Source organism: Pantoea sp. BL1 (genome assembly GCF_000963985.1).
GTDB classification, from domain to species: domain Bacteria; phylum Pseudomonadota; class Gammaproteobacteria; order Enterobacterales; family Enterobacteriaceae; genus Pantoea; species Pantoea rwandensis_B.
Genome location: NZ_JZRH01000026.1, coordinates 1 through 47,599 on the forward strand (window position 1 = coordinate 1; position 47,599 = coordinate 47,599).

General features: G+C 51.4%; 44 protein-coding genes. 21 read left to right on the forward strand and 23 right to left on the reverse strand.

Annotation, left to right across the window (positions count from 1 at the left end):
• Positions 1-63: 63 nt before the first annotated feature.
• Positions 64-810, reverse strand: coding sequence for an SDR family oxidoreductase (locus VH86_RS13420; RefSeq protein WP_045833152.1), 747 nt, complete (start codon positions 808-810; stop codon positions 64-66).
• A 99-nt stretch (positions 811-909) separates the two neighbouring features.
• On the opposite strand from VH86_RS13420, the gene VH86_RS13425 reads away from it, so the two are divergent.
• Positions 910-1,812, forward strand: coding sequence for an AraC family transcriptional regulator (locus VH86_RS13425; protein WP_045833153.1), 903 nt, complete (start codon positions 910-912; stop codon positions 1,810-1,812).
• Here the strand turns inward: VH86_RS13425 and VH86_RS13430 are convergent.
• Complete coding sequence (locus VH86_RS13430; RefSeq protein ID WP_045815390.1) at positions 1,809-2,231, reverse strand: DUF2000 domain-containing protein; 423 nt, start codon at positions 2,229-2,231, stop codon at positions 1,809-1,811. The genes VH86_RS13425 and VH86_RS13430 overlap by 4 nt on opposite strands.
• A gap of 159 nt (positions 2,232-2,390) precedes the next feature.
• On the opposite strand from VH86_RS13430, the gene VH86_RS13435 reads away from it, so the two are divergent.
• On the forward strand, positions 2,391-2,855 hold the full coding sequence (locus tag VH86_RS13435; RefSeq protein ID WP_045833154.1) for an Lrp/AsnC family transcriptional regulator: 465 nt from the start codon (positions 2,391-2,393) through the stop codon (positions 2,853-2,855).
• A gap of 74 nt (positions 2,856-2,929) precedes the next feature.
• Here VH86_RS13435 and VH86_RS25110 read toward each other — a convergent pair whose 3' ends face one another.
• The gene (locus VH86_RS25110; protein ID WP_082082860.1) at positions 2,930-3,709 is read right to left on the reverse strand and encodes an AIPR family protein; all 780 of its coding nucleotides are present in this window, start codon (positions 3,707-3,709) and stop codon (positions 2,930-2,932) included.
• Between the two features lie 2 nt (positions 3,710-3,711).
• Positions 3,712-4,704, reverse strand: a complete 993-nt coding sequence (locus tag VH86_RS26285; RefSeq protein ID WP_045833157.1) for an AIPR family protein — start codon at positions 4,702-4,704, stop codon at positions 3,712-3,714.
• Between the two features lie 1,217 nt (positions 4,705-5,921).
• Between VH86_RS26285 and VH86_RS13455 the strand changes: the two genes are divergently transcribed.
• Both VH86_RS13455 and VH86_RS25115 read left to right on the forward strand, forming a co-directional pair.
• Positions 5,922-6,146: a hypothetical protein gene (locus VH86_RS13455; protein WP_045833158.1), complete on the forward strand. Its 225-nt coding sequence runs from the start codon at positions 5,922-5,924 to the stop codon at positions 6,144-6,146.
• Between the two features lie 45 nt (positions 6,147-6,191).
• Positions 6,192-6,497 carry a hypothetical protein gene (locus VH86_RS25115; protein WP_072050610.1) on the forward strand — a complete coding sequence of 102 codons (306 nt, stop codon included), beginning with the start codon at positions 6,192-6,194 and terminating at the stop codon, positions 6,495-6,497.
• Positions 6,498-6,595: 98 nt separating this feature from the next.
• Here VH86_RS25115 and VH86_RS13460 read toward each other — a convergent pair whose 3' ends face one another.
• The 4 genes from VH86_RS13460 to VH86_RS13475 form a co-directional block, all read right to left on the reverse strand.
• Positions 6,596-8,005 (reverse strand): NAD(P)/FAD-dependent oxidoreductase, encoded by a 1,410-nt coding sequence (locus VH86_RS13460; protein WP_369800332.1) that lies wholly within the window; start codon positions 8,003-8,005, stop codon positions 6,596-6,598.
• A 448-nt stretch (positions 8,006-8,453) separates the two neighbouring features.
• Complete coding sequence (locus VH86_RS13465; RefSeq protein WP_045815471.1) at positions 8,454-8,810, reverse strand: cupin domain-containing protein; 357 nt, start codon at positions 8,808-8,810, stop codon at positions 8,454-8,456.
• Between the two features lie 291 nt (positions 8,811-9,101).
• On the reverse strand, positions 9,102-9,869 hold the full coding sequence (locus VH86_RS13470) for an amino acid ABC transporter ATP-binding protein (protein ID WP_045833159.1): 768 nt from the start codon (positions 9,867-9,869) through the stop codon (positions 9,102-9,104).
• Between the two features lies 1 nt (position 9,870).
• Positions 9,871-10,521, reverse strand: a complete 651-nt coding sequence (locus VH86_RS13475; RefSeq protein ID WP_045815369.1) for an amino acid ABC transporter permease — start codon at positions 10,519-10,521, stop codon at positions 9,871-9,873.
• A gap of 288 nt (positions 10,522-10,809) precedes the next feature.
• On the opposite strand from VH86_RS13475, the gene VH86_RS13480 reads away from it, so the two are divergent.
• The 3 genes from VH86_RS13480 to VH86_RS13490 are packed head-to-tail and all read left to right on the forward strand — an operon-like array spanning position 10,810 to position 13,563.
• Positions 10,810-11,559 carry a transporter substrate-binding domain-containing protein gene (locus VH86_RS13480; protein ID WP_045833160.1) on the forward strand — a complete coding sequence of 250 codons (750 nt, stop codon included), beginning with the start codon at positions 10,810-10,812 and terminating at the stop codon, positions 11,557-11,559.
• Between the two features lie 51 nt (positions 11,560-11,610).
• Positions 11,611-12,216 carry a helix-turn-helix domain-containing protein gene (locus tag VH86_RS13485; protein WP_045833161.1) on the forward strand — a complete coding sequence of 202 codons (606 nt, stop codon included), beginning with the start codon at positions 11,611-11,613 and terminating at the stop codon, positions 12,214-12,216.
• An 18-nt stretch (positions 12,217-12,234) separates the two neighbouring features.
• A complete protein-coding gene (locus tag VH86_RS13490) occupies positions 12,235-13,563 on the forward strand; it encodes an FAD-binding oxidoreductase (protein WP_045833162.1) in 1,329 nt (442 codons plus the stop codon).
• A 103-nt stretch (positions 13,564-13,666) separates the two neighbouring features.
• On the opposite strand, the gene VH86_RS13495 is transcribed toward VH86_RS13490, so the two are convergent.
• The 3 genes from VH86_RS13495 to VH86_RS13505 all read right to left on the reverse strand — a co-directional run bounded on the left by VH86_RS13495 (position 13,667) and on the right by VH86_RS13505 (position 18,074).
• Positions 13,667-14,953: a PAS domain-containing methyl-accepting chemotaxis protein gene (locus VH86_RS13495; protein ID WP_045833163.1), complete on the reverse strand. Its 1,287-nt coding sequence runs from the start codon at positions 14,951-14,953 to the stop codon at positions 13,667-13,669.
• 244 nt (positions 14,954-15,197) lie between these two features.
• Positions 15,198-16,511, reverse strand: a complete 1,314-nt coding sequence (locus VH86_RS13500; RefSeq protein ID WP_045833187.1) for an MFS transporter — start codon at positions 16,509-16,511, stop codon at positions 15,198-15,200.
• Between the two features lie 264 nt (positions 16,512-16,775).
• The gene (locus tag VH86_RS13505) at positions 16,776-18,074 is read right to left on the reverse strand and encodes a serine hydrolase (protein ID WP_045833164.1); all 1,299 of its coding nucleotides are present in this window, start codon (positions 18,072-18,074) and stop codon (positions 16,776-16,778) included.
• 113 nt (positions 18,075-18,187) lie between these two features.
• On the opposite strand from VH86_RS13505, the gene VH86_RS13510 reads away from it, so the two are divergent.
• From VH86_RS13510 to VH86_RS13520, 3 genes are all read left to right on the forward strand, one after another.
• Positions 18,188-19,084 (forward strand): LysR family transcriptional regulator, encoded by an 897-nt coding sequence (locus VH86_RS13510; protein ID WP_045833165.1) that lies wholly within the window; start codon positions 18,188-18,190, stop codon positions 19,082-19,084.
• Between the two features lie 358 nt (positions 19,085-19,442).
• The gene (locus VH86_RS13515) at positions 19,443-21,413 is read left to right on the forward strand and encodes an autotransporter domain-containing esterase (protein WP_052696613.1); all 1,971 of its coding nucleotides are present in this window, start codon (positions 19,443-19,445) and stop codon (positions 21,411-21,413) included.
• Between the two features lie 342 nt (positions 21,414-21,755).
• Positions 21,756-23,612, forward strand: coding sequence for a hypothetical protein (locus VH86_RS13520; protein ID WP_045833167.1), 1,857 nt, complete (start codon positions 21,756-21,758; stop codon positions 23,610-23,612).
• A gap of 93 nt (positions 23,613-23,705) precedes the next feature.
• On the opposite strand, the gene VH86_RS13525 is transcribed toward VH86_RS13520, so the two are convergent.
• Positions 23,706-25,043, reverse strand: coding sequence for a glycoside hydrolase family 10 protein (locus tag VH86_RS13525; RefSeq protein ID WP_045833168.1), 1,338 nt, complete (start codon positions 25,041-25,043; stop codon positions 23,706-23,708).
• A gap of 137 nt (positions 25,044-25,180) precedes the next feature.
• On the opposite strand from VH86_RS13525, the gene VH86_RS13530 reads away from it, so the two are divergent.
• Positions 25,181-25,507 carry a hypothetical protein gene (locus VH86_RS13530; protein WP_045833169.1) on the forward strand — a complete coding sequence of 109 codons (327 nt, stop codon included), beginning with the start codon at positions 25,181-25,183 and terminating at the stop codon, positions 25,505-25,507.
• A gap of 35 nt (positions 25,508-25,542) precedes the next feature.
• Here VH86_RS13530 and gabP read toward each other — a convergent pair whose 3' ends face one another.
• Positions 25,543-26,937, reverse strand: coding sequence for a GABA permease (gabP, locus tag VH86_RS13535; RefSeq protein WP_045833170.1), 1,395 nt, complete (start codon positions 26,935-26,937; stop codon positions 25,543-25,545).
• A 96-nt stretch (positions 26,938-27,033) separates the two neighbouring features.
• On the reverse strand, positions 27,034-28,296 hold the full coding sequence (gabT, locus tag VH86_RS13540) for a 4-aminobutyrate--2-oxoglutarate transaminase (RefSeq protein ID WP_045833171.1): 1,263 nt from the start codon (positions 28,294-28,296) through the stop codon (positions 27,034-27,036).
• 109 nt (positions 28,297-28,405) lie between these two features.
• Here gabT and VH86_RS13545 point away from each other — a divergent pair, with 109 nt between their 5' ends.
• Positions 28,406-29,899: a PLP-dependent aminotransferase family protein gene (locus VH86_RS13545; RefSeq protein WP_045833172.1), complete on the forward strand. Its 1,494-nt coding sequence runs from the start codon at positions 28,406-28,408 to the stop codon at positions 29,897-29,899.
• A 56-nt stretch (positions 29,900-29,955) separates the two neighbouring features.
• Here the strand turns inward: VH86_RS13545 and VH86_RS13550 are convergent, their stop codons facing one another.
• Entirely contained in the window at positions 29,956-30,813 is an 858-nt protein-coding gene (locus tag VH86_RS13550) for an aldo/keto reductase family oxidoreductase (protein ID WP_045833173.1), read from the reverse strand.
• Between the two features lie 98 nt (positions 30,814-30,911).
• On the opposite strand from VH86_RS13550, the gene VH86_RS13555 reads away from it, so the two are divergent.
• Positions 30,912-31,829: a LysR family transcriptional regulator gene (locus tag VH86_RS13555; protein WP_045833174.1), complete on the forward strand. Its 918-nt coding sequence runs from the start codon at positions 30,912-30,914 to the stop codon at positions 31,827-31,829.
• Here the strand turns inward: VH86_RS13555 and VH86_RS13560 are convergent.
• Entirely contained in the window at positions 31,804-32,412 is a 609-nt protein-coding gene (locus tag VH86_RS13560; RefSeq protein WP_045833175.1) for a TetR/AcrR family transcriptional regulator, read from the reverse strand. The two genes, VH86_RS13555 and VH86_RS13560, sit on opposite strands and share 26 nt — an antisense overlap.
• Positions 32,413-32,541: 129 nt before the next feature.
• Between VH86_RS13560 and VH86_RS13565 the strand changes: the two genes are divergently transcribed.
• Positions 32,542-32,934 carry a RidA family protein gene (locus VH86_RS13565; RefSeq protein WP_045815354.1) on the forward strand — a complete coding sequence of 131 codons (393 nt, stop codon included), beginning with the start codon at positions 32,542-32,544 and terminating at the stop codon, positions 32,932-32,934.
• A gap of 35 nt (positions 32,935-32,969) precedes the next feature.
• On the opposite strand, the gene VH86_RS13570 is transcribed toward VH86_RS13565, so the two are convergent.
• The 6 genes from VH86_RS13570 to VH86_RS13595 form a co-directional block, all read right to left on the reverse strand.
• Positions 32,970-33,170 carry a hypothetical protein gene (locus VH86_RS13570; RefSeq protein WP_045833176.1) on the reverse strand — a complete coding sequence of 67 codons (201 nt, stop codon included), beginning with the start codon at positions 33,168-33,170 and terminating at the stop codon, positions 32,970-32,972.
• Positions 33,167-33,685 (reverse strand): DUF2778 domain-containing protein, encoded by a 519-nt coding sequence (locus tag VH86_RS13575; protein ID WP_231647214.1) that lies wholly within the window; start codon positions 33,683-33,685, stop codon positions 33,167-33,169. Before VH86_RS13575 ends, VH86_RS13570 begins: the two co-directional genes overlap by 4 nt.
• 266 nt (positions 33,686-33,951) lie before the next feature.
• Positions 33,952-35,418: an aspartate aminotransferase family protein gene (locus VH86_RS13580; protein WP_045815350.1), complete on the reverse strand. Its 1,467-nt coding sequence runs from the start codon at positions 35,416-35,418 to the stop codon at positions 33,952-33,954.
• Positions 35,419-35,430: 12 nt separating this feature from the next.
• Positions 35,431-36,813 carry a diaminobutyrate--2-oxoglutarate transaminase gene (locus VH86_RS13585; RefSeq protein WP_034829839.1) on the reverse strand — a complete coding sequence of 461 codons (1,383 nt, stop codon included), beginning with the start codon at positions 36,811-36,813 and terminating at the stop codon, positions 35,431-35,433.
• Positions 36,814-37,028: 215 nt separating this feature from the next.
• The gene (locus VH86_RS13590) at positions 37,029-37,793 is read right to left on the reverse strand and encodes an A24 family peptidase (RefSeq protein ID WP_045833178.1); all 765 of its coding nucleotides are present in this window, start codon (positions 37,791-37,793) and stop codon (positions 37,029-37,031) included.
• 306 nt (positions 37,794-38,099) lie between these two features.
• Positions 38,100-38,309: a hypothetical protein gene (locus tag VH86_RS13595; RefSeq protein ID WP_034829841.1), complete on the reverse strand. Its 210-nt coding sequence runs from the start codon at positions 38,307-38,309 to the stop codon at positions 38,100-38,102.
• Between the two features lie 528 nt (positions 38,310-38,837).
• On the opposite strand from VH86_RS13595, the gene arnB reads away from it, so the two are divergent.
• Genes arnB through arnF form a run of 7 tightly spaced genes read left to right on the forward strand, consistent with a single transcriptional unit; the run spans position 38,838 to position 46,216 of the window.
• Positions 38,838-39,974 (forward strand): UDP-4-amino-4-deoxy-L-arabinose aminotransferase, encoded by a 1,137-nt coding sequence (arnB, locus tag VH86_RS13600; protein ID WP_045833179.1) that lies wholly within the window; start codon positions 38,838-38,840, stop codon positions 39,972-39,974.
• Positions 39,975-39,979: 5 nt separating this feature from the next.
• The gene (gene arnC, locus VH86_RS13605) at positions 39,980-40,966 is read left to right on the forward strand and encodes an undecaprenyl-phosphate 4-deoxy-4-formamido-L-arabinose transferase (protein WP_045833180.1); all 987 of its coding nucleotides are present in this window, start codon (positions 39,980-39,982) and stop codon (positions 40,964-40,966) included.
• On the forward strand, positions 40,963-42,942 hold the full coding sequence (arnA, locus tag VH86_RS13610) for a bifunctional UDP-4-amino-4-deoxy-L-arabinose formyltransferase/UDP-glucuronic acid oxidase ArnA (protein ID WP_045833181.1): 1,980 nt from the start codon (positions 40,963-40,965) through the stop codon (positions 42,940-42,942). The genes arnC and arnA overlap by 4 nt, the downstream gene beginning before the upstream one ends.
• Positions 42,939-43,823, forward strand: a complete 885-nt coding sequence (gene arnD, locus VH86_RS13615) for a 4-deoxy-4-formamido-L-arabinose-phosphoundecaprenol deformylase (RefSeq protein WP_045833182.1) — start codon at positions 42,939-42,941, stop codon at positions 43,821-43,823. The genes arnA and arnD overlap by 4 nt, the downstream gene beginning before the upstream one ends.
• Positions 43,824-43,854: 31 nt before the next feature.
• Positions 43,855-45,516 carry a lipid IV(A) 4-amino-4-deoxy-L-arabinosyltransferase gene (gene arnT / locus VH86_RS13620; protein ID WP_045833183.1) on the forward strand — a complete coding sequence of 554 codons (1,662 nt, stop codon included), beginning with the start codon at positions 43,855-43,857 and terminating at the stop codon, positions 45,514-45,516.
• Positions 45,513-45,845 carry a 4-amino-4-deoxy-L-arabinose-phosphoundecaprenol flippase subunit ArnE gene (gene arnE / locus VH86_RS13625; protein WP_045815343.1) on the forward strand — a complete coding sequence of 111 codons (333 nt, stop codon included), beginning with the start codon at positions 45,513-45,515 and terminating at the stop codon, positions 45,843-45,845. The genes arnT and arnE overlap by 4 nt, the downstream gene beginning before the upstream one ends.
• On the forward strand, positions 45,842-46,216 hold the full coding sequence (gene arnF / locus VH86_RS13630) for a 4-amino-4-deoxy-L-arabinose-phosphoundecaprenol flippase subunit ArnF (protein ID WP_045833184.1): 375 nt from the start codon (positions 45,842-45,844) through the stop codon (positions 46,214-46,216). Before arnE ends, arnF begins: the two co-directional genes overlap by 4 nt.
• Before the next feature lie 86 nt (positions 46,217-46,302).
• Here arnF and VH86_RS13635 read toward each other — a convergent pair whose 3' ends face one another.
• Positions 46,303-47,460, reverse strand: a complete 1,158-nt coding sequence (locus tag VH86_RS13635) for an alpha-hydroxy acid oxidase (RefSeq protein WP_045833185.1) — start codon at positions 47,458-47,460, stop codon at positions 46,303-46,305.
• Positions 47,461-47,599 lie beyond the last annotated feature (139 nt).

Consider the following 47,599-nt stretch of genomic DNA (forward strand, 5'->3'; position numbering starts at 1 on the left):
CCAGACTGCGTTATCACCCGCCGCTTAACTGACAAGCCGTAAGCTATTAACCAGGTTTTGTGCTCAACCGTTCTCGTTGGCCAATGCCACCGCATCTTCCCCGGCGGGAATGCGCATCGGTGCGTTGGGATCTGTGGCTGCTTGCCATATCGCGGCAGCGACATCGTCGGCTTTGGTGGTAGGTTGCGGTTGGTGCATGCCCGCCATAATGCCATCCAGCATCGGCTGATAGGCGTCGAGGAAAGTTTCCTCCATGCGCGGCATGGCGTTCTTGCCGAAATCGGTGGTGGGCGCCAGGCCTGGCAACACCAGCCGCACATTAACATTAAACGGCTGCAACTCCAGCGCCAGTGATTCCGTAAACGCGTTGACGGCGGCTTTGCTACCCGTATACACCGCCAGCAAAGGCAGCGATTTCAGCGTCACGGTGGACGTCACGTTGATCACCGTACCGCTGCGTTTGGCGCGGAACTGAGGCAGCACCGCCTGCGTCATGGCGATCGTGCCCAGCGTGTTAGTCTCAAACACTTCGCGTACGGTGGACATCGGCGTGCCTTCCAGTGAAGTCAGCACACCAATCCCGGCGTTGTTCACCAGCACGTCGATTTCGCCTGCGTCCGCGATTGCCCGATTGATGCTTTCTGCATTAGAAACGTCCAGCGGCAATAAACGTAAATTTTCCGAAGCCGGGAATAGCGCCGGGCGAGGATGACGCATAGTGGCAATCACCTTCCAGCCGCGTTCCAGGAAATAGAGCGCGGTGGCGTGTCCGAAGCCAGAAGAACAGCCGGTGATGAGGATCGTTTTCATATTTTACTCCTGCATTGCATTGGGTAGAGGCTCACTATAGAGTCAGTGAGATGGACTCACTACAATGCAAAGTCCACATTTCATTCGCAGGAGTCCATAATGATCGATCCCCTTGCTGAGATAGTGTCACTGCTGCAACCTCAGGCGGCCTTCTCAAAACGTGCACGCGCCAATGGCCGCTGGCGCGTAAATCGCAGTGAAACCGGACAGCCATTTTACTGCCTGGTGTTGGCTGGGCGTAGTCAGTTGAAGATGAAAGGGCATGAACCGATCCCGCTTGAGCAGGGCGATTTTGTCCTGATCCCGGCAGCGTGGGAATTCTGTATGAGCAGTGCCGAGCCACCCGAAGACGATGCACCTGAAACATTGCCGGAAATGCTCAGCCCCGGTGAATTCTGGATCGGCGATCAGCAACAGCCTGCCGAAGTTCAAACGCTGATTGGTTATTGCCAGTTTGGTGCGCCAGATGCGGGATTAATCGTCTCGCTGTTACCCCAATTTATTCATATTCGCGGTGAGTCACGGTTGACCACGCTGGTACAACTGGTGATGGATGAGTGTCGTGCGCAGCGTCCTGCTCGCCATGTGGTACTGGAACGCTTGCTGGAATTGCTGCTGATCGAGGCGCTGCGTTCAATGCCAATCTGTAATGCTTGCCCTGGCGTGATGAGCGGTTTAGCCGACGAACGCCTGGCGGCGGCCATCCGCGACATTCACGCCAACCCTGCGCATCCATGGACTGTGGCGCAATTAGCCAAAGTTTCCGCGTTATCCCGTTCGGCGTTCTTTGTGCGTTTCCGCGCAGCAGTGGGTGTAGCGCCGATGGTCTATCTGCTCACCTGGCGCATGGCTTTGGCCAAAAATTTACTGCGCGGCAAAAATATGGCGGTAGCGGATGTCGCAGAACGCGTCGGCTATCGTTCCGCCAGTGCGTTTAGTGTGGCCTTCACCCGTTATGTGGGGCAACCGCCCGCATGGTTTGCCGCTCAACGGGAAATCTAGCGGAACAGTTTAAGATTACCCGTCAAACCAGTTATTTTCTTTTTGGGGCCAATCAGACCAATTGCAACCAGCTCAATATGGTCACTGTGGGCGCTGGCAATTCGCTCGCCATACTCCTCGTAGGTCTTACAAGACTGCGCCAGCGCACTAAACGGCATGGCGAAGATCTCTGGGTCCGCGTTGCTAGCCTTTTGCAGTTCACGCAGATAGTCACCTTCCGCCAGCAGCACTGGCAGGGGAGCATAAATCACACCGGGATAATTGAATCCATCTTCACTCTGCAAATCCGGGCCGACGATATGATCAACCAACTTGCCAAAGCTGATACCGATGACGCTGGCTGCATTCAGCGCCAGTCCGGTCGGTAACTGGTTGTCGATGATGAGGGTGCAGCGATGTTGGTGAGGATCGAATTGCATGGGTAACTCCGTAAGCGACTGAGATTAAGCGCCATGGTGGCTGAGGCAAAAATTATGCGGCAGGCTGTAAGAAAAGTGCTTGCGGAGTTCATGGAAAAACGCATGAATTAAGGATGAATATTCCTGTTTAACGCTATCAATGGAAAGGATTAACCTTAAATGAGTTTAAGCAAGACAGACATCCAAATACTGGAACATTTGCAGCAGGATGCGCGCGTGACGAATCAGGATCTTGCTGATGCGATTGGGTTGTCGGCATCGCCCACCTGGCGCAAAGTGCGCAAGCTGGAAGAAGACGAGGTGATTCAGAGCTATCGCGCCGTGCTTAACCGGCGCAAGATTGGCCTGAATGTGATGGTGTTCGTGCGGGTCAGCATCGACAGCCATAGCGAGGCCGAAGCACGTAAATTTGAAGCAGAAGTGACCGCGCTGGAAAATGTGGTCTCCTGCTACAGTATTGGCGGCGATGCAGACTTCTTATTGCAGGTGGTATCGGCAGATATGGATGCCTATGCGGACTTTGCGATGTCGGTTATTCGGCGATTGCCGGGAATTAAAGAGATGCAGAGTATGTTTGTGCTGAAGGAAGTGAAAGGGATGACGGGATTTCCTTTATCAATATAGGACATAGGTTAACTGTTGAATTATTTTTTCTTTTTTAATACTAATTTAGGGTGCATAACTGCACCCTATTAATTTTAATATGTCAGTTTTTTAACGAAGTCTGGAAGCAGCATGTGGAAATCATCACGATACATATCCATATCACTCTGAAATCTAGATATGGTTTCACTTACAGTTTTTCTTTTAGATAATCTAGCCTCTGTGGCTGGATCTAATAAATTAGACCTAGTTAAAAGGCGCACTATTACTGGCATCCATAGACCAATAGCATCTTCTCGGTGAACTGAATCAATAAATGCCAATGTGTATTTGTTGGGGATGGCGCGACCTGCTATGATTTCCATCATACTTGATATTGCATTGATGATTAACAACGAAACTCCGGGCCGACTGAGGAAAGCCTGCTTAGCTTGATCTACTACAGGCAAATTGCCATGTCTGAATTGATCTCCATAATGTTTTTTTGTACGAGCAATGGCTTCATTCAAAGTGAATACAAAAACTATGTGACCTTTAGTTATGGAATCATTAAAAGACTTTTTGTAAAGATTATCGTCATCCCAGATATCTTTCTTATTATGATAAGCATTTGTTGGGTGATCATGGAAAGCTATAAGTATTTGAGCTACGGTATCAGTTGGTAATAGTATGCGTTTCTGCTGCGGTGATAAAGATTTACGAAGGCCACCAGTATAAAGTGTATCCTTACTTTTAGCGAATTCCTTTCTCAATCGGTTCTGAATAGGATCGCTAGACCTAAAATCAGATCTTAAAACCTTATTTTGGGAGTTATTAGCTAATGTTATGTCTTGTATTTTATCTTCATTACCTACCTTAATAAATCTAACGCCAATCTTTAAGTCTTTTTTGTTTTACCTTTAATATGAGAAATGCTGCCAGTAGTCTGAGCTCCATTTACAATTGAAATTCCGGTGATTGAATCTAAAACCCCTAGAGAGGGATGACCGGGAATTACTGAAAATGAAAAATCATGAACTAGTGCAGTAACTCCATTGTTATAAACGAAAAAATTACCAGAATCATTTTGAGCCGTCTCTTTAATTCGATCATTAATTGAAAGATCTCTTTTGTTGCTTCCCATGTAGGACCTGACATTTGCACTAAAAAGTCTATCCTCACCATAGTTTTCATAAAGTTCCTTTAGGAACTCCCCAGAAATTGAGGTTGAAAATGACTGCCATTCATCATTGTTTTTTTCAAAAAAGCCAGGTAACTCATTCGTCTTAATGACATCTGATATCAATATCGGACTATGTTGCGAATTATAAAGCTCATCAAGCGAATTTAGGCCTATTTGCCTTGAGTCTACTATAATGTTATTTCCTGGATAATCATTTTTAAGTTTTGAAATTACCGACATTCCAGTTGCCTTAAGAGGCCTTTCACATTCATCTGTCTCTGGGCAGTTATGCAAAAACCAAATATTCAAACGCTCTATAGCGCCGTCTTTTAGTGCTTCTCTTGCTTCGGCGACTTGAGTTCTGATTCTTGCAGGTATGGATGCGAGGTCAGCAGAAAAAAGTGCAGTTTCTGCATAAGCCGTCTCTTGAGCTTTAGTTGGTTTTGCACCCTGAGAGCGAAATAAAGGAGATTGAAATGATTGTATTAAATAGATTCTCTTTCCATCACGGTCTACGTAAAGAATATCAATATTTTCGTCATCACCGCCTTCAGTAATAATATCAGGGGCAATCAGGTTTACATCATCTAATTCGCCGTGTAATTCTAAAGCATATAGAGCAGAGTTTAGGTTTCCATGTTCCTTAAGGTCATCTCTCTGCTGAAGGGCAACCCAATAAGGACTATCATTTAATGCTGTGTATTCCATAACATATTCTTGTTTAAAATTAGTTTGGCTTGATGCGAATGGTGAGAAATACATCAAGGAAGAGTTGTGATCGCACTAGAGAAATATAGTTGTTTGTTTGTTATTTTAATGCAAGATTTTTTTATTCTCATGCGACATTCAATATATTTTAAATGCCCTTGAGTTTAAAAAAGTCAGTTATTTTTTAATAAGTCAAATTTATGGGGGGGGTGCAGGGTTGTGAGTGTCTTAACTCATGACGTTTTTTTGTGCTTTCTAATCTAAACGATGAACAATGCCAAAGGAGTGATTTCATGGGTTTGTTCTTTATGATTTAATGAACCTATCCTTTCGCCCCAAGGTCGATTTTTAAATTTGAACATTTCTGTCATTTTCTTAAATCTTATGTTTCAGTGATATCCCTACAAATTTGAACTGTATTAAGCAAGGTGCAACAGAGCGGAAACCTTACATGTTTCGATGGAGCAGGGGAGAGTCTGCGAGGTGGCGTGGCGAACACGCGCAGTAACACACGCATTAAACTGTAGGCAGCAGACGGGTGCAGCTCAAGTAGTTTCGACAGTGACACGGGCTCGCACTACGGCACCTGGCTACAAATGAAATGAACAGTCCCACTGTTCGCGAGGCCACGCTTGTATCCTATGACGACTAAAACCAGACGATTGGCCGCTTAGGCGCACGTCTTTCGCGCGGCTGGCAAGATGCCAGCCAGAATTAGTACACGCCTTATATTACTATCAAGCTAGAGGTGGTACGGTGAAGGCGAAAATAGGCTCTTTGAATGCAGACAACAGCCTTTGGTTCGAAAGCGGTCGGTTCGGCCAGGTGTTGGATTTGGGCATTGGGGGAAAGGCGAGTTTGCAGCATGATCTTTCGCTATACGCTGAAGCGGATTACCGCTAAGAAATCGATGGTAACGGTGTGAAGGGATGGCGATACAACGCGGTGGTGAGGTGGGTGTTTTAATTTTTCTCGTTGTGTGAATAGTAGGAAGCCACTTGGCAGTTTAATTTCACTCTTCATCACCGGAACCGACTAAGAGCAAACTTCATTATCAGATGCTAAGTAATTTCAACTACTAAATATGGCAGTCAAGTTTTAATCAAAAATGACGATGAGGTCATTGGGATTGAAAATGTAAAAAGCATCTACGATAAGAGATGTAAACATCATCATTGCTTAGTAAGTGCTAATCCGATCTGGATAATCTGGATGCAATGACCGAAAAGGAAAAGTCTATGTGGAAAGCTTCAATTGTTTGTTCAGTTATTGGATTTATCCAAGGCGTAATTATGGTTTGGGCGGCTGATAGTGCACCTCAGCAAGCCGCTGGGGCTGCGATGGGACTTGCATGGGCTGTGATCCCCTATTGCATCTGCCGTGCAATTCAGCAACTTAAACCACGCGAAGTTATCATCAAAACCAATGAAATAAAGAGCTAAGTAATTAATATTTTAACTTCATGGAAGTAATTTTCAGGAATTTGCATGAAATATTTAGTCTTGATAATTGCATTGGCATCTTTAACTGAAGTTGCACATGCTCGTGGTTATGGTTATCACTCGCCATCGTCAACGAGTACATACCGTTATACTGCGCCAAAATCATCAGGGTATGGGACTGGCAGCAGTCCCTATCATGAGCGAGTTAATGGATATCAGAAACATGACGGCACTTATGTTCAGCCGCACATGAGAACGCAAGGAAATTCAACGCAATACGACAATTTTAATACCCGTGGTAACTATACTCCTTACACCGGGAAGTACGGTTCTAAAACGCCGAAATATTGATTCGGATGCTGAGTAAAGTGTGAAATATAGCATTAACAATGAGTTTAAGAGTCAAATCGTCTCCTAAAAAATGGCAGCCAAATGGCTGCCATTTTTAATTACGCCTCTAGCCCCGCATTATGCATGCCACGGCGGAGCGTGAAGTTCACGCCCATCGTCAGAAACGGATCTGGCGGATTCCACTCAGGCTTCGGCAATGACAGCAGGTAATCAATCGTATCGTTGCGTTTCCCCGCCAGCCAGTCGGCCAGCATGGTGCCCATGGCGGTGCATCGTACGGTGCCAAGGCCATTACAACCCAGCGCGCCATATACGTTCTTGCGCAGTTCGCCGAACAGGCTGGAACCGTTGCGCGTCATGCCTAAACCACCGCCCCAGGTGTGTTCGAAAGGCACATCTTTTAGCGTCGGATAGCGACGTTCAAATGACTGACGATGGGTGTGGCGATACTTCTCGGTGTAGCCCGGCTTGTGGCGCCCATCTTCGTTGAAGCTGAAGCTGTTGCGAATCAGGATGCGATTGTCATGGGTACGACGTGAAGTGGTGCCGAACGGATCCGCTGGAATGATGCCCCAGAAATCTTCCCCGCCAATGCTGTCCTGCTCGGATTTGGTCAACGGACGGGTCAGGCTGCCGTAGGTAAAGATAGGGAAAATGGTACGCGGGCCGAAGCCAAAATGGGTACCAAAGGCATTATTGCCCAGAATCAGCTTATCGGCAGTGATGCGGCCGGTCGCGTGATGCAGCACGATCTGCGGTTCATACTCAATCGCAGTGATGGCGGTATCTTCATACAGCGTCACGTTTTCTGGCAGACTGTCTGCCAGACCTTTCACCAGTCCTGAAGGCTGAACCAGAATGGTGCCCGGCGTGTAGAGCGCTTTGCGGTAGAAGCTGGTGCCGAAAATGTCTTTCAGCGCACCGCCTTCAATGATTTTGCATTTTTCACCCAAGGCCTCAAGGCCACCACGATAGGCATCCAGTACCGCGATTCCGCTGTCTTCAACGGCTGCCTGGTACTTACCGGAGTGGCGCATGTGCGCGTCGGTAATATTATGCTCTTCCACCAGGTCCTTAAGGATGCGCTGGCAGGTCTGATTCAGATTGAGGATATTGCGGGCAACGGTTTTATCGCCAATGTAATCCGGTGCACTGATGTCATGCGGCACGTCGATCAGGAAGCCCGCGTTCCGCCCAGAAGTGCCAAAACCAACCTGCTGTGCTTCGACCAAAATCACCTGATCGTTAGGGAAGTTCAGCGCTAGACGACGCGCTGCCGCCAGACCGGCAAAACCGCCGCCAATCACCACCCATGGCGCTTTGGCATCACCGACCAGCGCAGGCTTGGGAATACGCTTTTGACTGGTGTGGAACCAACCCGGCGTGGGATCATCGGAAGGCAATGCATCAATCCGAAGTAGCGAATCTGGATCCTTTGGCAGATTGTCTGTTAACAGCGTTGCGCTACCGCCAGCGGCAATGACTCCGGCACCGATTCCTGTGCCCACCAACAATTTCCTTCTGGAAATACCCATGTAAAAAAGACTCCTCGATGCAGATAAAATGTTCTAAAAATTGACTGCGCTATCCGAATTCGGGCCAGACAGCGACGTTACGCATTGCTAAGAAATGTGTGCCTTATGTTTCTAGGTATATTTCATGTATACATGATGTATACAGATTATTTCTATTTGTAAAATATGTGACAACCCTGTTTTGTGTAGGTCTTAAGAAGGTGGTTTGGTTGAAACTTGATCAATTGAGTGTTTCAGACCCTTTTTCAAACAGATTGGCACCCAGGGGATTGAAGTCATTAGGTAAGAGATTGAGCTGCAGCAAATAGCCAACGCCAGCGTGAAATGAGTGGCGTTGGGGGGATTTGGAAGGAAAGATGAAGACAGAATTGAAGAAAACAAGAGCGGGATTACTAAGCTACAACTTCAGAGCAGAAGCCAATTAGCTGGCATCAAAAATGACATACAGTTTGCGCATCGTGTTTTCAATGACCCAGGTCCCTTCAGTATTGGCTTCGAAGAAAAAGGAATCACCCGGTTTAAAATTCAGGGTTGCTTCGCCATCAGGGGTAAATGAACCTGTGCCGTTAAGAAAATGCATAATTTCAGCCTGTTTAACTGAGCGACGATAGGAACCTGCTGCACATTCAAATATACCGGTATCGATATCTTCTTTACCGGGAATCACTTTCTGGATACCGGAAAGCGCAATAGTGCCACTGCCCGGTAAGCCTTCTACGCTGCCCCAGGGTTCCATTGTTTCAATTAAGGCCGGCTGTTCAATTTTTTGCACTTTCATCAGTTCTTTTTCCTGTAAGCAGTGACAAATAGCACCCACCACAATGGCAAAGTGCATTGGGGAATAAACTCAATTTAGATTAAGGGATTGCAGTAAAACCTGAGGGGACTTATTGCCGTGCAAATAACATATTTGAATGATTATTCGCACGGCTTTGGCAGAAACTTTTGGATGACCGGGATACATCATGCTGCTGGTGTGTGGGCGACCTTCCTATCGCCCCGGTCACTCACCTGAGTCGGTTCCTGCAGATCGCCTGCCTGCACCTTGCATAAATGAGGGCATCATCGCTCAACTGAGCGTTTGGCAGCATGAACAGGATTGCGCCACGGTATTGCCTAAGACACGACGCAGGAAATCTTGCGTGCGCGCTTCTTGCGGTCGCAACAGGAGGTTGTCAGCGGGACCTTGTTCTACAATCTGTCCGCTGTGCAGGAAGCAGACGCGATCGGCCACTTCACGAGCGAACTGCATCTCATGGGTGACCACGATCATGGTCATCCCTTCACGGGCGAGATTGCGCATGACCTGCAGCACTTCACCCACTAATTCGGGATCAAGTGCGGAGGTGGGCTCATCAAATAAAATCGCTTTGGGCTGTAGGGCCAGCGTGCGGGCAATCGCCACGCGCTGTTGCTGTCCGCCGGATAACTGGGCTGGCCATGCGTTGATTTTCTCAGCCAGGCCCACCATTGCCAGTAAGTCTTTGGCGCGCTTTTCCGCTACGTTGCGGGATTCACCGTTGACGTGAATCGGACCCTCCATCACGTTTTCCAGCACGCTGCGATGCGGGAAAAGATTGAAACGCTGAAATACCATGCCAATCTGACGCCGCAGATCGTTAATGCTCTTATGCTTATTGTTGACGCGCTGGCCGAGCACGGTAATGTCGCCGCCTTCATAAGTTTCAAGGCCATTGATGCAACGCAGAATGGTTGATTTACCTGAACCCGAAGGGCCAATCAGGCAAACCACTTCGCCTTCGCTGACCTTGAAACTCACGCCTTTCAGCACCTCAATGGGGCCGAATTTTTTGTGTACTTCATGAATTTCAATCATCTCAAGCCCCTTTAATCTGACGTTTTTCCAGCTTTTTGGTGAGTGCCAGCAGCGGCAGGCAAAGCACCAGATATAACAGCGCCACCAGCGTATACACCGTGGTGTTATCAAATGTCGAGGCGGCAATCAGTTGGCCCTGACGTGTCATTTCCGTCACCGCAATGGTCGAAGCCAGCGCAGAGTCCTTGAGCATCATCACGAGCGTATTGCTGAACGGGGGTAAGGCAACATGGAAAGCCTGAGGCAGCACCACGCGGCGCATGGCTTTGCCATAACTCATGCCCATTGATCGCGCGGCTTCAAGCTGCCCGCGATCAACCGATTCAATGCCGGACCGAAATATTTCAGCGATATAAGTGGAAAAGCAAAAGGCGATACCAATGACACTGGCCTGAAACGAAGTGAGGGTGATGCCAATATCCGGGAAGACAAAGTAGATATAAAACAGCACCACAATCATCGGCAGACCACGCGTGATGTTAATGATGGTGGCGATCGGCCATGAAATGATTTTCCACGGACACATTTTGGCTGCGGCAAAAATCAACCCCAATGGCGTACTGATTATCAGAGACAAAAGGGTGATATAGATCGTCATTTCAGCCCCTTTCAATAAAAAGGGCAGATACTGGTGGATGCTGCTCCAGTCCATTTTGTTCTCCTGGCTTGTAGTGTCACCCTAAAATCAGGCGATAAATTCATTATAATGAATATCGTTGATAGCAAATCGCTGTCAATCATTACTCTCATGACAGAGATAGCATTTACTTATTACGCTCATACGAACAAGCTATAGGTGTGATATTTAGTGAAATCAAAGGCTTTATTGTTATTTTGTGAGTTGGCGCATTTTCATTAAATAAATCGTTGACAGCAGGTGTTCAATTTTCATTATAGTGAAAAAGAGCGTTATCCCTTTCATTGCACCCAGGAGTGAGTCATGTCTGCTATTCGTTCCCCGTTGATGATCCTCGGCCTTACGGCTGCGTTGAGTTTCAATGCCAGTGCAGCGGTGTTAACCGCGGGTTCACCGCCATCGAGTGCACCCACTACCTTTCTCAACACCCAAACGGGCAAGATTGAGGGTTTTATGCCGGATGTGGCCGCAGAAGTGGCTAAACGTGAGCATTTGGACATCCAATACAGCGCAATCCCTTTTTCCACGCTGATACAATCTGTTATCGCCGGAAAGATTGACATGATAGTGGCGGGAATGACGCCGACTGAAGAGCGCGCAAAACGCATTACGTTCTCACAACCGGTGACGGCTTTTGGCGCGGGATTGATCGTGCGGGATGACAATAAAAAAGCCTATAACTCCTGGCAGGATCTTAAGGGTGAAGTGGTGGGCACCATGGCCGGTACCGATTATACCCAAAGCCTGATGGCCAGCGGCATTGCGAAAGAAGTGAAGGTCTACGACAGCCCTGCGGATATGACGCGAGATTTGTCACTGGGTCGCGTGGCGGCCGGATTAAATGACTATCCGATATTAAAAGCGCAGGAAAAAGCGGGTGGACTAAAAGGCATGCATGTCGTGGACGGCTATAAACCGGAGCATGTTTCCCCAATGGCGTTTGGCGTGAAGAAAGGCAACGATGCGTTAATGGCGCAGATCAACAGCGCGTTAACCAGCATGAAAGAGGATGGCACGTTGCAGACGATTAAAACCAAATGGGGCATGCCCTGATTGATGACACCCTTAAGCTCAGCTGACATGGATGCGAATGGAATTCAGCAGATGAAAAAAGAATCGAGCATGAAAGGGGAATTCGGCGCACAGGAAGCGGATATCGGCTCCCGCGTAAAACGTGTGCGCAAGGCGCGGAATATGACCATCACTGAGCTGGCGCTGCTGGCGAATGTTTCCGCTGGCGCGATCAGTCAGATTGAACGCAATTTGACGAATCCGACGGTGCGTGTGCTGGAACAACTGCGTCTGGTCTTAAAAGTCCCCCTTTCGGCCTTTCTGGAAGAGGCCGAAGCTCACACTCATGGTGCTGAGCATTATGTCCGGCGCGCCGCGGAACGCCCGCACTTTAACGTGGGTAAACAGGGAATTTCAAAACAGATGCTTTCCCCCTCGGGCGACCATGATTTGCAGTTTATGTTTATCAATATCCCGGCAGGCGTGCAGTCCGCTGAGATGTTAATGGGGAAGGGGGAAAAAGCAGGCTTAGTGATGGCGGGTGAACTCACGCTGGAGATTGACGGTGACACCGTGCTTTTGACACCCGGTGACAGTTTTCAATTCCAGAGCCATCTACCGCACAACATTTTTAACCGGACGTCCAGTGACGCCACTGTGTTGTGGATCATGCATATTTCCTCTGAGCAACATTTATAAAGGTCAGGATTGAACATCATGCGCATCAACGTGAATACCGTAGCAGACAGTGAAACTTTCCCCAGCGCGGTGGATGTCATCGTCATCGGCGGCGGGATTATCGGCACTTCCGTCAGTTATGAACTGGCAAAGCAGGGCGTTTCCGTGGCGCTGTTTGAAAAAGGCGTGATTGGCGGTGAGCAGTCGGGACGCAACTGGGGCTGGGTCCGCCAGCAGAATCGCGATCTGTATGAGCTGCCGATGGCGATACGCAGTTTGCAGCGTTGGGAAGCGTTGAGCGGTGAAATCGGACTCGATCTTGGCTTTAGCCGCCAGGGAATCACCTACGGCACGCTAAGTGAAGCAGATGTGGCGCGCTGGGAAGCCTGGGGCAAGCAGGCCAGGCAGATCGGTTTCGTTAGCCATCTTATGACGGCGCAAGAGACGCGCGATCGGATTGGTGATGATACGCCTTGGGTGGGCGGCGTGTGGTCCCCGAGTGATGCGCGTGCAGAGCCCTCAATGGCGGCTCCGGCAATCGCAACAGGTGCGAAAAATCTGGGTGCTTCGGTGCATCAGAACTGTGCGGTGCGCGGGCTGGATATCAGCGGTGGCCGAGTGACCGGCGTGTGGACAGAGCGTGGATTAGTGAAAGCCAATCGGGTGATTTGCTGTGGTGGGGCCTGGAGTTCGCGTTTCTGCAAGCAGTACGGTATCGAATTGCCTGCCGCGAATATTTTAGGTTCGGCGTTTAAAACCACGGCTGCGCCCGAAGTCATTAAGGGCAGTCTCAGTGCGGGTGGCTTGTGCATTCGCCGCCGCCAGGATGGTAGCTACACCGTCGCGCTTTCCGGACGTGGCCAGATTGATTTGGCGCCACAAAATATCCGTTATGCCACCAAGTTCTACCCGATGTTTCGCAGCAAAATTGCTAAAAAGCTCAAGATGCGTATTAACGGATCCTTCTTTAACGGCCCCGAGGCGGCAGGTTCCTGGTCCAACCAGGGGCTCTCCCCATTTGAGAAAATCCGTGTATTAGACCCGGCAGCGGACAATGCAATTGTGCAGGAAGCGATGTTGATGCTGGTTAAACTCTATCCTCAACTCAAAGGGATCAAGGTCGATCATGCGTGGGGTGGCTGGATCGATACCACGCCAGATCTGGTGCCCGTGATTGATGAGATAGATACATTACCGGGCCTGTTTATTGCCTCTGGCTTCAGTGGTCACGGGTTCGGCATCGGTCCTGGGGCGGGCTTATTGTGTGCACAGATGGTGAATAATCAACCGCTGTTTACGGATGCTGAACCTTATAGTCTGGCGCGCTTTGCCAAAGGCAATGCGATTCGCGAACCGCAGATGATGTAAAAGCCTGACAGATACTGATCGATCGCGGCATCGGTGATGCCATGCGCGGTTAAAAGTGAAAGGCGGCCTTCAGGCCGCCTGGTCATCGCTAATGGGTGAACACCTAAACATCCAGTCGATGAATGACATTCACAAATTCATGCACACCACTGTTTATTTCACGCAGGCTGCGCGATAGCACGCTGATTTTATCTTGCTCAGTCACCACGAACTGTTTCACTTCGCTTAACTGCTGCTCCATCTGATGAATCAGCATGGCGTTGTGCTCCACGACCTGAGTAATCTTTTTAGTTGCGCTGGAGGTGGACGCCGCCAGACGCCGCACTTCATCCGCTACCACACTAAATCCACGCCCCGCTTCACCTGCGCGCGCGGCTTCAATCGCGGCATTTAACGCCAGGATATTGGTTTGTGAGGCAATCAGATTGATGGTTTCCACCACTTCGTTGATGCTTTTGGCCGAGGCATTTAACTGTGTGCCAATATCGGTTGCGGCATTGACCTGCACGGCCACCAGACCGGAGTTGCGGATGGTTTCATCCAGCACTTCGTTGGCGTTATCGGTTATTTGCGAAGTTTGTTCTGAGGTGGTGAGGGCAATATCAGCGACCCGTTTTGCCGCTTCAACCCGCGTGGTGATATCGGAAGCAATTTTGATCACCTTGTACACTTTGCCGTCGGCATCAAACACCGGATTGTAGCTCGCCTCCAGCCAGATACGTTCGCCTGCGGCGGTCTTCCGCTCAAAGCGCCCGACAAAGTGTTGTCCCTTAGCGATTTTTCGCCAGAACTCGGGATTCTCACGATAAAAGTTATCGAAACAGAACAAGCGATGATGCTGACCGACAATCGTTTTCAGCTCGTAACCCATGTGTGTCAGGAAGTTCGCGTTGGCTGTCAGAATATGCCCATCGGGGGTGAATTCAATGACGGCCATGGAGCGGTCGAGTGCGGTGATCACCGCCTCTTTATGCTCGAGTTCTTCATGGCGGGCAGTAATATCACTGGCGACTTTAATCACCTTATAGACTTTGCCCTTGTCATCGCTCACCGGGAAGTACGTTGCGCTCAGGTAGAAACGTTGGCGTTGTTTATTAAAGCGCTCAAAGATGCCGGTGACGGATTCACCTGAGGCCAGCGTCTGCCAAAAAGCAAAGTACTCCGATGACTGGCTGTAAGCCGGACTGCAGAAAATGCGATGATGTTGTCCCTGAATTTCATGCAGGTTGTAGCCGGTTACCTCAAGAAATTGCGGGTTGGCGCTGAGGATTTCACCGCTGGGCGAAAACTCAATCCATGCCACATGTTGTTTGATTGCATTGATATCTTTGAGTACATCGCCACTTTTATAAAATGGCAGAGAAAGGCTGGATTTCTTCACCCCAAACATGTGTGACCTCAGGCGATATTATGTCATTAAACATAATGCGTGCAGCTTTTGCCGCTCCGCTGAATTTCCTCAGCTGAACACTTCTCTTGCGATGTGCTTCTCTGCGCGTACGCAGGCTGGGTGTATTGAGTTTTAGTTGCCTGATGTTGTGGTAAACGGACCGGTTACGGTCCGCTTTGATAAAGGTAGCTTAATCATCGGCGCGGTTTCCAGAACATTTAACTAGAATGCATGAAAAAGCGTTTCACTTGCCAGACTGCGGATAAGCAAGGGTTTTCAACCGATCATTTGGTGGTCGCGAGACGATAATGCCAATCACACCCCCCGCGATCAGGGCCAGCGCCACCACCAGTAAACCTGAATGATAGCTATGGGTCATATCCTTGAGTTTTCCCAATACGGGTGGCAATCCCAAACCGACAAAGTTGGCGACCGTATTGATAAAGGCGATAGAGGCGGCGGCCGCCACGCCCGCGAGTTTTTCGGTCGTGACCGCCCAGAAAATCGGCGTCAGCGCAAAGTTGAAACCCACAGTCAGTACCAGCAGCAGATAGGCCACCCAAAGATTTGTCGTAAAGATCGCTGTGGCCAATGCCAGCCCAGAAAGAATCAATGGCAAGCCTAAATGCCAACTGCGCTCGCGTGTTCTGTCGGAATGACGGCCGTTCAGATACATGAATAAGCACGCCATGATGAAAGGTACCGCCGAGAGCAGGCTGATAACGAAATCGCTCTGTTCTGCCGCCATGCTTTTGATAATCAGCGGCATAAACAGGGTGATGCCAATGGATCCAAATGCCTGCAGAAACCACACCAGGCTTAGCAGCAGTACCGTTTTATCTTTCAGCGCACTTAACCAGGAATGATTCTTTCCGATCGCCACGTCAGCATTGTCTTGCTGCAGACGGTCACGCAGCCAGGATTTTTGTTGCGAGTTTAACCACGGAGCCTGCTCAGGCGAGTCGGGCAGGCGCCATAACACCAGGCAACCGAGAATCAGCGCGGGAATGCCTTCCAAAGCAAACAACCAACGCCAACCCGCAATATCTGCGATTCCATGCATGTTTAATATCGCACCCGAGACCGGCAAACCAATAATGGATGCGCTGACCGAACCCATGTAGAAAAACGACATGGCACGAGCGCGATTGCTTTTGGGAAACCAGCATGCAATGTAATAAATAATACCAGGTGCAAAACCCGCCTCGGCCATACCTAATAAAAAACGCATCACATAGAGTTGATTGGCGGTGTGCACCAGTGCCATGCCGGTGCTGACGATGCCCCAGGTGATCATAATGCGCGCTATCCAGCGACGCGCGCCCACTTTGGTCATGATCACATTGCTGGGAATTTCGAAAAGAATATAAGAGATATAAAACATCCCGACGCCCAGGCCATACATGCTGGTGGTGAGACCGAGATCGGCATTCATCTGAAGTGCCGCGATAGAGATATTGGTCTTATCGAGATTGGCAACGAAATAACAGATAACGATAAAAGGGATAATTTTACTGTTCAATTGTTTAAGGGTAGAGGTATATAAATCGTTGCTCATCATAACGACCTCGTCATCGGTTTAGCCTTTTTCAGGCAGCAGCCATACTGCCCGCCAGGCATGCAGGTAAATAAGATGGAATGATTATTTTTATTGTTGGTATGAATAAAAACTGGCGCAGAATTAAATAATGATGTCGAAATCATTGTAGTACAGTGAAAATGGATTGTACTACAATATAGATCACAAAATGAGAGGAAAGGTTAACTCCGACCAACAGGTTTTTTCCGCGCCACACCCATGTATGGCGCGAATAAAAACAGGTTAATGCAACTGTTGCGCAATCGCGCTATACATCAGCGCTGCTTCGAGTGGCTGTGCGCTGAATGAAGGCTCAGCCTGAGGCCAGGTTGACCACTGCACGATCACCAGGTTTTCTGCCCGGTTAACCATAATGATTTGACCATAAATGCCCAGAGCCCATAGCGAATGTTTCAACCCCTCTGCCGCAGTGGGCACGACATTTTGTGCATTGGCTGGGATAGCATTATTCCACCATTGATAGCCGTAAATACCCTCCGGATGAGCCGCACTGACAGAGTGTTGCGCCTGAGTCCAGGTTGATGCGTCATTCACCCAATTGTCAGGCAGGATCTGCTTGCCATTGGGCAGGCGGCCTTCGTTTAGGATAAATTCACCAAAGCGACCCCAATCTTCCAGCGTGGCGTTGAAACCGTGTGCACCCACATCATGCTGGCCTGATTGGTAAGCATGCCAGACGCCATCACTGGCCATGCCATTGGGTTGCCATACGGTTTGCTGCAGATAAGCAGCCAGAGACATGCCTGTTGCCCGTTCCAGCACATCCCCTAATAACCATGCGCCTCCGGAAGAATAGGACCACTGTTCACCCGCAGGATGCGCGCGCTTCAAATGAGTGACGATATTACGCACACAGGCATAGGTGCCAGCTTGTGCTTCGCACTGAGTCAACTGCGCAAAGTCAGATTTCGGGTTGGTGTAATCCTCATTCCATGCCACGCCGGAAGTGTGCTGGATGAGTTGTTTAAGGGTTACGCCATCCCAGGCGGTTCCCCTCAGTTCGGGTTCATACACGGTAATGTTGTCATCCAGTGAATGAATTTTTCCCTGCTTAATGGCAATGCCCACCAGCGTCGACACCACCGATTTACCCACCGAACGCGAGGTCCACAGTGTGGTGTCCGTATTACCTTCGGCAAAGTATTTGTAGGCGACTTTGCCGTTTTTCAGCACCAGCATGCCCGCGACATTTTCACGTTTTAAGTAATCAGCGAGGTGATAGCTGTGGCCATTGGCCTGATACTGCGCATCGATCAACGCGTTGCTGGCAAGCGCCAGGGGCTTTGCCTGCCCATGATGAAACACATCTCCTGCATAATTTCGGTAATCATTCCGGAAACCGACAACACGATCTTTTTGACTCCAGTTCAGCATCTGGTGGGGGTCAGGTAACTGATGATCAAAGGGTGCAGGACAGGGCGTGAGCGCGACACCGTCGCACTGTGTCGCGGCAGTGGCATAGCTACTTACCGCCAATGAGAGAGAAAACAGCAGGGGTTTAAAAACGTTGTGTCGTTGCATAAAAGTGCCTTCGTCGTACAGTAAACAGTGCGGCGAGTATAGAAATCTGTGTGCCGGGGTTAAAATCATCCCATGGGGGAAATTCCCCCGGAAAAATGGTTAAAGGATTGTCTATGAACGCGCTGCACTACTCTTTTTCGCAAATTGAAGCCTTCGCCGCGATAGCGGAATGCGGCACCGTCTCCCGTGCGGCAGAAAAACTGGGGAAAGATCGCACCACGGTGCGCGATCTTATCGATTACCTGGAAGATGCTCTGGGCTACGCATTGTTTGAGCGTGAGGGGCGCAAATTGGTGCTGACTTCCCGTGGTGAGCAATTACATCGTCAGGCACATTTACTGGTGCGTCAGGCTCATGCATTTGAAGCCTTCGCCCGGGCCTTGCCTGAGCCGCGCACGCAACAAATCACCCTGGCGTATGACCCTTTTGTTCCGCAGCCATTTTTACAGGCATTGATACGTGAGTGCAGCAGAGCGCAGGTGCGGTTAAGTCTTTGGTGCGCTTCGCGTTTCGAAGCTGAGGACGCCTTAAAATCGGGCAAGGCCGATCTGGCGATTTGTCAGGCGGTAAATCGCACACTGGGTAATGAAATGGAGTGGAGTGCGTTAGGTGCCATTGAACTGAACTTCTATGCGGCGAGTGCATTGTTTAGCCATCAAGCTTCACCTCTGACATTGCTGAACCTCGCGCTAGAACCGCAACTGGTGATGCATGCGCATGCCGATGAACAAATCACGCACCGTCTGCAAATTTCGGGGCAGTCACTGTTTGTCAACGAGCGAGCCATGCTGCAATCCCTGATGGAGCAGGGGCAAGGTTGGGGTTTTTTACCCACTCATTTTCAGGCGCAGAAATGGCATCAGGTGCAAATTCTTCCCACCGAGGTGGGCCATCAGGGACTTCATATCACCCTGGTTGCACTGTGGGCGCCGGGAGCGAGAAAGCATCAAGTCGTCAATGATGTGCTGCTTCATCTGCAACAGCTGTGGCTGCAGCAGCATACCGAATAATTTTCACGTTGTTGTTTACCATCAATCATTTACTGATTCCCTATCCAGATATGTGACGCAAATTTTGCGGATGTCGCATCCTTGCCCGGCAAACCCATAACTCTGGATCAGACACTCCTTCATGAGAGGTGTGCGTTGTTGTGAACGAAGTTAAATTCTTAAAAATGCCCCCCATCTTATGTGTACAAACTGGTAATACCTTCCCTGATTGTCTACACCTTAAACGTCCTTGTTATCTCTTTAGCTTCTTTTGCATCTTTGATGCGACCTTGCTGGCTTGCGTAGCTGCGATGTTATTGCGCAAGACAGACCTTTGAATCGCCAGACTTTTTCTGTCTGGCTCATCACGGAGTAGATGATGATAAAACGTCAATCCGCACTCTCCCTTGTCGCGATAGCGACCTTAAGTACTTTGATGGCAACACCCTACGCTAAGGCGTGGGACAGCTTAACCGTCTTTGGCGATAGCCTGAGCGACGGTGGCAATATTGGGCGTTTTACCGCCGACGGCGCGCAGCATCCGCTCTACGATGAAATTTTGGCTGCGCACCTGGGCGAAAATCTGCAGCCTTCAACGTTGGGTGGCAGCAACTATGCACAAGGTGGTGCTGTGGCGGTACCTGCACTGGATCCTGATTTGAATACGCAGGATCAGTTGGCGGCTTATCTGCAATCTACGGGAGGACGCGCTGACAGCAACGGCTTGTATATTCACTGGGTCGGCGCGAACGACATTGCCGCCGCCGTCACCAATCCGCTGACCGCACGTGAAACCATCAGCAACAGTGCAATTTCTGCGGCTTCTCAGGTCAAAACACTACTGGATGCGGGGGCCGGTGCGGTTATCGTGCCGAACGTTCCGCAATTGGGGCTGACGCCCTACATGGTGCAACTCGTGTTGCGAACGTTTGGAACATCAGCCATGGTCGCGGCTTTTCAGTCGCTCGATAGCGCGGCCACACCGGATGTTGCCGCCCGTCAACAGGCGGTGAAGGATGCCTTCACCGTCGCCGCCGGACAAATTTCGGGCATCCCCGCAGTGCGTGATGCGCTGGCTCAGCAGCTTTACGACGCCTGGCAAACGCTCAGCACTCAGGTCACTGCACTCTCTGATGGATACAACCAGCAGGAAGAAGCGCAGCTGGCCGCGTTGAAGGGCAATATCGTCCGGGTGGATATCGCTGGACTGTTTAGCGAGGTGGTCGCCAACCCGGGACGTTATGGTTTGACCAACACCATCGGTATTGCCTGTCCGGTAGGCACCTCAGCAGATGAATGCCACTCTTCTGATGCCGGTTTTAGCACCGCACAAGATTATCTGTTTGCCGATCGCCTGCATCCCAGTCCGGCAGTCCACGCCATGCTGGCGGATTATATTCAGTCTATCCTCGATGCCCCGGCGCAGGTGGCGGCTCTGTCGCAATCCACGACGCTGATGGCGCAAGACATGCACAATACGCTGGATGGGCATTTGCAACAGCAGCGACAGCAACCGGCCAGCGCGGGTCAGTTCACGGTGTTTGGCGGTTACGCAGGGCAACACGTCGATTATCAAGGTGATGCCTGGAGCAACGGTGATGCAAACACAACTAATCTCACGTTGGGTATCGGCTATCAGCTGACCGATAACTGGCAAACCGGTTTGCTGTTCTCAAACAGCAATCAGCGCATGAATCCTTCCTCAAACTATGACTATAAGCTGCGCGGTAATCTGGTGGCACTCTACAGTCAGCTTACTTTGTTCGATCAAGGATGGATCAACGCCGATCTCCACTATGCCGATCTCGATTTCGATAGTATTGAGCGCAACATCAACATCGGCCCAGCCACTCGGACTGAACAAGGCAGCAGCAGCGGTAAATTAATGGGCATGCGGGTACAAACCGGCTGGGATTTACCTCTGGGAGCACATATCACCACGGGCCCGGTTGCCAGCTATGCGCTGGATTATGGTCGCGTGGGTGGCTATCAGGAAAATGGCAATAGCAGTACCTCTATGCGCTTCTCTGATCAAACGCTTCATTCGCAGATCGGTTCAGTCGGCTGGCGTATTGATAGCCGGGAGTGGGTGATCAATCCCTGGGCGCAGGTGAGCTATAACCATCAGTTTGGTGACACGGATGCCACCGTACGCGCGGGTTTGAAATCCACCCAAACCTCGTTTGAACGCACGGTGGAAGCGGGAGATAAAAACTGGCTGGATTTGGCAGTCGGGGCTAACGTGCCGTTAGGTGACACCTTCAATGCGTTTGCGGGTGTTTCAACCGTAGCCAGTAACAGCGATTACCATCAGGTCACCTGGAATCTGGGGGTTAACGCGACGTTTTGATCAGCTGCGCCAGCAAGAAAGCCTTTGCTGGCGCAAGGGTTTCTTTACTGATGCTGCACTAATAAGCGAATTAATCAGTAAGTGGCTTAAGGTATCACGCAGAATATGCCCCAGGAGATGATGTTTTTGCTACCGACTCAAGCCATAAATGGACTGCGATTATTCTGTAAAATTCGGCGTTGCCGCTGCGCTTTGTTCCATCAATCATCATCTTGATTCGTCATCTGTTATTGGCGGCTACTGAATTCCTCTGATTAAGCTGGTCCACATCAACATATTAACTATCAGCTACTTATACTCCATGGGAGCAGTTATTTTCTCTTAATATTTAAGGGGTCCACCATGGTAAATACGTCCAATAACACCTCACCGCAAAATGCCGTCAACGCCTCAACCGGTACCGTTGTGCAGTTAAAAACCATTGATGAATTACGGGCTACTGAACCTACATCCGCCGGGGAAATCGCTTCGGTGCTGGAGTACACCAAAGGCAGCAAAATGGGCGGGGGGGTGTTTGTTTATGACGCCACTGATAGCACCAGTGAAGATGATGGCGGAATTGTTTTTATCACTGCCGGCAAAAAGCGCTGGAAGCGTGTCATACAGGATTACAGCACGGTCACTGTGCTGGATTTTGGTGCGATTGCCGATGGCAAGACCGATTGTATTGCAGCCGTAAAACGCATGTATACCTGGTCGCAGCGCGTGCTGCCCGCAGCCGGCATCCGCTTTACGGCTGGGGTGTTTAGCATGTCCACTTTTGACATCTCAAAAACAGAAATTAACCGTTTTAAAGTCTCGGGTGCCAACGTCAATTTCGGTTACTTCCCGACGACTACGTTGGTATTTAACTGGGATACCCAGCCCAGAGGACTTCATTTTTTTAAAGTGAATGCGCGCTATGCCGAGATATCGGGGATTGTGGTGAAAGGCATGAGCTCTAATAGCGGCGGAGACGGCGGTACCGCATTCAATAAAGTCGGTTTTTACGCCAACATTATTACCGGCGGGCAGTTTCTACGCGTGAGCAGTATGGAGTTTCGCTATCTGGGCGGGCGAGCGTTGGATCTTATTGATACGCTGGATTGTAAGATTGATCAGTTTTATTCCAGAGGGTGTCAGGACAGCATTGTGTATGCGCGCTGGTCTGACCGTGAAGCAGGTGCCTGGGACCACAGTACGGCCATTGAATTATCCAACTTCAATTTGCAAGAAAATACCCTAAAGCCAGTTTTGGATTTACCGCGCTGCACCCAATCTTTTATTCGTAACGGCTGGATTGAACATTCAGAATTTGCCGGAGATTTAACCAATGGACAGTGGGTGATTGAGGGACTGGCGATTGAATCGACGACTAACCCGCTAAAATTAGGTTATTGTCGCGCGTTGATCATTCAAAAAAGTATTCATAATCGAAGCGCCGGGTTTGATTACAGCACCACAGGTATTGAACCCTGGTCACTGCTGGCGGAAGGTGATCGCGGGCTGATGGAAATATCGGATTGGGGGGCCATCATTCAGGGATCGTTAAACTACGATTACATTACCTCTCAACACCACATGGATAACCGCACTGATAAAGAGAAATGGTTTTATATTGGCGAATTTAATTTCTCCGATGAAGGCACGCAGATTCACGTACGTGTGGTGGGCACATCGCAAATATTATCGCAAAGCGCCACGCAAACTCAGCACTCGGGACGAACCCCGGAAGGGGTGGCCAATATTTACCTTCAGGCGCGCAACAGTGCCAATACCATTGGCAGCTGGTTTGGCGAAGGCTCATGCCCGGTGACCAAAGTGCACATTGAAGGTGGTGCCACTCGCACTAAGCTTTACGTTAAATTGGCGCAATTCACCGGTTTTGCCACCGCGCAGGTGGAAACGAACGGCAAGGATCGGTACAAGGCGGGATTATGTTTTATCTTCCGTAAAAGCTATACCGCCTGCTCTGAAGCCGATGCGAAAAAGTTCGATGCAGCCCCTGTGGTGGCTTTCGAACAGCACTGGATTGGCAATGAAAAGGTGGGGATCGGCTACAACAACGACCAGGAGTTGCTGTTAAATGGAACGGTTATCACTGGTCAGCCTGAAGAGTACGAACCGGGAAAATGGCGTACCCGGCGTTATTTGAAAGTCCGGGTGAATGGCAACGAATGGAGTATTCCTTTAAATAGTGCAACAGAGCCGTATATCTGAAGAGAAGCCAGCAACGTCCGTTGCTGGCGTATTTTTCATCAAAGCATGTTGGATGAGATATACCGAAATAGTCGGAAGTGAGTTGCGCTAATATCAACTTCCCCAACGGCTGCGTAAATAATTTACCGCCTGCTGTGTTTGCGGTTGATTGAGGTAGTTTTCGCGGAACAGAATAGTGCCGTTAATTTGTGGTACGGAGTCATTGAGGTCGAGCTGTTTTTTCAGTTCCGGTACACCGCCATTAATGGTCCAGTCTGGTTCCATTTTGGAGGTTTCGCCGACTTTATACAGCGCCACACCGATATAGAGCTTGGTATGCGTGGGTTTCACCACGTTGGCCCACCAGTTAGCGAGCACATCGTAACGTGCAGCCTGGCGCGAAAATGGCCAGTAAATCTGCGGCGCGATGTAATCCAGCAGGCCCATCTGCACCCATTTACGGGTATCCGCGTAGGCTTCATCGTAAGCCGCCGCGCCGCGCGTGTCTGATCCCGCAGGATCGTGTGACAGGTTGCGCCAAACGCCGGCAGGGCTGACACCAAATTCGACATGCGGTTTTAGCTGTTTAATGGTGCGAGACACTTGCTCAATCAGCTGTTGAGTATTGTGGCGTCGCCAGTCCGCTTTTGAGGCATAACCCTGACCATACTGGCGAAATGTCGCGCTGTCATTCAGCGTTGAGCCGGGCGATTCCGCGTAGAAATAGTCATCAAACTGCACGCCATCAATATCGTAATGCGCAACGACCTCCGCCACGATGCTGGTGATCCAGTCACTGGCATCGGGAATACCCGGATCTAACACAAAGCGGTCACCGGCGGTGCGAATCCAGTCTCGATGGAGCACAAAAACGCTGGCTGGATGCAGGGAGAGTGTGCTGTTGAGTTCTGCCACCGTTGAGGGTTTCACGTTGGTGGAAACGCGATAAGGGTTAAACCACGCATGCACTTTGATACCGCGTTTGTGCGCTTCATCCAGCATAAACTGTAGCGGATCGTAACCGGGATCTTCCCCAATTTTTCCGGTCATCATATCTGACCAGGGCAAAATTTTAGAACGCCACAGCGCCGTGCCGTCCGGTTTCACCTGGAAAAAGACGGTATTAATGCCGAGACTTTTGAGTTTATCCAGCTTATCGGTCAGCGCCTTTTGTTGCTGGGTGATGCGATTTGCCGGGCTGGCATTCACTGAGGCTATGGGGGGCCAGTCAAGACGCGACACCGTGGTGAGCCACACACCACGCACCGGTTCTGCGCTGACAGTGGGCTGAACAGGATGCGGTTTCGGCGTCACTGTCGGGAATGGGGTGACCAGTGATTTAGGCGGCTCGGAACTGCAGCTGGCTAAAAGCAGTGCAGCCAATAGCGTGGCCATTTTTTTCACGGGAGTCATACGGGGAAAACGCGCGGAACAGGCTATGATAAACTCCATTTTTTTCAATTTACTGTTCGAAGAGCCTCATTCTCTTCTCATCAGCTTTAAAGTCAATAAGAGCCCTCGGTAACGTTGTTATGCCATTCAGGACCAACGCTGCCCACGGATCTCACTAAAAACAGGAATACACTGCCATGACATATGAAGACCTTTACCGCCGCATCGCGATGATTGTTTTCAGCTGTGGACCGCAAGGTGCGCGCGAATTAATCGTAAAAGCTGAACTGTTTGCCGATGACGAGGGCGGTGAATACCAGTTCGATTATCTGGATGAAAACGGCGAGCCAGACTGGTTTGAACCGGATGCACAGGCGATTGGCGATTTAACTGGAGCATTGAAAGATTTCCAACACTACTTCGTTGAGCACGATATGACCGACGGCAAGCCGGTGTGGAATAAATGCGTTGTGGTGATTAACGTGCCGGAAGAGTCGATCAGTATCGATGTGCAATATGAGTAAGACTTCCGGGCATCCTTGCCCGGAAATCTCTGGCGTTATGAACGCACTGCCACTAACGCCTTGCGCTCGCGCAAAGCGCGTTTACGATGCACGATGCGGCTGGTGATCAACACAGATAAGGTGAGTAAACCGGTGGCGATGATTTCTGAGCGATGCGCCGGCATAAACAACATTGAGATCAGTACACCCACGATAAACACCATGGTCGCCCAGGTTAAGCCTGGGAACAGCCACATGCGATAACTTAAGGTCTCACCCCGCGCCTCGCGCTTTTTGCGCAACACCAGATGCGAAGCCGCTATCACCAGATAAACCAGCAACGCAATAGCCCCTGAACTGGCCAGCAGGAACTCAAATACCGCTGCGGGTGCCAGATAATTGGCAATCACCGCGAGAAATGCAGCGGCAGTTGAGGCGATGACTGCAACCCAGGGGGTACCGCTGCGTGTGGTTTTTGATGCTGCGGCAGGGGCATCCTGACGACGGGAAAGCGAATACAGCATGCGAGAAGCCGTATAGAGCGCAGAGTTAAGACAGCTGCACACCGCGATCAACACCACCACATCGACGATTTGACGTGCGTAAGGAATATTCATCATCTCCATTGCCGTTTGATACGAACCGGCTTTCATCAGCGATGGGGTATTCCACGGCACCAGTGCAATCACGATGAATATCGACAGCAGGTAAAACAACGCAATACGCCAGATGACGGAGTTGGTGGCCTGCGTAATCTGCTTTTTCGGTTCACGTGATTCCGCTGCCGCGATGGTGACGATTTCCGTTCCCATAAAGGAGAACATGGTGGTCAGTATGGCGGCCAGTACGGCACCGATACCGTTTGGCATAAAGCCGTGCGTGTCATAGAGGTGAGAAATGCCTTGTGTGCTGCTACCCGGCATCAGGCCAAAGATAGCCAGACTGCCGACAATCAGGAAGGCGACAATGGCGACCACTTTCAACAAAGCAAACCAGAATTCGAACTCACCGTAATTTTTTACGCTGAACAGGTTGCTGACCGTCAGGAACGTGGTGATCGCCAGAGTATATTCCCACACGGCAATCTGCGGGAACCAACTGTGCAATATTGTGCCAGCAGCATTGGCCTCAAGCGGAATGACCAACACCCAAAACCACCAGTAGAGCCAGCCAATGGTGAATCCAGCCCAGCGCCCCAGTGATTTATCTGCATAGGTGGAGAAAGAGCCGGAGTCCGGTGAGGCAACGGCCATTTCCGCTAACATGCGCATAATCAGCACCACTAGCGCACCGGCTGCGATGTAGGCCAGTAACACGGCGGGCCCCGCTTCAGCGATGGCGTGACCGGAACCGACAAACAGACCGGCACCAATCACCCCGGCAATGGATAACATGCGGACATGACGCGGCTTTAAGCCTTGCGCGAGCGCATCGGCATTCTGTGAACTCATTGTTTTCTCCAGATTGTCTCTCGGGCTGTAACGTCGCACAGCCTGGCTGCAGCAGGTGAATAGCCAGCCCGCACGCGGGCTGGATAAGCTGAGGGCCTATGAATCCTGATGTGCGCTCAGCACGTTGCTGAGAATCTCCAGCGCCTGGCTGAATTGCGCATCCGGAATAGTGAGCGGATAGAGGAAGCGAATCACGTTGCCTTGTGGACCACAGGTCAACAACAGTAAACCGCGCGCCATGGCGTGTTGCTGGATGGCCTGAGCGGTCTGCGCCTCGGCAAATTCCACCGCGACCATTGAACCCAATGCACGAATATCGGTGATCGCGGAGCAGTGACGACGTACCTCATTGAGGAATTCGACCAGTTTTGCACCCAGCTTCACTGAGCGGTCACACAGTTGTTCCTCGGCAATAATATCCAGCACCGCATGCGCGGCGGCAATGGCCAGCGGGTTTCCGGCGTAAGTGCCACCCAGACCACCAGGACCTGGCGCATCCATGATCTCTGCGCGACCACTCACCGCAGACAGCGGCATGCCGCCCGCCAGGCTTTTCGCCATGGTGATCAGGTCAGGTTTGACGGCGTAATGGTCCATGGCAAACAGCTTGCCCGTACGACCAAAGCCGGTTTGCACTTCGTCGGCAATCAGCAGAATGCCGTGTTGATCAGCCAGCTGGCGCAGGCGAACCAGGAATTCAGCAGGGGCAATGTGGAAGCCGCCTTCACCTTGCACCGGTTCCAGCACAATGGCCGCCACGTCTTGCGGCGCAATGTCCTGAGTGAAAATGTCCTGCAGGCTTGCCATCGCATCATCAACGCTAATGCCGGTCACGCTGTTGGGATAGCGAGCGTGCCACACGGAGGCGGGCATTGGGCCAAAGTCGCGCTTATAGGGAGCCACTTTGCCGGTCATCGCCATCGTCATAAAGGTACGGCCATGGAACGCGTTACCGAAAGTGATAATGCCGTGACGGCGTGTGGCGGCGCGCGCAACTTTAACGGCATTCTCTACCGCTTCAGCACCGGTTGAGAAAAAGGCGGTTTTGGCTTTACCGGCGATGGGCACCACGCTGTTGATGCGCTCTGCCAGGCCGACATAGCTCTCGTAAGGCGTCACCTGAAACGCGGTATGGGTGAATTTTTCTAACTGTTGCGCGATGGCTTTCACAATGCGCGGATGACGGTGGCCGGTGTTGAGCACCGCAATACCCCCGGCGAAATCAATCCAGCTATTGCCTTCGACGTCACGCAACGTGGCATTCTCTGCCTGATCGACATACCACTGGCAAAGATTACTGGTGCCACGTGGGAGTGCGTCATCTTTGCGTTGTTGCAGCTGGCTGTTTTTACCTTCCATAACCTTTCCTTAGCGATAAGCGTCTTTACAAATCACGACAAACACGCTTATTTATCCCTGCACTCAGGTTTGTTGCCAGAGCCACTTTTAGAGAAAAGGATGGAGCCAATTGCGGAGTTTGTACGCCGATCATGTATTAGAACGTTTGCAGTTTATGCCGGAAGGGACGTTGCAGCAGCGTCTGTTGGCGTGTATGCAGGCGGCGATTGCTGAGGGGATTTTTCCACGCGCCACGCGATTACCGGCCACGCGCGATCTGGCGCGTGAGTTATCGGTATCACGTAATACCGTACTTAACGTTTATGAAAATTTGATGTCACAGGGCTATGTTACCGCGCGCACCGGCAGCGGAACCTGGATCGCCGAAACGCTGCCTGAAGGCTGTTTAAACAGCCCGCGTGGCGATGACCTGACGCTGACGCTCAGCGCGAAAACGGCGGCGATTTCTAAACGCGGTGCATCGCTGTTGGGCCATGCCAACGCCTCGCCTTATCAATGGGGCGCGTTTGTGCCAGGCGCGCCGGATGTCACGCAGTTCCCGCACAAACTCTTTAGTCAGATTCAGGCGCGATTAAATCGCGAGCCCGATATCGATCGGCTGATTTACAGCAGCAATGGCGGCTGCCCGCAATTGCGACAGGCGCTGGCGGACTATCTCAGCGTGGCCCGTTCGGTGCGTGCGGATGCGGATCAAATCATCATTACCGAAGGCATCCATCAGGCGGTTGATCTGGTCACGCGCGTGCTCTGCGATCCGGGTGATAGCGCGTGGATTGAAGAGCCCGGCTACTGGGGAACGCGCAATCTGTTACGCATCAATGGGCTGAAGATTCAGGCCATGCCGGTCGATGATCAGGGCATTATTCCTGACTTACCGCCCCGCAGTCGGGCGCCAAAAGTGATATTTGTGACACCGTCACACCAATATCCATTGGGCGTTCATCTCAGCCTTGAAAGACGTAAGCAGTTGCTGGATTTGGCCAGCAAACATAAAACCTGGTTGGTAGAGGATGACTATGACAGTGAGTTTCGCTTCGCGGGGCAGCCTTTTCCCTCGCTGCAAGGTTTTGAGCCCGATGCGCCGGTGATTTACATGGGCACGTTCAGCAAAACGCTCTATCCGGCACTGCGACTGGGTTATCTGGTGGTGCCGAAAGCGCTGGCTCAACCCCTGCGCGTTGCGGCGGCGGAACTCTATCGTGGCGGGCATCTACTGGTGCAGCGAGCGCTGGCGGAGTTTATTCAGAAAGGGCATTACATGGCGCACATTCGTCGTATGCGCAAACTCTACAGTCAGCGTCGTCGCTTCTTAGCCGGTCTGATTGAGCGCTATCTTGGCGCTGATTTTATGCCTCGCGTCAATCATGAGGCGGGTTTGCATCTGGTGATTAACCTGCCTGCGGGATGTGATGATGTGGCGATCACCGCTCTGGCGCTGCGACGCGGCGTGAAGGTCAGGCCTTTATCGCAATATTATATGCATCAACAGGAGCGGCGCGGCTTGCTGCTGGGCTATGCCTGCGTGGATGAGCGTCAGTGTCAGGATGCATTTGGCGTGCTGAAGGCTTGTTTGGTGGAGAGCGGAGTTATCGCGCGTTCGTAGGCCGGTCCGCTGGTAAAAACGGTGATGGGCGGCCCGCAGGCCGCACCCTTGCAGGACTAAGCGATGCTGTTTAAACGCTGCACGACATAGTGACTCAACACAAGATCGCCACTGGCGAGATTCTGCTGGAGATGTTCTGGTGATGATGTGCCGGGAATCAACAGAATGTTCGGCGAACGTTGAAGTAACCAGGCCAGTGCGACCTGCAATGTAGTGGCATTCAACTCCTCGGCTACTGCGGTAAGCTGCCCGGATTGCAGCGGGGAGAAACCACCCAATGGGAAGAACGGCACATAAGGAATGCCTTGTGCAGCCAGTTGATCGACCAAGGCTTCATCCTGTCGATTCGCCAGGTTGTAAAGGTTCTGCACGCAGGCGATGGGCGTCATTTTCTGCGCATCGAACACTTGTTTGGCCGTCACGTTGCTCAGACCGATATGCTTAACCAGGCCGCGCTCTTTAAGCTTGATCATCGCTTCGACCTGCGGTTCCAGTGAGCCTTCAGCCGGAGCATGCACGTCGAGCATCGAGCGCAGGTTCACGACTTCCATTACCTCAAGACCCAGATTACGCAGGTTATCTTCCACCGCCTGCGTTAACTCATCGGGCGAGAAAGCGGGCAACCAGCCTCCTTTCGCATCGCGGCGGGCTCCGACTTTGGTGACGATCACCAGGTCATCGGAATAAGGATGCAGGGCTCTCTTTATCAGTTGGTTGGTAATGTGCGGGCCGTAAAAGTCGCTGGTATCGATATGATTTACGCCTGCAGCGACAGCATCACGTAGCACCTGTAATGCCCGGTTCTCATCGGCTGGCGGTCCGAATACGCCTTTGCCCGCCAGCTGCATGGCGCCATAACCGAGGCGTTTAACCTGACGATCACCCAAAGTATAGGTATTTGCGTTGTGAGACATGGAAAACCTCCTTCGTCAATGTGTGTACAGATTGTAATCGACACATGGCTGTGCAACTATCCGGTTAAATCAGGACACAGTGTACGGAATAGCGAACAATGGCATTGGATATTGCACTGCTGCATGCAGTGGTGGCGGTGGCAAAAGCGGGTGGGTTCCGTGAGGCGGCCCGCATGACGGGAAGCAATCCTTCACGTTTAAGCGATGCAGTAAGGCGAGCGGAGGAGCAGTTGGGTGTACGGCTGTTCAATCGCACCACGCGTACCGTCGCGCTCACTGAAGCAGGCAGGGCGTTAATGACGCGCCTAATGCCAGCCATGAATGAAGTGGATGCGGCACTCGATTCGCTTAATCATTTTCGCAGTACACCAGGCGGCACGTTGCGGCTCAATGTGCCGGTTAGCGCAGCCCGACTGGTTTTGCCCTCCATCGTGCCCGGTTTTCTGGCGCGTTACCCCGATATTCAGTTGGAAGTGGTAGCGGAAAGCAATGTGCAGGATATCTTCCGTGATGGTTGTGATGCGGGGATTCGTTACGATGATCATCTGGAGCAGGATATGGTGGCACTGCCGATTGGCCCACGCGTGCAACGCTTTGCCGCTGCGGCGTCATCCGCCTACCTGACTCAATTTGGTACCCCTCAACACCCACGTGAACTGCTGCATCATCGTTGTTTATATGGCCGTTATGCCACTGGCGTGATTGCTGATTGGGAGTTTGAAAAGTGCGAAGAGGTGGTGCGTTTACAGCCGAGAGGGCCATTGATATGCAGCATCGGCGCGGCTATGGATCTCACCGTCGCGGCCGCGATATCCGGCGCAGGCGTGGTGTATTTGTTTGAAGATTGGATCAAACCCGAGCTGGATAATGGCAGCCTGCAACCAATACTGAGCGATTGGTGGCAGAGTTTTTCCGGACTGTGGCTTTACTATAACGATCGTCGTTTGATCCCCGCACCGTTACAAGCCTTCCTCGACTATGTGCGCGAACTCAATGCGCAGCCGCAGGCGGGTTAACCAGCAGTCCGGACATCAATACGCGAAACGCATCAACCGCGCGCGGAAGCGCAGCCACTGGCTCGCTGGAGGCAGCAATCCACAACGCGGCATTCAAGGCGGCACCGTTCACCAGATGAGCCGCCGCTTCAGTATCCATTGGCTTCACTGTGCCTTCTGCAATCAGCGCAGAGAGCATGTCTGCCGTGGTGCGCAGACAGGCAGTTTGATTGGGCCACTGTGAAGGATCGCCGAGCACAGCGGGACCATCAAGCAGCATGATGCGTTGCACCTCTGGCTCCAGGGACATCTCAATGTAGGTAATCGCTTCCGCCAGAAAGGCATGCCACTTTAATTCAAACTGCTGCCCAGCGGCACGCATCTGCACCAAAATCTCTGCGTCGATCTGGTCGATAACGGCTTGTAATAGGCCTTTTTTATCGCCGAAATTGTGATAAAGCGCCCCCCGCGTCAGCCCTGCTTCAGCGGTCAGATCATCCATTGATGCGGCGTTATATCCTTTCTCTGCGAAGGCCCTTCGAGCAGCCCCAATCAATTTTGCCCGCGTTTCTTCTACCTGTTCTGTTCGTCGTTTGGCTGCCATAGCAACTCCAAAAATTTGCATTGACATACGCTGCGTATGTTATCCATATTAATACATACGCGGCGTATGTTAAAGCGATAACCGGCTTAGCTACCCGGTTTCACCCTTTTTTCCATCAGGAGAGCGATTATGAACAAACGTGATGCCATTTTTCCAGCGGGACGTCAGGCGCTGTATGAAATTAACCAATATTCTGCCGCAATACGTTCCGGGGACCTGTTATTTGTCTCGGGCCAGGTAGGAAGTCGGGATGACGGTTCTGCGGAACCTGATTTTGCACGTCAGGTCAATCTGGCGTTTGAAAACCTGCAAGCCGTGCTGAAAGCGGCGGGATGCACTATGGATGATGTGGTGGATGTCACCAGTTTCCATACCGATCCTGAAAACCAATTTGCCATCGTGAATGAGGTGCGTTTACGGCATTTCGGTGAGCCGCCGTACCCAAACTGGACGGCAGTGGGGGTAAACTGGTTGGCGGGGTTCGATTTTGAAATCAAGGTGATCGCGCGAATTCCTCAGTAGTTCAGCGTGCCGCACAGGGAGGTGTGTCTGTTGAATCAGCGCGCCCGGCGAACAATCTGCAATACTGCCAGGGCAATGATTGCAGAAATAGCAGCCTTGATCAGAAGTAGGGTGAAATCGTATTTATCCATCGCTGTTTCACCATCACCGGATACGCTGACTAAATGGCTAATGAGTCCATCGGGGATCAACACGATGCCGGCAATGAGGATGATAAAGAAAATCAGTATTTTCATTTGATTTCACACTTTGAGTAATCAGGAACACCGCGCACATCAATTCGCCCATAGGCAAGCAACCCATTGCCACCGGGAACCTTGACTTTAGGCCGACTGAGTAGCGTACGCCTCAGGCTGTGGAATTCATTGGCACGATAAAGTGTAATGCAGCCCCATGAAACCCCTGAGCCGTCAGTATTCAGCGGGTGCAAACGAAAACTGCCACGACGATTGCCGTTTACAAAAACATAATCGTTCATGGTTTGACTGTTATAGAGAGCAAACCATTCCGCATGATGATTGCGATATAAATGTGCCATATCTATTGCCTCAGCACGTAGGCGGTTTAAAAAACTCCCCTCTGGCCGATCAACTATCCAATATGTGCCAGGCGGAATAGCCGCTTTTTCTTTATCTGAGCAGTCGGGATTATTTATGTAACGTTCAATTCCCGATAATACGTCAAAAGTACCAATGCCATAGCATTCGAGTGGCAACGTTTTACCATCTCGCGACAGCTTCTTGTAATCCATGGTGCAAACCTGCATCAGCAACACTCCTGTCATCAATGTCCGGTGAATGGCAGCGCAGAATGAAGGCGTTTATACCAGTCAGGAATGGAGAGAGTTTACACAAGGATATATGGCTATTAAGTGACAAGAAGGGAATTATTCGACCGATCAATATGTTATCAGAATCATCCTGGAAATGGGGTGCTGGATATTTGTAGTTAAAGATGGCAGGCAATAAAAAAGCCGATGACTATTGTCAGTCATCGGCTTTATCGAACACAGCGAAATTACGCGTTCAGCAACTGATTCGCGGTTTTCTCAACCAGCGCCAGCAAGACTTTGATGTCTTCCAGCGTCACGGTCGGGTTCAGCAACGTCAGTTTCAGGCAGGTAATGCCCTGATTTTCAGTCACGCCAACGTTAGCACGGCCTGAATCGAGCAGAGCATCGCCGATACGCTGGTTGAACAGAGCAATCTGCGCGATATCGGTCAGCTGCTCTGGACGATAGCGGAACAGCACGCTTGCCAGTTGTGGTTGCATCACCAGCTCAAGGCGCGGTTCTGAAGCAACAAACTTCGCCACTTCCTGTGCCAGCGTCACACCGTGATCGATGATCGCGGCATACTGTTTCTGACCCAGCGCTTCCAGACCCATCCACAGTTTCAATGCATCGAAACGACGCGTGGTTTGCAGAGATTTTGATACCAGGTTAGGAACACCGGCTTCTTCATCGAACTCAGAGTTCAGGTAAGCCGCCTGATAACGCATCAGCTCGTAGTGACGCTCGTCTTTCAACAGGAATGCGCCACAGCTGATGGTCTGGAAATACTGTTTGTGGAAGTCGAGAGTCACCGAATCCACTAACTCCAGGCCGTCCAGGTAGTCACGATATTTTTCAGACAGCAGCAGTGCACCACCCCAGGCTGCATCGACATGCATCCAAATGTTGTGCTCAGCTGCGATGCCCGCGATTTCGCGCAGTGGATCAATCGCACCCGCATCGGTAGTACCAGCCGTCGCGACAATCGCCAGAATCTGCTCGCCATTGGCTTCGGCCTGCGCCAGTTTCGCTTTCAGGTCGTTAACGTCCATGCGTGCGAACTGATCAGACTTCACCTGCACCACAGAATTGTAGCCGTGGCCAAGCAGCGCCATGTTTTTCTGTACCGAGAAGTGCGCGTTCTCAGAACACAACACTTTGATCTTACGTAGATCGCCAGTGATGCCGTCTAGCTGCACTGAATGACCTTGACGCTGATAGAACGCATCGCGCGCCAGCATCAAACCCATCAGGTTGCTTTGTGTGCCACCACTGGTGAACACGCCAGCATCGCCTGCTGGGTAACCCACCTGTGCACGCAACCATTCGATCAGTTTGACCTCAATGATGGTGGCAGAAGGGCTCTGATCCCAAGAGTCCATGCTCTGGTTGGTGGCGTTAATCAACACTTCTGCAGCCTGGCTAACCACCAGGCTAGGGCAGTGCAGGTGCGCCACACACTGTGGGTGGTGCACTGACAGGCTGTCTTTTAGGAAATACTCAATCGCGCGTTCAATCGCGGCCTGGTTACCCAGGCCGTTTGGATTGAAGTCGAGCGTGATACGCTCGCGCAGTTCGGCAACGCTTTTGCCTTGATACATCTCAGGCTGTTGCAGCCACTGCACAACCGCGGCGCTGCTCTGGGCAATCGCCTGCTGGTACGCCTCAATGCTCTGTGCAGAGGCGGCCAGAATCGGGTTTACTTCAGACATTTACTCTTCCAATCAAACAGGTTTGACGCCAGCGCCAATCAGCGCCTGCTCAAATTTATCCAGGAAAATCGCCAGCTCTTCGTTGGTGATCAGCAGTGACGGCAACAGACGCAGTACTGCACCGTGACGACCGCCACGCTCCAGAATCAGACCTGCTTCGAAGCACTTCTTCTGCAGCAGTGCAGAGAGTTCACCATCAGCCGGCAGGCTACCCATATGGTCAGCCGCTTCGTTTGGTTTAACGATCTCGATACCGATCATCATGCCCAGACCGCGGATGTGGCCGATAACCGGGAAGCGCTTCTGCATCTCAGCCAGCTGTGCTTTCAGCCATTCACCTTGTTCAGCCACTTTACCAGCGATGTTCTGCTCGGTCAGGACTTTCAGGGTCGCCAGACCGGTTGCCATCGCCAGCTGGTTGCCGCGGAAGGTACCGGTGTGGTGACCTGGAGACCAGGCGTCGAACTGCTTTTTGATACCCAGAACAGCCAGTGGCAGACCACCACCTACTGCTTTAGACATCACGATGATATCTGGCTCAATGCCTGCGTGTTCGAAGGCAAAGAATTTGCCGGTACGGGCAAAACCAGCCTGAACTTCATCAAGAATCAGCAGAATGCCGTGTTCCTGAGTCACTTTACGGATGCGCTGCAGCCACTCTACCGGAGCAGGGTTCACACCGCCTTCACCCTGAACGGCTTCCAGGATAACAGCTGCAGGCTTGCGCACGCCGCTTTCCACGTCGTTGATCAGGTTTTCGAAGTAGTAAGTCAGGGCTTTCACGCCCGCTTCACCGCCGAGACCCAGTGGGCAACGGTACAGATGCGGGTAAGGCATGAACTGCACTTCTGGCATCATGCCGTTAACGGCTTCTTTCGGTGACAGGTTGCCGGTCACCGCCAGTGCGCCATGAGTCATACCATGGTAACCACCAGAGAAGCTGATCACACCGCTACGGCCCGTGACTTTCTTCGCCAGCTTCAGTGCCGCTTCAACCGCATCCGCACCGGAAGGACCGGTGAACTGCAGGCAATATTCTTTACCCTGGCCAGGCAGCAGCGAGAGCAGAGATTCTGAGAATTGATCTTTCAGAGGTGTCGTCAGATCAAGAGTATGTAACGGCAAGCCGCTGGTAATGACATTTTGGATGCTCTGCAGAACATCAGGATGGTTATGACCAAGTGCCAGCGTCCCTGCGCCAGCCAGGCAGTCAAGATATTGTTTATTCTCGACATCTGTGATCCACACGCCGTTGGCTTTGGCAATCGCTAAAGGCAACTTGCGCGGGTAGCTCCTGACGTTTGATTCAAACTCAGCCTGACGGGCCAAGAATGCGTCGTTGTTTCCATTGAATGCGTTGGCACCAAAATTATCAATACGGACTTTATCCGTCATCATATCTCTCCTTCAACCGGGGCTCGTGATGGCTGGCCGATTGACTAGTTGAACAAAAAAGTATCAGTGGTTTAAAAAACGCGGCCAATATAGAGCCTTTTGACGTACATCACAATGATTTATTTTGTTTAGATTTGTTTATTCTTTTCATATAGGAATCAGGGCGTTGGCCACTAATTGGCCGGCTATTTTAGCGCCAGCAGATGAAGTGGTTATTAAATAATCGTGTTAATAAAAAGACTTATGCCCGCCAGAGCAATCCAGGGACCAAAAGCAAGGGGTTGATTAAGGTCACGTTGCCAGCCCATTTTGGCGATAAACAGCGCACAAATTGCCCCGCTACAAGCCAGTAACAGCACAAAGGGTAAAAGTGCCCAACCCAACCACGCGCCTAATGCTGCTACTAACTTTGCGTCTCCCAAACCCAATGCCAGTCTCCCGCTAAAATATTGATATATATAGCGGATTAGCCAGAGCGCGCTGTAACCCATCACCGCACCAAAGACGGCATCACGGAGTGAGCCTGGTAGCCATTCGACTGCCTTTAATAATAGCCCAAGCCAAAGCAATGGCAGGGTGATGACATCTGGCAACAAATAATGCTCGTAATCGATGATCGCGACGGTCAGCAGCAGCCAAAACAGCACAAGTAGGGCGAGCAGTGATTTATCAACCGGGAGGAGCGCGACAAATAATAGGCTGATTGTTGCACAAGCAGTTTCTGTTAACGGATAGCGCAGGCTGATAGCACAACGGCAAAAATGACACCGACCGCGTAGTAACAGCCAACTCACGACCGGGATATTGTCTCGCCAGCGCAAACACTTTTTGCAAACCGGACAGTGTGAAGCCGGTTGCCGAAAATCCACGCCATTGCCTGGCTGTAAAATCTGCAGTGGCACGCGATGAATAACGACATTAATAAAGCTACCGATGCTTAAGGCTATCACCGTAGCCAGCAACCACAGTATCCACTCCATGTTGACCTCTTGTTCCTTCCCGGTTTTATCGAAAAGAAACCTACGCCTGAAGCGCGAAGTAGGCGAGTATCTGCGGGGAATTACGGTGTTTTTCATCACGTTTCACGATCGGTGTTCAAGCAATGAGGAGCATATGCCGATCGCGACTTACCCGGTAACGCTTCACCATTGGAAGGATGAGTACCTAAAACTCTTCAGCGGGTAAACAGGCGGTGCAGAGTGGTGGGAGTAAGACGGAGTCTGTAGTGATGTTGGATGCCTATAGCGAAAGGCGCACTGCTCATAGTGCTAACAGCAGCCAATGCATCATGACTGCTGTTTGAACATCTGGATAGCTTCCTGCACGTTGCTGGTAGCCAGGGACATCACACGGTCATTATTGAGGAACACGTCATAGTGACCGGCATTGTAGCGGAAGACGTAAAGATCTCCGCGAAAGCGTAACCCTTTGGTTTTCACACCAATATGATGGCGACGCAGGGCAGCCTGCGCCAGCCTGTCAGCTCCGGTGTTCATCTTCATCCCCTCCATTCGTTTCAACGCCAATATCCCGACATAGAGTATGGTTTGAAGCTTAGCTTAACCTTAAGAACAGTGCTGCGACTTTGCTAACAGACTGTTTCATGGTCATTTTCTATTCATCTCTATACTTCAACTTTTGCCGTTCAAAAAAGCAGCAAACGAAATGTTTCACGCATCTGGTCATCTTGATGAAACTTTGGTGACGCCTTAATAGCAAAACGCAACGGTAGGGCTGACATCTTCTACCAATCCTCAACATTTAAGAAAAAAAGCCAGCTTGTGCGTTACCCATTTAATGTTCAGTTAAGTTTTCATCCGTATTTTGTTCTACGAGCAATAAGACAGGTGTGCTTAAGTTTTTTGCTGTAGGTTAAAAAATTAACATTTAGTGCTGTCAAATTTTTTCTGTGTAATCTAAGTTTAAACAGCAAGTTACTGAATATTGTTATGGATCTGAATCACTGCACACTGCAATTGGTCCTGTTGCAGGCAATTTTAGGTGTAAAACGTTAAGGTAAACTTATGACTTTTCTTCCATTCTCGCGCCCCGCTTTGGGCGAGGAAGAGTTAGCGGCAGTAAAAGAGGTTTTTGAATCAGGTTGGATTACCACCGGCCCGAAAAATGCGGCGTTGGAACAAGCCTTTTGCCAGTTAACCGGCAATCAACATGCGATTGCTGTCAGTTCCGCCACGGCAGGCATGCACGTCACCCTCCTCGCGTTAAACATCCAGCCTGGTGATGAGGTGATCACACCTTCACTGACGTGGGTATCCACCATCAACATCATTACGCTGCTGGGTGCAACGCCAGTGATGATTGATGTTGACCGCGATACGCTGATGGTCACACCTGAGCAAATTGAAGCGGCCATCACGCCAAAGACGCGTGCCATCATTCCGGTGCACTATGCCGGTGCGCCTGCGGACATTGACGCCATTCGAGCCATTGGTGAACGCCATGGCATCGCAGTGATCGAAGATGCGGCGCACTCTGCAGGTTGTTATTACAAAGGTCAGCATGTCGGTAATAAGGGCACGGCTATTTTTTCTTTCCATGCCATTAAAAACATGACCTGCGCGGAAGGTGGTTTGATTGTTACCGATGACGCTGTGTTGGCCGATCGGATGCGCAGCCTGAAATTCCACGGCTTGGGTGTTGATGCTTATGACCGTCACACGCATGGCCGTAAACCGCAGGCTGAAGTGATTATGCCTGGGTTCAAATACAACTTGCCGGACATTAGCGCTGCCATTGCGCTGGTTCAGTTGAACAAACTGCCCGCCATCAATGCTCGCCGTGCTGAGATTGCCCAACGCTATTTAAAAGAACTGGCTGATACGCCATTCCTGCCATTGTCCCAACCCACCTGGGCGCATCAACACGCCTGGCATTTGTTCATCATTCGCGTTGATGAAGCGCAGTGTGGACTCAGCCGCGATGCCTTGATGGAAACGCTGAAAGCTCAAGACATAGGCACCGGTTTGCATTTCCGCGCGGCACATACCCACAAATATTATCGCGAACGCTACCCACAGCTTTCCTTGCCAAACACGGAATGGAATAGCGACCGCATTTGTTCAATACCGCTGTTCCCAGATATGAGCGATGACAACGTTAGCCGCGTGATCGGTGCATTACGTCATATCGCTGGAGTTTGATTGACATGCTCGAAGAAAAAATCATTCGTAAAGTCTCCGTGGTGATCCCGGTTTACAACGAAGAGGAAAGCCTGCCAGAGTTGGTGCGTCGCACCGATGCAGCATGTGCTGTGCTGAATCTCGACTATGAGATTTTGCTGGTGGATGACGGCAGTAGCGACCGCTCAGTTGAGATGATCGCCGATGCCGCTGACATGCCCGGAAGCCATGTGGTCGGCGTATTGCTGAACCGCAACTATGGACAGCACTCGGCAATCATGGCGGGTTTTAGCCATGTATCAGGCGACCTGATTATCACACTGGATGCGGATTTGCAGAATCCACCCGAAGAGATTCCCAATCTGGTGCAAGCCGCTCAGCAGGGTTATGACGTGGTCGGTACCGTGCGTCAAAATCGTCAGGACAGTTGGTTCCGCCGCCGTGCTTCACGCACCATTAACCAGCTGATTCAACGCGTCACCGGGAAAGCGATGGGTGACTATGGCTGTATGTTGCGTGCTTATCGCCGTCACATTGTTGATGCCATGCTCAACTGTCATGAGCGCAGCACCTTTATTCCTATCCTGGCCAACACCTTTGCGCGCCGCACGATTGAACTGCCTGTGGCCCACGCCGAGCGCGAATTTGGTGATTCGAAATACAGCTTTATGAAGCTGATCAATCTGATGTACGACCTGGTGACTTGCCTGACCACGACGCCACTGCGCCTGCTGAGTATTGTCGGCAGTCTGATTGCGTTGGCCGGTTTTGCCTTCTCACTGGTGCTGATTGTATTGCGCCTGTTCCTCGGTGCCGACTGGGCCGGAGACGGGGTGTTCATGCTGTTTGCGGTGCTGTTTATTTTTGTCGGCGCGCAGTTTATCGGTATGGGCCTGCTCGGCGAATACATCGGCCGAATTTACAACGACGTACGCGCTCGTCCGCGCTACTTCATTCAACGTGTTATTAACTCGCAGAAAGATGTCTCCTCTGTACAGGAAATTGAGCAATGAAAACTATCGTCTTCGCCTATCACGATATGGGCTGTGCAGGTATTACTGCGCTGTTAAATGCGGGTTTCGAAATCAGCGCGATCTTCACCCATGCTGATTCTGCTAATGAGAACCACTTCTTTGGTTCTGTCGCCCGTTTGGCGGCTGAGCAGGGTATCACGGTGTATGCGCCGGAAGATGCCAACCATCCGCTGTGGGTCGACCGCATTAAATCCATGGCACCGGATTACATTTTCTCCTTCTACTATCGTAATCTGCTCAATGACAGCATCCTCAGCAGCGCGCGTCTGGGCGCCTTCAACCTGCACGGTTCACTGTTGCCTAAATATCGCGGACGCGCGCCACTCAACTGGGCGTTAGTGAATGGCGAGACTGAAACCGGAGTGACCCTGCATCGCATGGTGAAACGCGCAGATGCGGGCGATATCGTGGCACAGCAGCGTGTCGTCATTGAGGAGCAAGACAACGCGTTAACTCTGCATCGCAAACTGACGACCAGTGCATCGCAATTGCTGGAACAGGCACTGCCGGCCATGAAGCGTGGCGAGATTGTGGCGATTCCTCAGGATCACACTCAGGCGACCGTGGTCGGCCGCCGTACGCCAGAAGACGGCCGCATTCTGTGGGAGCAGTCTGCACAATCAATCAACAACCTGGTCCGTGCGGTCACCGATCCATGGCCGGGCGCATTTGCTTTCGCAGGAACCGTGAAATTTGTCGTGTGGAAAGGGCGCGTACATGCTGATGCGCCAAAAGCTAAGCCAGGCACAGTGATTTCCGTTGAGCCTTTCCTGATTGCTTGCGGGGAAGGTGCACTGGAAGTGGTGACCGGACAAAGTGAAAATGGCGTCTATATGAACGGCAGCCAGTTGGCGCAGAGTCTGGGGATGGTGCCGGGCGCGCTGTTGTACTCTCAGCCTGTGGCGGCAGTAAAACGTCGCACACGCGTGCTGATTCTGGGGGTGAACGGGTTCATCGGTAACCACTTAACCGAACGTTTACTGCAAGATGATAACTTCGAAGTTTACGGCCTGGATATTGGCTCTGATGCTATCAGCCGTTTCCTCGAACAGCCGCGCTTCCACTTTGTTGAAGGTGATATCAGCATTCACTCAGAGTGGATCGAATATCACATCAAAAAATGTGATGTGGTATTGCCACTGGTGGCGATTGCTACTCCGATTGAATACACCCGTAACCCGCTGCGCGTGTTTGAGCTCGATTTTGAAGAGAACCTCAAGATCATCCGTGATTGCGTAAAATACAAAAAACGCATCATTTTCCCTTCCACGTCAGAAGTGTACGGTATGTGCACCGATAAACACTTCGATGAAGATCACTCCAACCTGGTGGTGGGACCGATCAACAAACAGCGCTGGATCTATTCGGTCTCCAAACAGCTGCTGGATCGTGTGATTTGGGCTTATGGCGAAAAAGAAGGGCTGCGTTTCACGCTGTTCCGTCCATTCAACTGGATGGGCCCGCGTCTTGATAACCTCAACGCCGCGCGTATCGGCAGTTCCCGTGCGATCACGCAATTGATCCTTAATCTGGTGGAAGGTTCACCGATCAAGTTAATCGACGGTGGTGCACAGAAGCGCTGCTTCACTGACATTCGTGATGGTATTGAAGCTTTGTTCCGCATTATCGAGAACAAGAACAACAACTGTGACGGTCAGATCGTCAACATCGGTAACCCGGAAAACGAAGCGAGCATCAAAGAGTTGGCGGAACGCCTGCTGGCAAGCTTTGAACGTCATCCGCTGCGCAACCAATTCCCGCCGTTCGCCGGTTTCCGCGAAGTAGAGAGCAGCAGCTACTACGGTAAAGGTTATCAGGACGTCGAGCATCGTAAGCCGTCAATCAAAAATGCGCGTCGTTTGCTGGACTGGACGCCGACCATTGAGATGGATACCACGATCGATAACACGCTGGATTTCTTCCTGCGCACCGTTGAGCTGCAGGATAAGCCATGAAGAAAATTGGTTTGCGCGTAGATGTTGATACCTGGCGTGGAACCAAACTTGGCGTTCCGGCGCTGCTAGAGCAGTTTAGCCTGCATCAATTGCAGGCCAGTTTCTTCTTTAGCGTTGGGCCGGATAACATGGGGCGCCACTTGTGGCGCCTGATGAAACCGCGCTTCTTATGGAAAATGCTGCGCTCGCGCGCAGCTTCACTGTACGGCTGGGATATTTTATTGGCTGGCACCGCCTGGCCAGGACGTGAGATTGGCCGCGGTCTGGAGGAGATCATCAGCGCCACAGCCGATCATCATGAAGTCGGTCTGCACGCCTGGGATCACTTTGCCTGGCAAACCTGGGCAGGCGTGTGGTCAGAAGAGAAGTTGCTGGAACAGATTTCGCGTGGGAAAGCCGCACTGGAAGCGATTATCGGTGACACTGTCACTTGTTCTGCTGTGGCCGGATGGCGAGCGGATGGGCGCGTTGTTGCCGCTAAGCAGACCTTCGGTTTCAGCTACAACAGTGATTGTCGTGGTACTGGACCCTTCTTGCCTCGTCTGCGTGATGGCGGCTTAGGCACGGTGCAAATCCCCGTAACATTGCCAACCTGGGATGAAGTCGTAGGACAGTCGGTTAGCGCCGCTGACTATAACGATTTCATTCTTGAGCAGATGCTCGCAGCCGAAGGGTCGCCGGTGTATACCATTCATGCTGAAGTCGAAGGCATTATTGGTTCTCGGGCATTTGGCGAGTTATTAACCCGCGCGGAGCAACAAGGCATTCATTTCTGTCCTCTGAGCGAGCTGTTACCTGACGATCTCAGCACACTCCCGCAGGGCAATCTGGTACGTGGGCATATACCCGGACGCGAAGGCTGGCTGGGCTGCCAGAGCTAAACGTTAACAGGAAACTTTATAGGAACCACGGATGCGTACAGGCACCAAAACGGCGCTGCTCCTGGCGCTTTTCGCGCTTTATTATCTTATCCCGATCGAATTCCGCGCCTTATGGCAGCCGGATGAAACCCGCTACGCTGAAATCAGCCGTGAAATGCTGGTTAATGGCAATTGGGTGGTACCGCACTTCTTTGATTTGCGTTATTTCGAAAAGCCCATCGCGGGTTATTGGGTCAACAATATCGGCCAGCTCTTGTTTGGTCATACCAACTTCGGTGTACGCGCCGGTTCGATTTTTTGCACCACACTCAGTGCAGTATTGATTTACTGGCTGGGGCATCAGATGTTTGCCAGCCGGAAAATCGCACTGACCGGCAGCATCATTTTTCTCACTTCGCTTCTGGTGTATGGCATTGGCACTTACGCGGTGCTGGATCCTATTCTGCTGTTGTGGATGGTTGCCGCGATGTGCAGCTATTGGCTAGTGGCGCAAGCTTCTACGACGCAACAGCGTCTGTGCGGCTATGTGCTGCTGGGCGCAGCCTGCGCGATGGGCTTTATGACCAAAGGCTTCCTCGCGCTGGCGGTGCCGGTATTGGCGATAGTGCCCTGGGCGATTTGGCAAAAACGCTTCGGTGAGTTATTGCGCTGGGGACCTTTGACGATCATCGTTGCCGCACTGCTCAGTGCGCCGTGGGCGCTGGCCATTTATCGTCAGGAAGGGGATTTCTGGCATTACTTCTTCTGGGTTGAGCATATTCAGCGCTTTGCAGAGAAAGATGCACAGCACAAAGCACCCTTCTGGTATTACCTGCCGGTGTTGCTGGCGGGATGCCTGCCGTGGCTGGCGCTGCTGCCGGGCTCTCTGATGGGCGCATGGCGCCAACGCAGTCAACATGCGGGAGCCGTTTACCTGTTAAGTTGGGTGATCTTGCCACTGTTGTTCTTTAGCATCGCTAAAGGGAAACTGCCGACCTACATTCTGCCGTGCTTTGCACCTTTAGCACTGTTGATGGCGCATTACGCGCACAGTGGTTCTGCACAGTTAGTGAAGGTGTTTAAAGTTAATGGCTGGATCAACCTGCTGTTTGGCGCCATAACCACCTTCGTCCTGTTGGTGGTGATTGCACCATGGGGATTGGCGCACAAGCCCGTTTATACCCATGATGAAATACTGCCGTTAATCTGTGGCGTACTGGCCTTTGTCGGCTGGGGCATTATGGGGTGGTTCAGTCTCAAGCCGGGTGCCTGCCGTTGGCAACTGGCGGCGCTTTGTCCCTTAACGCTGGCGCTACTGATCGGCTTCGCGATACCTGAGAAGGTTCGTGATTCCAAACAGCCGCAGAGTTTTGTACTGGCTGTGCATCATCAACTGGCAGATAGCCGTTATCTGCTGGCTGACAATCCTGGCATTGCAGCAGCGGTGGCATGGGAAACCGAGCGCAGTGATATCACTTTCTATGATGCCAAAGGCGAACTGCAATACGGTCTTAGCTATCCCGATGCGCAAACGCGCTATGTTGATGGCGCAGCTTTTGCTGACTGGCTGCGCGAACATCGTCGCCATGGCAAAGTGTCCGTGGTGATGATGCTCAACTCGGGCGAGAACGGGCCTGACCCTGCAATGCCAACGCCGGATGACATTTACCGTCAAGGTCGACTGGTCTATTACGGTTATAACGCGACACCATGAACCTGTTGCTTATTCTTCTGGTCAGTTTGTTGAGCTGCGCCGCCCAGCTTTGTCAAAAGCAGGCGGCGTATCTGGGGATGCGCCACGGCAAGAAGCAGCTCATGCTATGGATTGCGCTGAGCCTCTTTTTGCTCGGCGTGGCGATGTTGCTATGGCTGCTGGTATTGCGAGTGGTGCCGGTCAGCGTGGCCTATCCAATGCTGAGTCTCAACTTCGTGTTGGTGGCCATCGCAGCTAAGGTGATCTGGCGTGAGACATACACCTTGCAACAATGGTTCGGTACGCTGGCGATTGTTGCCGGAGTCGCGCTGATGGGGAGCCACTTATGAAAGGGGTGATCCTCGCGCTGTGCAGCGTGCTGCTGGTGTCGCTGGCGCAATTGGTGCTGCGCGCCGCGATGCTAAATTTTCCGCCATTGACTGCGATCCTTAGCCCGCAATTCTGGCAGCATCTGCAGCCGCTGATCCTGCTCGGTCTGGGACTTGGTGCGTACGCATTATCGATGCTGTGCTGGATGCTGGCGCTGCGCCATATGCAGCTTAACCGCCTCTATCCGTTGCTGAGTCTGAGTTATGTGCTGGTGTGGCTGGCAGCCATTTCGTTGCCAGTGTTCGGTGAAGCTTTCCGCTGGAGCAGTTTTGCCGGTGTTGTATTGATTGTGTTCGGATTGCTGTGCGTTTCGCTGCCGCGTAAACCTTAGCGACAGAAGGTTAGATGTGACAGGCGATCGCCACGGAACCGAAGCTGAAACCAAATCTAATCAATGGGTTGCATGGTGTGACGCTGTCACTTTATCAGCCGTAAATGCTTTTCACTGAGGTCACTGAGCGAGGGTGCACCCAGCATCCCCAGATCGCGACTGACTTCATTGGTGATGAGGTCAATAGCCCACTCAACCCCCGATGAGCCGCCTACCGCACTTGCATAGTTAAAAGGCCTGCCAACAAAGCAGGCCTTTGCCCCCAGCGCCAATGCTTTGATGACATCGGTGCCACGCCGGATACCGCTGTCCATCATCACCGTCATATTTCCTGCAGCGGTGACAATCTCGGGCAGGACACAAATCGGCGGGATCACCGTATCCAACTGACGACCGCCGTGATTCGAGACCACAATGCCGTCGATGCCAATGGATTTACAGCGCAAAGCATCATTGCGACTCAGAATTCCTTTAATCACCATCGCGCCCGTCCAGCGCTGACGAATATGTTCGATATGCTGCCAGGTGAGATGGCTGCGCCCACTGAAGTCACGCACGGCATTTTTGGAAAACAGAGGGGCGCCACGCACTGCGTTGTTGTTCTCGAAATAGGGCATGCCCGAGGTCATTAAGGTTTTCAACAGCGTGCCGTAAAGCCAGCGGGGATGGGTGACGCCTTGCCACGCCAATGCCAGACTGGGGCGGAATGGCGTGGAAAAACCGGCGCGCACGTTGTTTTCCCGGTTGGCTTTGACCGGCGTATCCACCGTCACGACCAGCACGGATATGCGCGCACGCTTGACGCGATCCACCAACGCATCAATCTCTTCCAGCGTCTTAGGCAAATAGGCCTGGAACCACATCGCCGGATTAGCCGCGGCCACGTCTTCCAACCGAATCAACGAGGAACCGCTCATAATAAAGGGCACGTTCTTGCTCGCCGCCGCACGCGCTAAAGCAATATCCCCCTGAAAACCGGTGATGGCGGAGATGCCCATCGGCGCAATACCCACTGGCGCCGCATAGCGATGACCAAACAGATCTACCTCAGTATTACGTTGCGACACATCGACCATGTTTTCCGGTATCAGGCCGTAATGAGCATAGGATTGCTGAGTGTGATGGAGCGCGATGTTGTCCTCAACACCACCGGACACATAAGCGAACAGCGGATGGGGCAGACGCTTTTGGGCATATTTCTCGAAATCATTTAACGAGAGGCAACGTTGTTGCAGTTTGCGCATGGGCTAGCGATTCAGCTGTGAGGATAAAAAAGAGAAAAGTCATGCTATTGCAAGAAGGGGATCTGGCAAATGCTTTAAATGGCATTGCATATCTGAATAAAGCATATGGGCGCACCTTCTGAAGTGAACCCCTTAACCT

Coding starts and splice junctions, on each gene's coding strand:
- VH86_RS13560 (WP_045833175.1), bottom strand. CDS start 32,412: ATGGCAGCCAAACGACGAACAGAACAGGTAGAAGAAACGCGGGCAAAA.
- VH86_RS13505 (WP_045833164.1), bottom strand. CDS start 18,074: ATGCAACGACACAACGTTTTTAAACCCCTGCTGTTTTCTCTCTCATTG.
- arnF (WP_045833184.1), top strand. CDS start 45,842: ATGAAAGGGGTGATCCTCGCGCTGTGCAGCGTGCTGCTGGTGTCGCTG.
- VH86_RS25115 (WP_072050610.1), top strand. CDS start 6,192: ATGAAATATTTAGTCTTGATAATTGCATTGGCATCTTTAACTGAAGTT.
- VH86_RS13575 (WP_231647214.1), bottom strand. CDS start 33,685: ATGGATTACAAGAAGCTGTCGCGAGATGGTAAAACGTTGCCACTCGAA.
- VH86_RS13425 (WP_045833153.1), top strand. CDS start 910: ATGATCGATCCCCTTGCTGAGATAGTGTCACTGCTGCAACCTCAGGCG.
- VH86_RS13510 (WP_045833165.1), top strand. CDS start 18,188: ATGAACGCGCTGCACTACTCTTTTTCGCAAATTGAAGCCTTCGCCGCG.
- VH86_RS13525 (WP_045833168.1), bottom strand. CDS start 25,043: ATGGAGTTTATCATAGCCTGTTCCGCGCGTTTTCCCCGTATGACTCCC.
- VH86_RS13565 (WP_045815354.1), top strand. CDS start 32,542: ATGAACAAACGTGATGCCATTTTTCCAGCGGGACGTCAGGCGCTGTAT.
- VH86_RS13430 (WP_045815390.1), bottom strand. CDS start 2,231: ATGCAATTCGATCCTCACCAACATCGCTGCACCCTCATCATCGACAAC.
- arnE (WP_045815343.1), top strand. CDS start 45,513: ATGAACCTGTTGCTTATTCTTCTGGTCAGTTTGTTGAGCTGCGCCGCC.
- arnC (WP_045833180.1), top strand. CDS start 39,980: ATGCTCGAAGAAAAAATCATTCGTAAAGTCTCCGTGGTGATCCCGGTT.
- VH86_RS13590 (WP_045833178.1), bottom strand. CDS start 37,793: ATGGAGTGGATACTGTGGTTGCTGGCTACGGTGATAGCCTTAAGCATC.
- VH86_RS13435 (WP_045833154.1), top strand. CDS start 2,391: ATGAGTTTAAGCAAGACAGACATCCAAATACTGGAACATTTGCAGCAG.
- VH86_RS13485 (WP_045833161.1), top strand. CDS start 11,611: ATGAAAAAAGAATCGAGCATGAAAGGGGAATTCGGCGCACAGGAAGCG.
- VH86_RS13500 (WP_045833187.1), bottom strand. CDS start 16,511: ATGAGCAACGATTTATATACCTCTACCCTTAAACAATTGAACAGTAAA.
- VH86_RS13455 (WP_045833158.1), top strand. CDS start 5,922: ATGACCGAAAAGGAAAAGTCTATGTGGAAAGCTTCAATTGTTTGTTCA.
- VH86_RS13465 (WP_045815471.1), bottom strand. CDS start 8,810: ATGAAAGTGCAAAAAATTGAACAGCCGGCCTTAATTGAAACAATGGAA.
- arnT (WP_045833183.1), top strand. CDS start 43,855: ATGCGTACAGGCACCAAAACGGCGCTGCTCCTGGCGCTTTTCGCGCTT.
- gabT (WP_045833171.1), bottom strand. CDS start 28,296: ATGGAAGGTAAAAACAGCCAGCTGCAACAACGCAAAGATGACGCACTC.
- VH86_RS13585 (WP_034829839.1), bottom strand. CDS start 36,813: ATGACGGATAAAGTCCGTATTGATAATTTTGGTGCCAACGCATTCAAT.
- VH86_RS13570 (WP_045833176.1), bottom strand. CDS start 33,170: ATGAAAATACTGATTTTCTTTATCATCCTCATTGCCGGCATCGTGTTG.
- VH86_RS13420 (WP_045833152.1), bottom strand. CDS start 810: ATGAAAACGATCCTCATCACCGGCTGTTCTTCTGGCTTCGGACACGCC.
- VH86_RS13475 (WP_045815369.1), bottom strand. CDS start 10,521: ATGGACTGGAGCAGCATCCACCAGTATCTGCCCTTTTTATTGAAAGGG.
- VH86_RS13520 (WP_045833167.1), top strand. CDS start 21,756: ATGGTAAATACGTCCAATAACACCTCACCGCAAAATGCCGTCAACGCC.
- VH86_RS13470 (WP_045833159.1), bottom strand. CDS start 9,869: ATGATTGAAATTCATGAAGTACACAAAAAATTCGGCCCCATTGAGGTG.
- arnB (WP_045833179.1), top strand. CDS start 38,838: ATGACTTTTCTTCCATTCTCGCGCCCCGCTTTGGGCGAGGAAGAGTTA.
- arnA (WP_045833181.1), top strand. CDS start 40,963: ATGAAAACTATCGTCTTCGCCTATCACGATATGGGCTGTGCAGGTATT.
- VH86_RS13595 (WP_034829841.1), bottom strand. CDS start 38,309: ATGAACACCGGAGCTGACAGGCTGGCGCAGGCTGCCCTGCGTCGCCAT.
- VH86_RS26285 (WP_045833157.1), bottom strand. CDS start 4,704: ATGGAATACACAGCATTAAATGATAGTCCTTATTGGGTTGCCCTTCAG.
- gabP (WP_045833170.1), bottom strand. CDS start 26,937: ATGAGTTCACAGAATGCCGATGCGCTCGCGCAAGGCTTAAAGCCGCGT.
- VH86_RS13555 (WP_045833174.1), top strand. CDS start 30,912: ATGGCATTGGATATTGCACTGCTGCATGCAGTGGTGGCGGTGGCAAAA.
- arnD (WP_045833182.1), top strand. CDS start 42,939: ATGAAGAAAATTGGTTTGCGCGTAGATGTTGATACCTGGCGTGGAACC.
- VH86_RS13495 (WP_045833163.1), bottom strand. CDS start 14,953: ATGTTTGGGGTGAAGAAATCCAGCCTTTCTCTGCCATTTTATAAAAGT.
- VH86_RS13480 (WP_045833160.1), top strand. CDS start 10,810: ATGTCTGCTATTCGTTCCCCGTTGATGATCCTCGGCCTTACGGCTGCG.
- VH86_RS13490 (WP_045833162.1), top strand. CDS start 12,235: ATGCGCATCAACGTGAATACCGTAGCAGACAGTGAAACTTTCCCCAGC.
- VH86_RS13580 (WP_045815350.1), bottom strand. CDS start 35,418: ATGTCTGAAGTAAACCCGATTCTGGCCGCCTCTGCACAGAGCATTGAG.
- VH86_RS13530 (WP_045833169.1), top strand. CDS start 25,181: ATGACATATGAAGACCTTTACCGCCGCATCGCGATGATTGTTTTCAGC.
- VH86_RS13550 (WP_045833173.1), bottom strand. CDS start 30,813: ATGTCTCACAACGCAAATACCTATACTTTGGGTGATCGTCAGGTTAAA.
- VH86_RS13635 (WP_045833185.1), bottom strand. CDS start 47,460: ATGCGCAAACTGCAACAACGTTGCCTCTCGTTAAATGATTTCGAGAAA.
- VH86_RS13515 (WP_052696613.1), top strand. CDS start 19,443: ATGATAAAACGTCAATCCGCACTCTCCCTTGTCGCGATAGCGACCTTA.